Source organism: Rhodoferax sp. (assembly GCF_028688795.1).
GTDB lineage: Bacteria > Pseudomonadota > Gammaproteobacteria > Burkholderiales > Burkholderiaceae_C > Rhodoferax.
This window is the reverse complement of record NZ_JAQTXM010000009.1, coordinates 1-55,912: the sequence shown is the minus strand read 5'-3', so window position 1 is coordinate 55,912 and position 55,912 is coordinate 1. Positions and strand designations below refer to the sequence as shown.

The window sequence follows — 55,912 nt, the reverse complement described above, 5'->3', positions numbered from 1 at the left end:
TGAGACCCAGGACCAGTTCTCACCCGAGTTCATCGGCACCTTCCCCAACAACAAAATCCCGGCCATTCTTGACCCCAACGGCCCGGGCGGCCAACCGCTGGCACTGTTTGAATCGGGTGCGATCCTGCTGTATCTGGCCGAAAAAACCGGGCAGTTTTTGCCCTCTAATGGCGGCGCGCGCTACGAGACGATTCAGTGGCTGATGTTCCAGATGGGCGGCATTGGCCCGATGTTTGGGCAGCTGGGCTTCTTCACGATTTTTGCCGGCAAAGACTATGAAGACAAGCGCCCGCGTGACCGCTACGCCGCCGAGAGCCGCCGCCTGCTAGGCGTGCTAAACGACCGACTGGCCAGTCGCACCTGGGTCATGGGTGACGACTACACCATTGCCGACATGGCCATCTTCCCCTGGGTGCGCAACCTGATTGAGCGTTACCAGGCGGGCGAGTTGGTAGGCATGCAGGACTTTTCCCATGTGACGCGGGCGTTGGCAGAGTTTGTGGCGCGGCCAGCCGTGGTGCGCGGGCTGGTGGTGCCGCAGCGGGGGTGATTTGGCCCCCGGTGGTTGAGACCCACCGCAGGCGTCAGTGACTCTTGTCACATTGATTTTTATACCCCTAGAGGTATTATCAATACTTGAGTAATTTACTTGAGATTCATTGACATGACCACAACCACAGCTTCTGCCACCTCGCATGGCCGCCTTGAGCACCTGCCGGTTTCCTTGTTTTCTACCGTGATGGGGCTGGCGGGAACCACCATTGCAGTTGAAAAAGTCGAACACCTATGGGGTTGGTCGGGGTCAGCCAGTTCTGCCTTGCTGGCGTTCACTGTCTTGGTGTTTTCGTTGATCAGCTTGGCCTACCTGGCCAAGTTCGTGTTGCACCGTCAGCACGTGATCGCCGAGTTCAACCACCCGATTCGCATGAGCTTTTTTCCGACTATGTCAATTGGCATGTTGCTGGTGGCCGTTGCACTCATGGGGCACTACCCTGACGTGTCTTTGTACCTGTGGGTTATTGGAAGCACCGCGCAGTTGCTGTTCACGCTGGCTATTTTGTCGAACTGGATGCACCATGAAAAGTTTCAGGTGCAGCACAGCAACCCGGCATGGTTCATCCCGATTGTGGGCAACATTCTGGTGCCGATTGCAGGCATTCCGCTGGGCTTTCCCGAGGTGTCCTGGTTTTACTTCAGCATTGGGTTGGTGATGTGGCTGCCGATGCTGGCCGTGCTGCTGAATCGTTTTTTCTTTCACCCCATGGTGCCCGGCAAGATGTTGCCCACGCTATTCATCCTGATTGCACCACCTGCTGTGGGCTTTATCGCCTGGGTCAAGTTTCACAACGGCGCCATAGACGACGCGGCACGCATTTTTTACTACTTTGCCCTGTTCACCACGCTGCTGCTGTTTTTTCAGGCGAAATACTTTGTGAAGCTGACCTTTGCCCTGCCGTGGTGGGCCTATTCGTTCCCGTTGGCGGCCATGACCATCGCCAGCACCGTGATGCTGGAAAAAGTGGGTGGCAGCTTTTTCATCATGCTGGTGCCGGTGTTGCTGACCGTGCTGCTGGCGCTGGTCACCATGCTCATCGTGCGCACGGCCATCGCCATGCTGCGCGGTCAAATTTGTGTGCCTGAATAATCAGTGTTATTTGCTATAATTTTAGTAGCTTATAGCGCTTACAAATAAAGGGCTACAGGCTATTTATTTATAAAACAATCAGCCTGTGCCTGAAGTGCCTGTGGCAACTCAATCCCTGAAATACCAGAACCCACCATTCACCCACTCGGTGAACTGGCGGGAAAATTCAGCGTTTTCCAAGGCCGCGTGCAGCAGTGCCTCACTCAACTCGTCGTTGTCACACAGGTTGATGACGGCCTGCTGCAGGTCTGGGCCAAATTCATAACGCTCGCCATCCACGTAACACACGCCTTGCACCACGGTGGCATCGACGTAAAAGCAGCGCAGACCACCAGTGCGCACCAAGGGCTGCTGTTGCAGCATGTCGACCAAATCGGAGGTCTCAAGCGGCTCATCCAACGGCTGCAAATCGAGCGTGCATTTGGTTTTTGAAAAGTAGCTGCCGGCAAAGTCAGCCATCAGCGTGTCGTTGTCCAGCAGGGTTTGCAGGTTAGCGCGAATCAGCGTGAAGTCGCTGGCGTCAATCTGACCCTGGTGGTGCGCAATGAGCCGCTTGGGGTCGGCCAGCAGGGTTTTGCCCAGCTCTTTGTCGATCACGTAATCGGCCAGGCCGCTGAGCATGTCGCAGCCCGATTTGGCCCTAAAACCCACCGAATAACTCATGGACTCTTCCAGCGTGACACCGTCGTGCGGAAAACCTGGCGGGATGTACAAAATGTCGCCGGGCAGCAGCTCTGTGTCGATGATGGCCTCGAACGGCTCGGTGTGGAGCAGCGCGGCGTGTGCGGCAAATTGTTTGTGGTCACCCTTGTCACCGACGCGCCATTGACGCCGCCCCGAGCCCTGGCAAATGAACACGTCATACAAGTCAATGTGCGGCCCAACACCGCCGCCAGGCGTGGCGTAGCTGATCATCACGTCATCCAGGCGCCACTTGGGGATGAAATCAAAGGGTTTGACCAGCTCGGCCACCTCGGGCGAGTAATGGTTGACGGCCTGCACAATCAGCGTCCAGCCGGTTTTGCCAAAACGTTTGTACGACTCAAACGGGCCGTTTTCTGCCTGCCACTGCTCGTCTTTTTTATACACCAGCCGCGACTCCACCGCGTCTTCCATGGCCAAGCCAGCCAAGTCATTGGGGCTAATCAGGTCTTCAAAATGCGCGAATCCCTGGCGGATTACCACCGGCCTTTGTTGCCAGTAATAGGCCATGAAGTGTTCAAGGGAGAAGTCGGCCAAGTTAAGTGTGAGCATGGGGAATCCGGAAAAATTGAGCCGCTGAAGGCGATGGACTTTTGTTGTCCGCTGGCCTCACTGGAGGCTCCAAAAGCAAAAGGCCCTTGCCAACGCTTGGCAAGGGCCGTGTAGCAAGCTGTAAAGGCTTACTTGGCGACCACGCGCACCATTTCGAGGCACTTGTTGGAGTAACCCCATTCGTTGTCGTACCAAGCAATCAGCTTCACAAAGGTGCCGTCCAGCGCGATGGAAGCATCGGCATCAAACACGCTGGTGCGGGTTTCGCCGCGGAAGTCGGTGGCCACCACTTTGTCGGTGGTGTAGCCCAGCACGCCTTTCATGGCGCCTTCGCTTTGTGCCTTGATCTCGGCGCAGATTTCAGCCAGCGTGGCGCTGGTGTTGAGCTCGACGGTCAGGTCAACCACCGACACGTCGGAGGTTGGCACGCGGAACGACATACCGGTGAGCTTTTTGTTCAGGTCAGGAATGACTACGCCCACCGCCTTGGCAGCGCCAGTGCTGCTTGGGATGATGTTTTCCAGAATGCCACGGCCACCACGCCAGTCTTTGTTGCTTGGGCCGTCCACGGTCTTTTGAGTGGCGGTGGCCGCGTGCACGGTGGTCATCAGGCCGCGCTTGATGCCAAACTTGTCATGAACCACCTTGGCCAAGGGCGCCAGGCAGTTGGTGGTGCAGCTGGCATTGCTGATGATGGCTTGGCCAGCGTAGGTCTTGTCGTTCACGCCAAACACAAACATCGGGGTGTCGTCTTTGGATGGTGCCGAGAAAATCACTTTCTTGGCGCCTGCTGCCAGGTGCTTTTCGCCACCAGCCTTGTCCAGGAAAATGCCGGTGGATTCGATCACGATGTCGGCACCGACTTCGTTCCACTTCAGGTTGACCGGGTCTTTTTCTTGCGTCAGGCGAATCTTTTTGCCATTGACGATGAGCGTGTTGCCGTCTACCGAGACCTCGCCCTTGAAACGGCCATGCACTGAATCGTATTGCAGCATGTAGGCCAGGTAGCTGGGTTCCAGCAGGTCGTTGATGGCAACCACTTCAATGTCCTGAAAGTTTTGCAGGGCAGAGCGCAACACGTTGCGGCCGATGCGGCCAAAGCCATTGATACCAATCTTGATCGTCATACTTTTCTCCAGAGGTTAAAAAAACGAATACCGAAACTTGTTACTTGCGCAGCACTTGCTCCACCGTGTCAGCCACATTCTCGGGCGTAAAGCCAAAGAGCTCAAACAGCACTGGGGCCGGGGCCGATTCACCAAACGTGTCAATGCCGACCACGGCCGCACAGCCGTATTTCCACCAACCGCCGCTGACACCCATTTCAACCGCAATGCGCGGCAGGCCTTTGGGCAACACAGCTGTCTTGTAGTCAACATCTTGTTGGTCAAAAGTGGTTGTACTCGGCATGGAAACGACGCGAACAGCTATCTTTCGTGCAGCAAGAACTTCTTGCGCCTTGAGGGCCAGTTGCACTTCAGAGCCGGTGGCGATGATCACCGCCTGGGCTTTCTTCTTCAGGCCCACTTCGCTGGGCTCGGCCAGCACGTAAGCGCCCTTGCTGATGTCGCCCAGGCTGTCTTTGGGGGCGTAATGGATGTTCTGGCGACTCAAGAGCAACGCGGTTGGCTTGGTCTTGTTTTGCAGTGCCACGGCCCAGGCCACGGCGGTCTCGGCCGTGTCACCGGGGCGCCACACGTCCAGGTTCGGAATCAGGCGCAAGGATGCGGCGTGTTCGATGGACTGGTGCGTCGGGCCGTCTTCACCCAGGCCAATGCTGTCGTGGGTGAACACATGCACCACGCGCAACTTCATCAGCGCGGCCATACGAACGGCATTGCGGCTGTAGTCGCTGAAGGTCATGAACGTGCCGCCATAAGGGATGTAGCCGCCGTGCAGCGCCACGCCGTTCATGATGGCAGCCATGCCGAATTCGCGCACGCCGTAATTGATGTGACGGCCACCGTTGCCCGCACCAGTGAGCGAGTCAAAGCGCAAAGCTGGCGTGCTCTTGGTGTTGGTCAGGTTGGAGCCGGTCAGGTCGGCTGAGCCGCCCAGCATTTCGGGCAGGGCGGCAGTGAAGGCTTCAAGCGCAAGTTGCGATGCTTTGCGGCTCGCCACGGTTTCTGCTTTGGTGTGCGCGGCCACAGCCGTGTCGACCGCCACCTGGGCAAAGTTCTTTGGCAGCTCGCCTTTCATGCGGCGCACCAGCTCTTTGGCCAAGGCGGGGTGGGCTGCTTTGTACGCTGCAAACTTGTCATTCCAGGCCTTCTCGGCGGCACTGCCGGCGGCTTTGGCGTCCCAGGCAGCCTGGATGGGCTTGGGGATGACGAACGGCGCCGCCGTCCAGCCGATGGCTTCACGGGTGAGCTTGATTTCTTCTGCGCCCAATGGTTCGCCGTGGGCTTTGGATGTGCCTGCGCGGTTGGGGCTGCCGGCGCCAATGGCCGTTTTGCAGATGATCAGCGTCGGTTTGTCGGTGGTTTCTTTGGCGCGGGCAATGGTGGCAGCCACCAGCTCCGCATCTTGCCCGTTGATGGGGCCCAGCACATTCCAGCCATAGGCCACAAAACGCAGCGCGGTGTTATCGATGAACCAAGGGGCCACTTGCCCGTCGATCGAGATGCCGTTGTCGTCGTACAGGGCGATCAATTTGCCCAGTTTCCAGGCGCCAGCCAGCGCGCAAGCTTCGTGGCTGATGCCTTCCATGAGACAGCCGTCGCCCATGAACGCGTAGGTGTGGTGGTTGACCACGTCCAGACCATCGCGGTTGAATTCTTGGGCCAGCAGCTTTTCCGCCAGCGCCATGCCGACCGCGTTGGTGATACCTTGGCCAAGCGGGCCGGTGGTGGTTTCCACACCAGGGGTCACGTCAACTTCAGGGTGGCCGGGGGTTTTGCTGTGCAGCTGGCGAAACTTTTTCAGCTCGGCCATGGGCAGCTTGTAGCCAGTGAGGTGCAGCACCGCGTACAGCAACATGGAGCCGTGCCCGTTGCTCAGCACAAAGCGGTCGCGATCCAACCACTTGGGGTTAGCCGGGTTGTGCTTGAGGTGGCTGCCCCACAGGGCCACGGCCATGTCGGCCATGCCCATGGGCGCGCCGGGGTGGCCGGAATTAGCGGCTTGCACAGCGTCCATGGCGAGTGCGCGAATGGCGTTGGCCATGTCAACGCGGCTGACACCTGCCGCGGTGGATTGTTCTTGGGTTGCTTGGGTGGGTTCAGCCATGAGAATGCTCCGCAGAGGTAGGAAGACGAACGAGTTAGCGAATGGATTAGCCGCTCATTTTAGAGGCGCACGCATTCGCGACCCCAAACTGGCCTGCCTGATGCCACGAGCGCAAGCCACCTAAGGCGGGTTTGGGCTATGCTTTGCGTCCCTTGTCAGATGATGGCCAACACCTTGGGTGAGCTGCCGCCGAGACATATTTCAACGACTGAACAGATTGCCATGAGACTGCTTTTTACCCCTTTGCATTTGCCCTCAAGACGCGGCGGCATCACGCTGCCCAACCGCATGGTGGTGGCGCCCATGTGCCAATACCAGGCCATCGATGGCTGCGCCACCGACTGGCACCTGATGCACTGGGGCAACCTGCTCAACAGCGGCGCGGCCATGTTCACCATTGAGGCCACGGCTGTGCTGCCTGAGGGCCGCATCACCCCGAACTGCCTGGGCCTGTGGGACGACTGCACCGAAGCTGCGCTGGCTGATCACCTGCAGCGTGCCCGCAAACTGGCGCCACACACTGCGGTGTGCATGCAACTGGCGCACGCCGGGCGCAAAGCCGCAAGCGCCGTGCCGTGGCGTGGTGGGCAACTGCTGTCAGCTGCAGAAGGCGGCTGGCAGCCCGTGGGCCCGTCAGCCCTGCCGCATTTGCCCCATGAGGCACCGCCACACGCGCTTGATGCCCAGGGCTTGCGTGACATCGTGGCCGCGTTTGTGGCGGCGGCGCGGCGTGCCGATGGCATGGGCGTGGACGCGATTGAGCTGCATTGCGCGCACGGCTACCTGCTGCACCAATTTTTGTCGCCTCTGGCAAACCAACGCGACGATGCTTATGGCGGCAGTTTTGAGAACCGTATTCGTTTCCCGCTGGAAGTTTTTACCGCCGTACGCGCGGCGTTTGATGGCGTACTGGGGGTGCGGCTGTCCGCCACCGACTGGGTTGACGGGGGCTGGGATTTGCCGCAAAGCGAGGCGTTTGCCAAGAAGTTGAAAGAGGCGGGCTGCGACTTCATGCATGTGTCGTCTGCCGGGGTGTCACCACAGCAAAAAATTACACTGGGCGCTGGCTACCAGGTGCCGTTTGCGCGTGCCATTCGGGCAAGCACCGGCATGATCACCACCGCCGTGGGCCTGATCACCGAACCAGAACAGGCTGAGGCGATATTGCAAGCGGGTGACGCTGATCTGGTCGCCCTGGCCCGCGCCTTTTTATATGAGCCACGCTGGGGCTGGCACGCCGCCGCCAAGCTGGGTGGCACAGTGGATGCCAACCCGGTCTACTGGCGCTGCCTGCCACGCGAGGCGCAAGCCGCGTTTGGCAAGGTGTCCGTTGCGCAGCGATGAGCGCAATGACCATCGCAACACCCTGAACAATGAACAATACACCGCCATTGCAAGACGCCAAGCGGCGTGACACGCCATGCAAGGCCTGCACCTGACCGCAGACCTGCACGGCTGCGCCTGCGCTGAGGCCTGGCTGTGTGATGCGCAGTTGCTGGGCCAGCGCTGTGTGCAAGCCGTGAACGCCTCAGGCTTGCAAGCGGTGGCACAGTTGTTTCACACTTTTCCCGCCACGCCACACGGCCCGGGCGGTGTCACGGCCACCGTGCTGCTGGCTGAATCCCACCTGTGCGCGCACACTTGGCCCGAGCACCGCGCCGTGACGCTGGATGTCTATGTGTGCAATTTTGGTGGCGACCACACGACAAAGGCTCACGCTTTGATGGCAACCTTGTGTGCGTTGTTTGAGCCGCAGCAGGTCACCCACCACAGCCTGCAACGCGGCGAACTGGCCAACCCGCACGTGGTGACCTGAAGCACCGGCCCTGCTCGGCATGTCATGTGGCCATTTTTCTGGAAACAGGCCACATGCGCAGCAACGTGTTGTCGCGCTGGATGTAGTGATGAAACAAGGCTGCCGCCGCGTGGCCGCCAATCAGGAAGTAGCCCGCCGTCCCTACAACCTCATGGATTTCCTTGAGTTGACCGGCCAACGCCTTATCTTGCCCGATCAGGGCGGGAAGCTCCAAACCAAAAAATGGAATCGGTTTACCTGCGGCACTCAGGACCAGCCAGCCTAGCAGCGGCATACCGATCATGATGGCGTACAGCGCCAGGTGGGCCAGTTTGGCTGCCATCGCCTGCCACTGCGGCAGAGCAGATTGCGTGCGTGGCGCAGGGTAGACCGCACGCATGGCCAGGCGCAGCCAAACCAGGCCAAACATAACGAGGCCCAGCATGAAGTGCACGCTTTTCAAGGCTTCGCGAGGCACCGTGCCTTTGTCAAAAAGCTCGCGCAAATTAATGCTGGCATACACGCCAACAAACAAGGCAAGCATCAACCAATGCAGTGCAATGGACGTCAGATGATATTGATCCGCTTTTTTTCTTAAATTCACAAACTAACTCCTTAAGTTGAAGAACCGTGGATGCTAAAAATGCTGTCTTAAGGTGTTCTTAAACTTCAGCCATTTCAAGGCATTTGCTTACGTCTTGTCACAGTTGTTGCATCTTTCGGGCTTTGTGCAACTGGTATGGCATGGCCGTGAAGGGTGCGGTCGATACGGGTGGTAGGGGTGGCCAGATCAGGGAACGCCAGCGCCCGGTAGTAGCTGTGCTACCGTGACCCCAAGCAGGCCAAGTACCATTGCGCGTAAGTCAAGGAGGCGCATTGGCTGGCACCCCTCAGCCGTCCTTGAGGCCACTGGGCAAATAGCGATGCTGAAACCACCAACGGTGCTACTTTCCCACTACAGCAATTTGCTGTTGACCATCTATCGGCTCGCACAGGAGTTGCCGGTCTCGCAGTTTCAGGATGCCATTCTTTTTGCGCTCAAGAAAAGCCTGCCCTTTGACTCGGCCGTGTGGGGAACAGGCACCATGACGTCAGCCGGAATTGACCAGCACAGCACGCATTTGCACCAGGCCTCAGAGGCCATGTTGTTGGCCTATAACAAGGTCAAGCATCAGGACACTGCCGCCGCGCAAGTGACCCAACAGCAGACCATGACCATTGCATTCAATGCCGACCTTGACCTGGGCGGGCCTGATCAAACCGACATTCGCGCGTATTGTCATGAATTCGGTCACCGAAATTACCTGATCACCTGCGACATCCATCCCATCACAAAATTCACGCATTGGATCTCGCTCTATCGCGAAGACCCACGCGGACTTTGCACCGAAGACGAGACGCAGATTTTGGCCAGCCTGGCGCCGCACCTGATGCAGGCACTGGCCATCAATCGCATCATCCATTTAGACAAGTTGTCGGGTGACATTGCGCGGGAGCGCTGGTGTGTTGCCATCGCGGACACACGAGGCATGATTTACCACGCCACCGCGACGTTCTGGAAGCTTCTGGGGTGTGACTGGCGCGTGGACAACACCGAGACATTGCCCGCAGCCCTGTTGGCGCATCTGTTGGCAGACAACCAGGTGCTGGGTCGAAAAGTCATCGTGCGGCGCAGTCTTGAAAATGACCTGCTGTACATCAAGGCGCGCCCGCGCCAACCCGTTGACAGCTTGAGCACACGGGAATACCTGGTGGCCAAGCTGCTGGTGGATGGCCTGTCGCAGAAAGAGGTGGCCAACAAACTTGGGCGCTCGCCAGAGACCATTCGCAGCCAGGTTCGAGAAGTGTTCCGAAAGCTGGAGATCAAGAATGTCATCTTGCTGGCACAGCACTTGGCATTGCGGGACTAATTCACGCCGCCCAGTGCCCGAGCGTGAACGCTTCTTCAAACACCGAGTAGCCGGCCCAGTCGCTGTGGGCGAAGTTGATGCGCTCGTGGCTGATTTGGTGCTGCTTTGAATTGTGTAGCTGCTTGCGCTTACCCAATAAGGGCTGCATGCCAATTTGGCCATTATTTTTTGGCACAGGCACTGCCATGGCGTGGCCGTAGCGTGTGAGGTCGATGCGGGTGATCTTGCTGGCCAGATCGGGGTGCGCCTGCGAGAGTTCCGCCAGAATTGCGTCGCGCCAGCTGGCCCACGGCTGCGCCAGCAACCAATGGCGGCCCGCATTGCCGCCTGCCACTCCCGCCACCACATCACCAAGCGCCCGGTAATAGGTGAGCACTGTGGCGCCCGGTACGGGCTTCAAGCTTTGGTGCGTGGCATCGACATACCCCAGGCCGGGGGCGCTGAGGCCATCACCATACAGCACGTTGTCCCAACTGGGTGGTGCGCCGGGGCGGTCTTGCAGGGCGGCGTTGATGTGAATGTTGGCCACCAGCCAAGGTGCATACACCGTGCTTGCGGCAGCCTGCAGGAGCCATTGGGGTGGGTTTTGCACCACCCGCGCCGCCACAAAGATTGGTAAGGCGACGATGGCGCGGCGTGCCTGCCAACGCTCAGTGGTTTGGGTGGCGGTGTTGAACACGTCCACCTCCACTCCATGTTTCACATTGGCGATGCGCAGCACCACCTGGCCCGTGTGCAGACGCTGCCCCAGCGGTGCAGCCAGGCGGCGCGTCAGCCAGGCATTGCCTTCGGGCCAAGTCAACAGGCCTTCACGCTCAGCGGTCTCCATGCCCGGTGCCGTAAAGCCATGGCGGCTGGCAAAATAATGCAAGCCGGCCCAAGCCGACACGGTGCCAATGCCGGCACCGTAATCGTCGCGGCAGCAGTAGTTCAGGTACCAGCGCAGGTGTGGGTCGGTGAGCTGGTGCTGCGCCAGCCATGACTCAAAACTAATAGCTGCTAGCGCTTGTTTAATAGAGCCTAGAGGCTCTTTTGATGCAGGAATACGCCAACTGGCCTGGGCTCTGACCTGCGCCACAAGTTGCGAGAACTGCCGGTATTGCGCCAGCGTGTCGGCCGCCACACCTTGCAGCGGCAGCAAGCCGTCTTGCCACTCACCGTTGAAAAACAAGCGCTCTTGCGGGCTGTGGCACAGGTGGCGCTCGTCAACCACCCAGCGGCCTGACACACGCGTGCGCAGCCCCAGCTCTTCCAGCAGGTCTTGCACCTCCCAAGCGTCGTCACCGGGCAGCGGCAGGTAGTGCGCGCCCAGCGGGCAGGCCAAGCCAGCTACCGCGCCACCGCGGGCGTTGCCGCCAGCCTCGTCTTCCAGCTCCAGCAGGGCAAAGTCTTCTACACCCTTGAGCCGCAAGGCCCGTGCTGCAGCCAGGCCCGCCACGCCAGCGCCAGCAATCAGCACATCGGTGGTGCGGGTGACAGACGGTACAGGCCAGGTTTTGGCCGCCTGCAGCAGGTGGCCGCGATCAAAGCGAATGCCGGTGAAGACACCCGTGATGTGCGCGTTGGCGTCAGGCGGCCGGCAGCCTGCACCGACTAGGCCGGCACCGATGCCAGACAGCAAAAAGCTGCGTCGGTTGAAGGCGTTGGCCACCGCCATCGGGCTCAGGCCGTCCCGAGGTAGCTCACCTGCAGCACCTCAATGTCATCGACCCGGCCCGGCATCACCAGCTTGAGCACGTCGCCCTCATGCGCCTTGAGCAGGGTGCGGGCGATGGGCGACACCCAGCTGACCTCGCCCCCAGCGCTGTTGGCTTCGTCAACACCAACGATCTTCACGGTGCGCTCGGTGCCCTCACTGTCGGCATAGGTCACGGTGGCGCCAAAGAAGATTTGCGTGTCGCCCGCGTGCAAGAGCGGGTCGGCGACCACGGCAACTTCCAGCCGCCGGATCAGAAAGCGCACCCGGCGGTCAATTTCACGCAGGCGTTTTTTGCCGTAGATGTAGTCGCCGTTTTCCGAGCGGTCACCATTGCTGGCGGCCCAGTAAACGGCTTCTACCACCTTGGGGCGGTCCACCTCCACCAGCGCTTTGAGCTCGGCGCGCAGCGTGGCAAAGCCTTGTGGCGTGATGTAGTTTTTGCCGCCCGGGGGCAGCGCTGGCAACACCAGGTCGTCGTCATCGTCGCTGTCAGATTCTTTGGTGAAGGCTTTGCTCATGGTTGTCCTCTACGCGGCGGCTCGTGATCATCGTTCACAATCACCGCCTGTTGGTTTTCCTGATTTTCTACGCTAACGCCGCGCCTCGCCCAAAAAGACCCACCCGTGGTCGCGCAACCAGAGTCAACCTGAGCCGTGACGATGCCCACCCAGACCCAATTTACCGCTGATGTGTTCCGCCGGTGCTGCGCCATACGCGGGTGGTTGCGGCACCTGCTTGCTGCCTTGGTGCTGTTGCTGGGCGCGTGGGTGCAGGCCGCGCCGCTGGATTTGTCCAGATTGCCCGGCGGCATGTTGGGCCAACACGCCGATGTTCATGTTGAGGCGCAAGCCCCGCTGACACTGGCCCAGGCTCGGCAGCATTTTGAGGCCGGCCAGTTCAGCGCTGGTACCACGCCGGTGCTCAACTTTGGACTGGGCGCAAGGCCTGTCTGGGCACGCCTTGAACTGCTCAACACGGGCTCGGCGGCCCTGGCGTATCGATTGGACCTGAGTCCAAACTGGACCGACCAGCTTGACGTGTTTGTGGTGCAAGGCCAGAAAACCACCTTTGAGTGGCATGGCGGCGATGCGATCCCTGGCGCACGGGGCGTGTCAGCCGGTTTGTACACAGGCGTGCGCGTGCTGCTGACCCCAGGCCTGAACACCATTTTTGTGCGGGCCCAGACGCACGACCCGCTGCAGCTGACACTTGCGCTGCAGACCGATGATGACGCCGCAAAAAGCCAGACGGTGGTGCACTATGCCTACGGTGCACTTTACGGTTTCCTGCTGGCGCTGGCCTTGTGTAACCTGGCGCTGTTTGCCGGGCTGCGCCAGTTGCGGTTTCTGTTTTATTCGCTCTACGTCTTGTGTTTTGTTGCGGCCAACATCAGCTACACCGGCCATGGGTTTGCCTGGGTTTGGCCTGGGCAGCCCCACATCCAACGCTACGTCATTCTGGTTTTCATGGTGCTTTACGGCATCACGGGCTTCATGTTTGCCAGCCGCTTTTTGGGGCTGCCCAAGCGCTTACCACGGGTTCAGCTGGGGCTGAAAGCCTATTCCATCGCGGCGGCGCTGGGCATGGGGCTTTGCGTGTTGTTAGACAGCCATCTGGCCGCAGCCTGGCTGGGGTTTGGATTTGTCGTGTCTTTCAATGGGCTGATGCTGGCCCTGAGCGCCTATGCCTTGCGCAGCGGGCAAGCCGCCGGACGGTTCTTTTTTGCCGCCATGGTGTGCGGGGTGTTTGGCTCAGCGCTGACGACCCTGTCCGTTGCCGGTGTGATTGCGTTCACCCAAGTCAATTTTCACGCGGTAGAGGTTGGCCTGCTGCTGGAGGCGATGCTGCTGGCCCTGGCGCTGGCGCAACAATTTCGAAGGGAGCAGACCACCCGCCTGAATGCCCAATTTTTGGCACAACACGACGCGCTTACCGGGCTGTATAACCGCCGCGCTTTTTTTGAGTTAAGCAAATCCGCCTGGGCGCTGGCGCAGCGCAATGGCCACCCGTTGAGCGTGTTGATGCTTGACATTGACTATTTCAAGCAGGTCAACGACCGCTGGGGCCACAGCGGGGGCGATGCGGTGCTGGTGGCGGTGAGCCAGACCATGGCCGCAACCTGCCGCGCCGGCGACGTGCTGGCCCGCTGGGGCGGCGAAGAATTCATCGTGCTGCTGCCCATGACTGCGCTGGAAGATGCCAGGCTGTTGGCCGAGCGCATTCGCTGGCAAATTGCCGAGCTGACGCAGACACCAGACGCCATGGGTTGCACCGCCAGCATTGGGGTGACGCAATACGCCAAAGACGTGAGCCTGGACAAGCTGATTGACCGCGCCGACGCCCAGTTGTACCTGGCCAAACGCTACGGACGTAACCAGGTACAGGCAGGATAAGTCGGCGACACCGCCTGCGCTGTCAGCGCGCCGCCACGCGTCCCCACTCCGCCTCATAGGTGGTCACGAGTACCTGATTTGACAGGCGATTGACCTCAGCGGGCACCCGCGCCATGTCCTGTGGGAAATCAAACAAGGTAGGCAGGCTGTGCAGGCTTAAAAACCGCAGCCCCTCGGGCAAGGCGGTCGGTAGCCGATACGGCCGGCGGCTGGCCACCACAAAGCCCCATTCGCCAAAACTGGGCACATGTGCGTGGTATGGCGTGGCAGTCATTCCGGCAGACTCGATGGTGGCCACCACCGTCCAGAAACTTTGCCGCGCCACCAGTGGCGAAGTGGTCTGGATCACCGCATAGCCGCTGGCCGCCAGGTGTTTGTCCAGCAGGGCATAGAAAGAATTGGTATAGAGCTTGCCAATGTTGAAATTGGTGGGGTCGGGAAAATCCACCACGATCACGTCAAACACCTCAGGCGTGCCTTCCATCCAAGTGAAGGCGTCTGCGTTGATCACCTTGACTTTGGGCGACTTCAGCGCATTGGCGTTGAGCTGGGTGAGCATCGACTGCTCTGAAAACAGCTTTGTCATGGCCGGGTCAAGCTCGACCAGCGTGACGCTCTCTACCCCGGGGTATTTCAGAATTTCACGCACCGCCATGCCGTCGCCGCCACCCAGCACCGCCACCTTTTTGGGCGCGCCACCGGTGGCCGAATAGGCGGCCATCACCGGGTGCACCAGTGCCTCGTGGTAGCGGTATTCGTCACGCTGGGCAAACTGCAGGTTGCCGTTCAGAAACAGCCGGTAGCCCGCACGGCCCTCGCCCGGCCCGTGGGTCAACACGATGCGCTGGTAGGGCGTGGTTTGGGCCAGCACCACGCGGTCCTGGTACAGCTTGTCTTCGGCCCAGGTGGTGATGTGATCGGCGCTGACCATGCCAGCGCAAAGTGCGACCAGCGTCAGCCCACAGGCCAGCGCGTGCGCCTTGAACTGGCGCAACTCATCACGAAACAGCCACAGCGCCCACACCGCTACCGCCGCGTTCATCAGCCCAAACAACAGGCCGGTGCGGATCAGGCCCAACTGGGGCACCAGCACCAGCGGAAAAGCCAGCGACACCGCCAGCGCGCCCAGGTAATCAAAGGTGAGCACCTGCGACACCAGGTCTTTCAGGGCCACGTTTTTCTTGAGAATGCGCATGACAAGCGGAATCTCCAGCCCTACCAACGTGCCTACCATCAGCACCAGCCCGTAGAGCAGCCATCTGAAGGCACCCGGAAGCTCTGCATTTGCTACAAACAACAGAGCTGGTAGCGCTCCACCTATAAGGGCTACAAGCAGTTCTATCCGTAAAAAATGGGCGGGCAACTGGCGCTCAAAAAAACGAGACAAATACGAGCCCACACCCATGGCAAACAAATAGGTGCCAATGATGGTGGAAAACTGCAGCACCGAGTCGCCCAGCAAGTAGGAGGCCAACGCACCCGCCGCCAATTCGTACACCAGCCCACAGGCCGAGACCACGAAGACCGACGCCAACAGCGCGACTTCGAGTGGGCGCGGGGCGTTGGGTTGACGGGCTTCGGTATCTTGCGTGTCAATCATGCCGGTTGATTCGTTTTTGATCGCTGCTTATGCATACGGAATTAAGGCTGGATGGCAATTTCGTTCATAACCATGTAACAAGTGGCAAGTACCTGGCCGAAGAGCAATTGCCTATGTGGTGCACCATACAGACGGCCACGATTGTCACGACTATCCTGAATTGTGAATATGTTGTTGGGCATCCCTGATTTTTATCTGTGAAGAAAGTGCAGAGCGTGTCTACGCTGCCTAAACGAGGGAATGTCCTGACAAACCGCATCAATTAATGGAGGGTTCATCATGATCTACAAATTCAAGTCCCAGGCCGCCGGCGAGGTCATCATGCTTCAGGCCAATGGCGATCAAATGTTGACCATTGTTGGCAAGGAGCCCGCAGCACAAGGCATCATCACGGTGGCCCAGATCCCGGCCGCTATCGCAGCGCTGGAAGCAGCCATTGTGGTCCACGAGGCCGCTGAAGCCAAGCGCAGCAAGGATGCCGAGCTTGTGGTTGAGGTTGACGGCGACAGTGTCATGCTGCGTCATCGCGCAGGACCTTTCATCGATTTGCTCAAAACCAGCGCGCAGGCGGGCAAGGATGTCGTCTGGGGCGTATGAATTCAGGTACCGTGGTGGCTGTGCGCGGCAGCGTGGTGGATGTGCGGTTTGACAAAAATCTACCCGCTATCCACACCGTGCTGAACGCACTTGATGGGCTCATCGTGCTTGAAGTGCTGGCCCAGCGTGATGCGCACCATGTGCGCGCCATTGCACTGACACCCACGCAGGGTTTGGCGCGCGGCATGCCGGTGCTAGACAGTGGCGGGCCGCTCAAAGCACCCGTTGGCAAAGAAATCTTGTCACGCATGTTTGACGTGTTTGGCAACGCCATTGACCGTGAGCCGGCATCGACCGATGTGCAATGGCGCTCCGTGCACCGGGCGCCACCGCCGCTGGCAAGGCGCTCGACGCAATCTGAAATCTTCGAGACCGGCATCAAGGTTATTGATGTGCTGTTGCCACTGGAGCGCGGTGGCAAAGCCGGTCTTTTTGGCGGGGCGGGCGTGGGCAAGACCGTGCTGCTGACTGAAATGATTCACAACATGGTCGGGAGTCAGGCCGGGGTGAGTATCTTTTGCGGAATTGGTGAGCGTTGTCGCGAAGGTGAAGAGCTGCACCGGGAGATGAAAAAAGCCGGCGTGTTACCCAACATGGTCATGATCTTCGGTCAAATGAACGAGCCGCCGGGCGCCAGATTCCGTGTCGGCCATGCAGCGCTGACGATGGCCGAATACTTCCGCGACGACGAACACCGTGACGTGCTGCTGCTCATCGATAACATTTTTCGCTTCATCCAGGCCGGCATGGAAGTGTCTGGCCTGATGGGACAGATGCCTTCACGATTGGGCTACCAGCCCACGATGGGCACCGAATTGTCGGGATTGGAAGAGCGCATTGCCAACACCGACACCGGCGCCATCACCTCGATTCAGGCGGTGTATGTGCCTGCGGACGATTTCACCGATCCGGCCGCCGTGCACACCTTCTCACATCTCTCTGCGTCCATCGTGCTGTCGCGCAAACGCGCCAGTGAAGGCCTGTATCCGGCCATCGATCCGCTGCAGTCGAGTTCCAAAATGGCCACACCGGGCATCGTCGGTGACCGGCATTACGCGCTGGCGCAAGAAATCCGGCGCACCTTGGCCCAATATGCGCAGCTTAAGGACATCATTGCCATGCTTGGGCTGGAGCAGTTGTCGCCGGAAGACCGCAACGTGGTCGGGCGGGCGCGCCGTCTGGAGCGGTTTTTGACCCAGCCGTTTTTCACCACCGAGCAGTTCACCGGCATGCAGGGCAAGCTGGTCAGCCTGGAAGATGCGCTGACTGGGTGTGAACGCATCCTGCGCGATGAATTCAAAGATGTCCCGGAGAGTGCGCTCTACATGATCGGGACGATTGACGAAGCTAAGACCAAGGCCGGCTCAAAAGAGACGGCTGACAGCCATGAATCTTAAGATTCTTCTGCCCTTCAAGGTGTTTGCCGAAAAAACCGGCGTGTCACGCATCGTCTCGGAGACCCGGTCAGGCTCGTTTGGCTTGCTGCCACACCGACGGGATTGCGTGGCGGCGCTTGCGCCAGGCATCCTGATCTATGAAACAGCGGCTGAAGGCGAGGTTTTTGTGGCCGTTGATGGCGGGGTGCTGGTCAAGGCCGGGCCGGACGTGCTGGTTTCGGTGCGGCGGGCCATGGGCGGAGCGGACCTCAGCCAATTGCGTCAGGCGGTGGAGAAAGAGTTTTTGGCGCTGGACGCACATGAGCAAAACGTGCGCTCAGTGATGGCGAAGCTAGAAAGTGGCTTTCTGCGTCGCTTTGCGACCTTTCAACATGACTGAAGACGCCAAGAAAACCTTGAAAACTGAACCCAGCCTGGCCGAACAGGTTGGCGTCAAGGCCGCGCGCAAGCTCAAGGCACAGCGCAACGCCACGCCAGGGGTGTGGTCTGGCCTGGGGCTGATGGGGGTGGTTGGCTGGGCGGTCGTGGTGCCTACCCTGCTGGGGGCGGCACTGGGTCTCTGGCTGGACCGCCGCTATCCCGGGGGGCGCACCTGGACGCTGGCACTGTTAATGGCCGGGCTGACACTGGGCTGCTTGAATGCCTGGCACTGGGTCAGCAAGGAAGACCAAGCGATGCGAGAGGAACAAGAAAATGGCGATGAATAACACACTGGCCCTGCTGCTGGCATGGATGGCGGGCGGGGCGCTCGGGGCGATTTTTTTTGGCGGCCTGTGGTGGACAGTTAAAAAGAGTCTTGCATCTGCCAAGCCCGCGCTTTGGGTGTTTGGCAGCCTTTTGCTGAGAATGGGTGTGACGATGACCGGGTTCTATCTGGTCTCAGCCGGCGACTGGCAGCGCATGTTCAGTTGCCTGGTTGGTTTTCTCCTGGCGCGCCAGCTCGTGACGCGGTTGACCCGCTTGCCTGAAGAAAACCAGATTCGTCGGTCGCCGGAGGCCAGCCATGCACCTTAGTCCCGATGAGATCATCTTCTGGCAATACGGGTTTTTCAAGCTCAACGCCACTATTTTCTACACCTGGGCACTGATGTTCGTGCTGACCGTGGGCGCAAAACTCATCACGCGCAAGCTTTCCACCGACCACACCCGCTCGCGCTGGCAGAACCTGCTGGAGATCGTCGTAACCGGCATCGAAAAGCAAATTGCAGAGGTTGGATTGCGCCATCCACGCAAATACATCGGCTTTCTTGGCACCTTGTTTCTGTTTGTCGCCATGGCCAGCCTGTGCACGGTGATTCCCGGTTACGAGCCGCCAACTGGTTCGCTGTCAACCACGGCCGCGCTGGCCTTGTGCGTGATGGTGGCCGTGCCGCTGTTCGGCATTGAAGACCAAGGCCTGGCTGGCTACCTCAAGACTTACATTGAGCCGACTGTCCTCATGCTGCCGTTCAACATCATCAGTGAAATCTCACGAACGCTGGCGTTGGCGGTGCGCCTGTTTGGCAACATGATGAGCGGGGCCATGATCATTGGCATTCTGCTCAGCATCACGCCCTTCATCTTTCCGATCGTCATGACCGTACTGGGACTGCTCACGGGCATGGTGCAGGCCTATATTTTCAGCATCCTGGCGGCGGTTTACATCGCCGCCGCCACCCATGTGCGCAAGCCCAAGCCCAACGCTGAGCTGGCGCCCGAACTTTAAACCTCAACTTCTTCAAAGGACTCGCTATGGACAGCTTAACAATCATCGCAGTGGCATCCATCGTCATTGCTGGCATCACCACAGGTTTTGGCACCATGGGCCCCGCATTTGCCGAAGGCCGTGCCGTAGCCACGGCGCTCACAGCACTGGCGCAGCAGCCCGACGCCTCGGCCACCATCACACGCACCTTGTTTGTCGGTCTGGCGATGATTGAATCCACCGCTATTTACTGCTTCGTGGTTTCTATGATTCTGATTTTTGCCAACCCGTTCTGGAATCAAGCCATCGCCCTGGTTGCCGGAAAGTAAGCCATGCTGTTTGACTGGTTCACCGTTGGGGCGCAAGCGCTCAACTTTCTCGTCTTGGTGTGGCTGATGAAGCGCTTCCTTTACAAGCCTGTCCTCGACGCCGTCGACGCGCGGGAGAAGCGAATCGCCCTGGCGCTGGCCGACGCTGCCTTGAAACAAACCGCAGCGCAAAAAGAGCGCGACGAGTTTCAAAAGAAGAACGAGGACTTTGATCGCCAGCGAAATGAATTGCTTGGACAAGCCAAAGACGAAGCCAAGGCCGAGCGCCAACGCTTGCTCGACGAAGCGCGACAAGTGGCCGACACCTTGCACGCCAAGAAACAAGACGCCTTGGCCAGCGAGTTGCAAACCCTGCACCAGGACATTGCCCGTCGCAGCCGAGAAGAAGTGTTTGCCGTTGCAAAGAAGGTGCTGACTGATCTGGCGGGTGTGAGCCTTGAAGAACGCATGGGCGAGGTGTTCACGCGGCGCTTGCGAGAGCTTGACGATGCGGCCAAGGCGGGCCTTGCGAAGGCGCTGAAAGCAGTGTCCAACCCGGTGCGCGTGCAAAGCGCTTTTGAACTGTCCACAACGCAGCGGGCCGCGATACAAAGCGCGCTCAATGAAACCTTATCGGGCGACATCCAGATTCAGTTCGACACCACGCCGGATTTGATCAGCGGCATCGAACTTGATGCCAATGGCTGGAAGGTGGCCTGGAACATCGCAGACATGCTTGCGTCTTTGGAACAACACATTAGCGAACTCATCAAGGAACAGGCGGCGCCGCAAGTTGATGCGGCCGTGCCAGAGAAAGCCCCATGAGCGCGCCGACTGACAGCCTGCAAAGTGTCCTGGACCACAGTTTTGCCGGGCTGAGCCAAGGGCGCGACGCCTACCAGGCGCACCTGACACCGCAGGAGGTGGGCACGATCACCAGTGTTTCCACTGGCATCGCCATGGTGTCCGGCCTGCCGGGTGTGGGCTTTGACGAACTGGTGAAGTTTCCAGGTCAGGTGTTTGGCATCGCCTTCAATGTGGACGAGAGCGAGATCGGTGTCGTGCTGCTGGGCGATTATTCGCGCCTTCAGGCGGGCGACAAAGTCGAGCGCACCGGCCGGGTGATGGACACCCTCGTGGGCGATGGCTTGCTGGGTCGGGTGATTGACCCGCTCGGCCGCCCGCTCGACAGCTTGGGGCCGATAGCTGCCAGCGCACATCTTCCCATTGAGCGCCCCGCCGTGCCCATCATGGACCGCGCGCCCGTGACCGTGCCGCTGCAGACCGGATTAAAGGTGGTCGATGCCTTGATTCCGATCGGGCGCGGCCAACGCGAACTGATTCTGGGTGACCGGCAGACCGGCAAGACCGCGATTGCGATTGACACCATCCTCAACCAACGCGGCAAGGATGTGGTGTGTGTCTATTGTGCAATTGGTCAGCGCGCATCGGCTGTGGCAAAAGCGGTCGCCATTTTCAAGGACAAGGGTGCTTTTGAATACACCGTGGTGGTGGTCACCGAGGGCAATGATCCGCCGGGTCTGGCCTACATTGCGCCCTACTGCGCGACCAGCATTGCCGAGCATTTCATGGAAGCGGGTCGCGACGTGTTGATCGTCTACGACGACCTGACACAGCATGCCCGAGCCTATCGCGAGCTCTCCTTGCTGCTGCGCCGCCCGCCTGGGCGCGAAGCCTTTCCTGGTGACATTTTTTACATTCATTCGCGCCTGCTGGAGCGCGCGACCCACCTAAGCCAGGAGCGCGGTGGCGGTTCACTCACGGCCTTGCCGATCATTGAGACGGAAGCGCAGAACATTTCGGCCTACATTCCCACGAACCTGATCAGCATTACCGACGGGCAGATCTACCTCTCGCCATCGCTGTTCGAGCTGGGCGTGCTGCCGGCCGTTGATGTCAGCAAATCTGTCTCGCGGGTGGGCGGCAAGGCGCAACGCGCCTCCTACCGCGCGGTGGCCGGCGACCTCAAGCTAGCTTATGCGCAGTTCGAGGAACTGGAAACCTTTGCCCGTTTTGGGGCCAGGCTGGATGAAAGCACCACCAAAATCATCGAGCACGGACGCCGCATTCGGGCCTGCCTCAAGCAACCCGAATCTTCGCCGGTGTCTGTCGCAGCACAAATTGCGGTGCTCATGGCATTGACCGAAAAGCTTTTTGACAACGTGCCGCTTGAACGTATGCCAGAGGCTGAGTTGACGGTGCGCGAAGCAGCGGCCAAGCTACCCGACGAGTTGCAAGCACGTTTTAATACCACCGCCAAATTGAGCGATGCAGATCGCGATGCCATTCTCCAGATCGCCCACACAGCGCTTGACAGCTTTCAGCCCGAGACGGTGCCCAAGGCAGAAACGGACATCAGCGCCCCAACCAGGTCGGCCGACAAGGCATCGTCATGAGCGACACCAGCGCCAGCCTGAGTCGCAAGATTGGCACGGCGGGCGACCTTCAGTCCGTGGTGCGCACGATGAAAGCTGTGGCGGCCAGCAGCATCACCCAATACGAGCGCGCCGTGGGTGCGCTGGATGATTACTACCGGACGGTGCAACTGGGTCTGGCCGCGTCCTTGCGCGAGATCGAACGGCCTGCGGCCCCGGCACAAATGCAGGGCAAGGAAACCGGGCCAATAGCCGCCGTCGTGTTTGGCTCCGACCAGGGCCTGGTCGGACAGTTCAACGACTTGATGGCCGATTTTGTCGTTGAAACGCTGGCGGATTTGCCAGAGCAGAAGTCCGTCTGGACGGTCGGTGAACGCATACGGTCGCGATTGACGGAAACGAACTTGCAGGTCGGCAAAAGCTTCATTCTGCCGGGCTCTATTGGCGCCATCACGCCGCTGGTCGGGGAGGTTTTGATCGAGATTGAAGCGCTTCGTGAAAAGGGTGAGATCACTCAGGTTTACATCTTTCACAACAGCCCCCACGCCGGGGCGATTTACAGCCCCGCCTGCCAGCGACTGCTGCCACTGGATGAGGTCTGGCGGCGTGAGTTGACAGCGACGGCCTGGCCAACCAAAATTTGGCCGGAGGTCATGAGCGGCGGGACCGCGACCTTGCTGGCCTTCGTGCAGGAATACCTGTTCGTCTCGCTTTTCAGGGCCTGCGCCGAATCCCTGGCCAGCGAAAACGCGAGCCGGCTGGCTGCCATGCAACGTGCTGAAAAAAACATTGACGAACTGCTGGAAGACTTGAACCGCTCGTTTCACCGTCTGCGCCAAAGCGGCATTGACGAGGAGTTGTTCGATGTGATTTCTGGCTTCGAGGCTTTGGCCAGAGTCACGCCACGCGCATAACGAGTCGGCGCTGTCGGTAGCCTTCAATGTCGGCTGGGATCCTTTTTTTGGCAAAACTTCAGCGCTGCGTGGCCGGCGCAGCGGGCACCGTTTCAAAACTTTCAATCACCTGGGCCAGCCGATTTGAGAAGCGGCCCAGATCGTGCGGTGCCTCGATGGTGCGACCGGCCAGTTCAGCGATCCATGCCACTTGTTCGCGCAGTACCTGGCGGCGCAGTGGCCTGGCCGTTAGGCTGGTAATGGTTTGAACGGCGCCTAGCAGGCGCAACAGCAGGGCGGTATTCCCTCCCGCGCTGCCGCGGATCTGATCGAATGACTCGGACACCAGACTGGCAAACGTTTGCCCGACGGCGATCATCCTCAACTCCTCGTCCACAAAGCGGTATGGCGAAGGAATGTCACGCAGGCTCAGCCGCGAAAGAATGGCGGTCAAATAGTCCACGCACATGATGGCTGTTGTGGTGTCGTTGACGCTGGGTGAGAGCGCCCGCATGGCCATGTCCACGATCTGGCGGATACCAAAGGCGCAGTCCTGATCCAGCGTGCGGTGACGGCTGATGGTGTAGGCCGCCTGCAGGGACGCGACAAGTTCATCGTCTGGCGGGGAGTCCAGTGCCACGGAGATCAGGGGTGTTCCGTGAACCAGGAAAGTCCCAATACCGTGTTCCATCCGCACAATGGTCTTGTGCTGGCACGCCAGGCGCATGAGCGCGCGGCCGTCCACGCTCTGGATATAACCATTGCCGATACCCGGTACCGATTGCCAAACGCGCTGCGGTGCGGTGCGAGACACTTGGTCTGCCTCGTCATCGCCAGCGGCTTGGCCCAGCGCGCTGGGGAAGAGCCGATCCACGGCGTCCATCGTCTCATCGGCCACCACCGCAATGATGCTCGACGCCTGGATCGACGACGCAATGTGATGAATGAAGTAGATGAGCACACCAATGCCGGCAATGGCCAGAACAATGCTGAAGGACACAGCGAGGCTGGCAACAAATCCAAACTCTTCACCGACGCGAATGGTGCGCAGCACGATCAGACAGTAGGTGAAGATGCCGCCAAAGATACCCAACACGACCTGTGTGACGCGGTCGCGAATGAAGTTCCGCAGAATGCGCGAGCTGTATTGGCTGGAGGCCAGCGCCAGCGTGACCAGGGTCATGGAGAACGTCACCCCAACCACGGTCATCATCGATCCCGCGATGGTCGACAACATCGCACGCGCTCCTACTGCGTCGGCCCCGAGCAGGCGCGGCCAGCGGTTCAGCCATCGATCACCGACAGTGGAATCAACCGCAATCAATGCCACCGCCAGGGCAATGCTGAACGCAACGATCAAAAAGGGCACAAACCAGAAACTGGTGCGCAAATTACCCCAGAACCTTTTTAGCGTGTTCACGCTATGGTCTCCGATCGAGGCAGACCTCAGCCATGAATTGCTGCGGCCACGATGATGCAGATGCCCAGCGACATGGCTGCCACCACCATGGCCAGCGCCTTGTTTTGCTTCTCGACAATTTCCTCCCACAGGTTGTAGGGGGTGAGCTTGTCGATGATGATGAAGCACAGCCAGAAAATGACCACGCCCAGCAAGGCGTACACCACCGAGCCCAGCAGCAGGCCTGGTTTTAACGATTCAAATCCCATGTGGATCTCCTTCAAAAAATGACATGACAGCGGACGCTATTTGTGCCCGCCGCCACTTGAAAAGCCGCCAAACGAGCCGCCTGAACTGCGCGAGCTGTAGGACGAGCTGCAGTTCTCTTTGGCGGGGTCACAGGCCGAGCAGCGGCTGATGATCAACGAGAGCAACAGCAGCAGCAAAAAGATGATGATCAGGGTACGCACGCTCATCGCCGCATTGGCGCTGGTGGCGCCGACATCGCTGCGCGCCAACATCTCTTTCTTATTTTCCAACTTGAAGGCTTTGGCCACCTTGTCGCTGTCTATCTTGCTGCCCACCGACCAAGTCACCTCATCGGGCGACTGCTCCAGATTCAGCAGATTGGCCCCATTGACAAAGTCGCGGTTGCTGGTTTTTTGCCCGCGCGACACGCGCCAGTAAAACTCGCCCAGCGCATAACTGGTCTCGGCCTGGTAGCTTTCCTTGAGCGCGTAACGCGTGCCAAGGTAGGTGGTACTGCGGCCGTTATCGCTCAGCGCAGGGGCCCCGGTGCAGGGCTTCACCACGCTCCAGCCCTCGCTCGAATCCACCAGAAAAATGAAGCCGCGCTTTTGGTTGTACAGCAGGTACTCTTCCCAGCCAAAGTGCTCGTCGGGGTCGCTCGGGTCGACGCCCATGCGGTGCTGAAAACCAACCACCTGCCAGGACGCGCCCTGCAACTCGCCGGTGCTGCCCAGAGCAATCAGCGGGCGCACTGGCTCGTCCTGAAGGGCGTGCTTGAGCTCGCCGCCCATGCCACCCGACACATCAATCAGGCTGTTGCACGAACCACAAGTGATGCTCTGGCTGTTGTCCAGATGCACCGCGACAGTAGCCCCGCAGTTGGGACAGTTGAACTGCCGGCCTTTCTCATCCTTGACCGATTCGCCACGCAAACCGGTCAGCTGGAGGTCTTCCAGAAGCACCGACTGCCCCACGGCGCAGGTGGGCACCTCGGTGCTGTAGTCGATGCTGAGCACACGCTCGGAGGATGCGATTGCGGCGCCCTCAGACCTACCGCCGATGAGTTTGGAGCCAATCAAACTGCCCGAATTGGCATCGCTGCTAGAGCCCTGGCTGCGCAGCTCCACCATGGCAAACGGCTGGCCCAAGTCGGGCAAATGCGGCAACTCCCCCTGCGCAGCCAACAGCATCACCTGCTGATTAGAGGCAACGGCAAACGGCTGACCGCTGAGGGTGGTGCTGGCCCCGACCCTGAATGCAACAGCCTCGGGCAGATTGGGCGGCGTGGCCTGCGGCATGGCGAACACATACGCGCCGTTGTCTTCGCTCAGGTACGCGCTGCTGCCGTCTGTGAACACCGCGTACCACTCGGTCCAAGTGCCCTCAGCGTATTTGTATTGCAGCCGCCCGACCAAGGTAAAGGCTTGCCCCTGCCAGATACCGCTGCTCTGCAGTTGCAGCGGGCTGTGGTCGTCAAACAGCTCAGCCATTTTGCCGATGCGCTTGAGTGTTTCACCGTCTCGCACCACCGTGCTTTGGCAATAGCCGCAGATGGCGTGGGTGGACTGGGCGCTGGTGAAGTTGACCGGTGCGCCGCAACCCGGGCAAGGTGCTTGGTAGACCCGTTGCTGTGGGTCAGTTGCCATGTTGCATTGCTTTTTGCTGACCTGCTAGAAACGCAAAACTAAACCAGCTTCTTCAACAACTCAGCCTTCTTCGCGTCAAACTCCTCCTGTGTCAATATCCCTTTTCCCTTGAGCTCACCCAGCTTCTCAAGCGTAGCCATCACATCCTCAGCCTTCATGCCTGCCGCCTGAGCGGGCACTGCCACAGCTGGCGCCGCCTGCAAGCCAGATGCCAGGTTCTGTGCCAACACCTGCCCCAGCGCCACACCAGCCCCCAGCCCCATCGCATCCCCGGCAATGCCACTGCCGCCGCCACCCCCGCCTTCAGCGAATTTCGGAATGGCCTGCGCCGTCTGGTACTGCATGAATTTGGCCATATCGTTGCCGACCATGCCCATGCCAATCTTTTGGTCCATGATCTTTTGCAACTCTTCGGGCAGCGAGACGTTTTGCACCGTCATGCCCTCGAGCTTCAAGCCAATTTTTTCAAACTCAGGCGCCAGCTGTGTCGTCAAGGCCTGCGCAAACATCAGCTGATTGGCAGCCAAATCCAGAAACGCAATGCCGCTGCTGGCCACAGCGTTGCTGATGTTTTGCAGCACCAGACCACGCAGTTGGCCATCCAGATCAAGCGTTTCATAACGCTCGCGCGTACCCGAGATTTCGGTGTGAAACAACGCAGGCGAGGCCACCCGAAAGCTGTAATTACCAAAGGCGCGCAGGCGCACCGCGCCAAAGTCCTTGTCGCGAATGGTGATGGGCTGCGGTGTGCCCCACTTTTGGTCAACTTGTTGGCGCGTGCTGAAAAAGTACACGTCGCTTTTGAAGGGCGACTCAAACAGCTTGTCCCAGTTTTTCAGGTAGGTCAGCACCGGCAGGGTTTGCGTGGTGAGCTTGTGGGTGCCGGGGCCAAACACGTCGGCGGCCTTGCCCTCGTTGACAAACAGCGCCATTTGGCTTTCGCGCACCACCAGTTGCGCGCCATTCTGGATTTCCATGTCCGCCATCGGAAAACGCCACGCGAGCGTGCCATCCGAATCTTCGGTCCACTGGATGATGTCAATGAATTGTTTGCGGATGAAGTCCATCAATGCCATAGCGCGCTCCAATCAGTAGGTGGTGATGGAATGATAGCGGGTGCCACACCGGTCATGCCAAGCCCGGTGGGACTGGTGTTTTCCTCAATAGCCGAACCCCTGCAGACTCGCTAAGCTGCAGTAATGAGCAATTTTCAAGACGAAGTACCCCCGCCACTCTACGTGCCGCCGCCCTCAGAGGCACCGCCCAAGGAAGTCATCTCCCTGACTTGGTCAGCACCACCGCGTTGGTTGGGCCTGGGCTGGCGCGACCTCACTGCCAACCCGGGCGTGAGCCTGTTTTATGGGCTGGCGTTTTGGGGCATGGCCGTGTTGTTGGGTGTTGTGTTTCGCACCCAAACCGAATACACCATGATGATGGCCTCGGGCTGCCTGCTACTGGGGCCGTTTTTGGCCATGGGCTTGTATGAGGTGAGCCGCCGCCGCGAGTTAGGTTTGCCCGCCGACTTTGCCAGATCCATGACCTGCTGGCGCTCGCACCTGCGCAGCATGGGCTTGCTGGTGGGGGTGTTGATTGTGCTGGAGCTACTGTGGGGCCGGGCGTCGCTGGTGGTCATCGCGGTGTTTTTCAACGCTGGCCTGCCGTCTTCCATCGGTGCTGCGCAAGCCGTTTTCAACCCGGACAACTGGGAATTTGTGCTGGTTTACACCCTGGTGGGCGGTGCCTTTGCGGCTCTGGTGTTTGCCATCAGCGTGGTGTCGATCCCGATGATTCTGGACCACGACACCGACGCCATCACCGCCGCCATTGGCAGCATTGAGGTGGTGGTGACCCACCCCGGTGTCATGCTGCTGTGGGGGGCATTGATCACCGCTTTGGTCACTGTGGCTTTGCTACTACCCTGGGCTGTGGGGCTGCTGCTGATGGGGCCGCTGCTGGGTCACGCCACCTGGCACGCCTACCGGGGGTCAGTGCGCTGGCTTTAGAGTGCTCGGGCGCTAAGCAGCGTTGTGTTAATTTAAATTAGACAGACCCTCACTTTCAATTGGTCGGCTTTGAGTTTTAATTGGGTATGCCTTGCCCCGCTGCAAATTTCACCGCATGACCATGACCTCAAGCGCCAGACAAACCCGCCCCATCACCGCTATGCTGCTGGCCGCAGGCCGTGGCGAGCGCATGCGCCCGCTGACCGACACCTGCCCAAAGCCCCTGCTGCAAGTGCAAGGTAAGCATCTGATGCAATGGCATTTAGAGGCTTTGCTGCGCGGTGGCTGCCCGCAGGTGGTGGTCAACACCGCCTGGCTCGGCACCCAGATTGCACAGACATTTAATGATGTTTTCAGCCTCAAGCCCCTGTCTAGATTGCGTGAACAGCTATTGAATGCAGAGCATCCATCAGACCTGACCATTGTTTACTCACACGAAGGTCAAGACTTTGGCGGCGCGCTGGAAACGGCCGGCGGCATTGTGCGGGCCTTGCCGGAATTAGCCGAGGTGTTCTGGGTGCTGGCGGGTGACGTGTTCACGCCGGGCTTTGAATTTGCCCAAACATCGGTTGACCGTTTTGTCGCCAGCGGCATGCTGGCCCACCTGTGGCTGGTGCCCAACCCGGCGCACAACCCGGGCGGCGACTTTGGCCTGCAGCCCGGGGCAGATGGCCTGATGCTGGCGCTGAATCTGCCCAAAGACGATCCGCGACCTCGCTACACCTACTCCACCATTGGCCTGTACCGGCGTGCCCTGTTCGAGGCGCCTTGGTGCGACATTGGCGCAGGCAACCCGCAAGGCATCAAGGCCCCATTGGCCCCGCTGCTGCGCCGCGCCATGGACAATCAACAGGTGTCAGCCGAGTTGTACGCGGGGCCATGGACTGATGTCGGCACGCCACAAAGACTGGCTGAACTCAACGCCTGACCCCATTCACCAGCAACAAGACACGCCATGAACCCATCATCCCTCTACCAGCAGCGTCGCGCCCAACTGGCCAAAGCCATTGGCCCCAACGGCGTGGCCATCATCCCCACCGCGCCAGAGCAGCAGCGCAACCGCGACAGCGATTTTCCTTACCGGCCAGACAGCTACTTCTACTACCTGAGCGGCTTCACCGAACCCAAAGCCTGGCTGGTGGTGCAGGGTGACGGCAGCAGCACGCTGTTTTGCCAACCCAAGGACACCGAGCGCGAAATCTGGGACGGCTACCGGCTCGGGCCTGACGCGGCCCTGGATGCACTGGCGGTAGACGCCGCCTATTCGGTCACCGAGCTGGATGCCAAGTTGCCCGCCTTGCTGGACGGCCGCGACGCCGTCTGGTACCCGTTTGCCACCCACAAAGGACTAGAAACCCGTGTCGACGGCTGGCTTGGCCACTTGCGCGCCCGTGTGCGCTACGGCGCATTGACACCGCAAACGCAGCGCGACCTGTGCGGCGTGCTCGATGAGATGCGGCTGGTCAAAGACGCCTCTGAACAAGCCACCATGCGCCGCGCGGGCCAGATCAGCGCCGCAGCCCACATTCGCGCCATGCAGCGGTCAGCCCACATGCTGCGCGATGGCAAAGAGGTGCGTGAATTCCACCTGGAAGCCGAGCTGCTGCACGAATTCCGCGTGAACGGCTCGCAGTTTCCCGCCTATGGCTCGATCGTGGCCGCTGGCGCCAACGCTTGCGTGCTGCATTACCGCGCCGACCGTGGCCTGGTGCGCGACGGCGAGCTGGTGCTGATTGACGCCGCCTGTGAGCTAGACGGTTATGCCAGCGATATCACCCGCACCTTCCCCGCCAACGGCATTTTTACTGGCCCGCAGCGCACCTTGTATGAGCTGGTGCTGGCCAGCCAAGAGGCCGCCATCACCGCCACCAAAGCCGGCGCACGCTTCACCGACCCGCACGATGCGGCCGTGAAAGTGCTGGCGCAAGGCATGCTGGATGTGGGTTTGCTTGACGCCAACAAGGTCGGTAGCCTGGACGACGTGATCGAAAAACGCGCCTATTTCCCGTTTTACATGCACCGCACCGGCCACTGGATTGGCATGGACGTGCACGACTGCGGCGACTACACCGAGCCGTCAGAGCTGGGCCAGGTCAGCACGCGCAAGGATGCGCTCACGGGTGAACTCATCAAAGACCGCCCGGCACGCATCCTTCGCGCCGGCATGGCGCTCACCATCGAGCCCGGCATTTACGTGCGCCCGGGTGACGGCGTGCCAGAACACTTTCACAACATTGGCATTCGCATCGAAGACGATGCCATCGTCACTGCGACGGGCTGCGAGCTGCTTACCCGTGACGTGCCGGTGAGCGTGGACGAGATCGAAGCGCTGATGCGCGCCTGAAGCCAGCCCACCCGAGAACACTGTCCATGCCGCTCAGCAACAACACGGACGCCACCGCGCGCGACACCGAAGGCAAAAATGGCGTGCAGTCGCTCGAAATTGGCATGACGATTTTGCGTGCCATCAGCAGCGGTCACCGCTCGATGATGCTGAAGGACATCGCCGCGGCGGCCGACATGCCGGCCAGCAAAGTACACCGCTACATCGTCAGCCTGGTGCGCTCCGGCCTGGTCGAGCAAGACCCGATGACCTCGCGTTATGACCTCGGGCCATTTGCGCTGAGCTTGGGGCTGGTGGCGGTAGACCGGCTGGACCGCGTCAAGCTGGGCCTGCAAGCCATTGCCGACCTGCGCGATGAGATCAACCAGACCACAGCGCTGGCGGTGTGGAGCGACAACGGCCCGGTCATCATCCGCTCGTTGCGGCCCTACCGCCCGATCACCGTCAACGTGGTCACCGGCAGTGCATTGCAACTGCTGACCTCGGCCAGCGGCCGGGTGTTTGCCGCTTATTTGCCGCGCAATACCACCGAGGCGCTGATTGGCCGCGAGCGCGCCACCCTGTCCTTACCGGCTGAGTTGCAAACCTCTGCAGGCATCGAAGCCATGCTGGAACAGGTGCGCCGCGACGGCGTGTCCACCGTCAACGACTACCACCTGGTGCCAGGCGTGGCCGCCGCCGGAGCGCCGGTGTTCAATTTCAAACACGAGCTCACCCTGTCAGTGCTGGCCATTGGCGTCAAAAGCATGATCGACCTGACCCCCGACGGCAAAGTGGTGACCGCCCTGAAACGCTGCGCCGAAAACCTGTCTTTGCGACTGGGGCATACATTGCAAGACAAATAGGGCTCTGGCCCTTATTTATAAAGCGCAAGTAGCTATATTAAATATAGCAATTGCAATACCAAAACGGGCTTGCGAACATAGTGCGGCAATCCATGCGGCCAGGCATCTTCTGCTCTTTTGCGAATTCGCAATTTTTTATCCGCAATAAAGTTGACAGTCCAACTCTTGGATCGATCAACAACGCGCACTGGGAAGACCCAGGCGACAGGGAGCAGAACATGAACAATCAGAAGCGCCATTCCCCCATTTTTGTTGGGCTCGCCGCTTGGCTGCTGGCCTTCATCGTGACCGGATGCGGCGGCGGCGGCGGCACCGCGGCCTCCACCGCCAATTTGGCCCCTGCTGCGACGGGCACGGTGTTGCCCGGCGCCGCGCCGTCAGGGCCCAGCGGTAGCCCAACCGTCCTGACGTCAAGCCCAACCAGTGCCGCGACCAATGTGGCCATCAGCACGGTGACACCTGACAACTCGTTGGCACCCAGAAGCGTCAGCGCCACCTTCAGTGAGCCGATGAACCCGGCCACCCTCGTGTCACCTGCCACCACGTTTACCGTCAAGGAAACCGTCAGCGGCACACCCGTGTCCGGCAGCGCCAGCATGGACAGCAGCAACACGGTAGCCACCTTCACACCCACGGCGCCGCTGGCCGCCAACACGCAATTTACCGCCACCATCACCACAGCGGCAACCGACGCCACAGGCACGCACCTTGCCAGCAGTGTCGGCTGGAGCTTTACCACGGGATCACAGATCGGACAGTCCCCCATCGACCTGAAAACAGCCGCCAGCTTTGTCGTGCTGGGGGGAACATCGATCGACAACATCAGCACGGCGCTCAACCCGACACGCGTCAACGGCCATTTGGGCATGGCCCCTCCCGGCATGACCACCAATGTGAGTGGTTTTGTCGACTCTGTACCCGCTGGCACAGGCATCATTTCGACCGGTGGCATTCAAATTGGCGCCACTGTCGCGCAGGCCAAATCCGACTTGATTGATGCACTCGCCAAAGCAAATGCGCGCACCCTCAATCCGGTCATTGTGGGTAGCAGCGAGCTGTCGCTGTTCACGCCCAAGGGTGGACGCCCCGGGATTTATCCCCCTGGCCTGTACACATCAGGTGTCACGCTCAACCTCAATGACGGCAACATGACGCTCGATGCCCAAGGCGACCCGGATGCCGTCTGGGTGTTCAAGGCCGGCACACAGCTCACGGTCAATAAAACGCGTCAAGTCTTGCTGGTCAATGGGGCCAAAGCCCGCAACGTGTTCTGGAGTCTGGGCAGCTCGGCGCTGATCATGGATCAGGTCAACTTCAAGGGCAACATCCTGACGGGCAGTTCAGTCACGATTGGAACCGCGCCAGGCAACGGCACCACGTTAGAAGGGCGCGCCCTGTCAACCTCCGGCCTTCAATTGAACTACGCCACCATCAACGCGCCAGCGCCTTGACCCGGGGGAGTTCAGCGCAGAGGTACTGGCGCTGCGCGGCAAACCTAACTTGGCGACAGGTCAGACATTTAAATAAAAATAAGGCTGTAAACCTTATAAATAAATCGCTAGCAGCTATATTTAGTATAGTAAATTCGCCTCAATTGCTGAAGTAAAAGCGCCTAACCGTGCCGATTAGAGCAAGCGCATGTCCATGTCCATGTCCATGTCCATCTCCAGCGCCTCCATCTCTCCCAGCGTGATGTTCTTGAAATCCGGGTGCAGGGGGTTGATCAAAAAGTTGAATTCCGCTGGCACCACCGCACTGGGCACGGCCAGCATACAACTGCGTAACTGCACAAGCCATTCAGCACCGAAGGCCTGCAAGGCGTCACGGCCAGATTGTGCGAGCCAGTCTTGCGGCATGGCTTTGGCTTCCAGAGTTTCCAGGCTGACGTCACTGTAGAGGTGCGCCGGTATCAACACATAGTGGGCCCGCAAGGGCTCGTCTTGCACCAGCATCTCCAGCAGCGCCAAAGACCGACCCTCAGCGCTGAAGATCACAGACTGGCCAACCCGATTTCAGCGCCCGCAATACAGTCTGGCAGTTTTTTCAGAAAAGGCTTGATCAGCAAAACGGAACCAACCTTGGGTCACGACTGAGTGTCGGATATCTTTACAAAAGAGCGTCACTCCCAAAGAAAATTTAACCCAAAAAGATGCTAACCACATGATTTTTATCAACATTTAAATTAATTCTTTGTGGTGGTTTGTTTTTTGCTTATGTGTATTTCTTAAATTACGAAAACATTAACATGAAAAAATCTCTACTTGCCTTGATTTTGGTTTCTGCTTTCAGTGCGTCAAATGCCGCGACTGTTCACACGACATCCGCTTCGTTTCTGAGTGCCCTGAACCCTGGTTACTACACAGAAAACTTCAACACGACGATCGGTGGGGGTACGCCAGCGTCTGGCACGGTATTCAGCAGTGGGGCATTCAGTTACAACATGACCGCATCTGTCTCAACTCTGTACTCAGGTAGCAATTTGTTCGGCGTGTTCAACAATACCAGCTCTCTAACCATCAATTTTCTAGGTGGCAATGTGAATGCAGTTGGCGCCAATTTCTTTGAGACTAACGTATCCGATGTTTTCCTTAACAGCTCGGTTAGCATTTCCCTGAGCGACGGCACGGCATTAACCTTCACGCCAACTTCAGTCTCCGATTACCGCGGCTTCATTGCTGATTCGGGCGTTTTTCTCACCAGCCTGACGATGGCCGCTGGTGGCACAGGCCAATGGGAGTCTCTTGACAACCTTACTGTCGGCAATGTTGCCCGCAACGACGTTCCTGAGCCCGCATCCATCGCATCGCATTGCTTGGTCTCGGGCTCGTAGGACTCGTTGCTGCGCGTCGTCGCAAGACATCTTGAGCAAACATTGCTCTCATAGACCCGCCTTCGTGTTTGCCGATAACTCGATGTGCTGTTGAGCTAGCCTCGTAAAGACATTTACAAATCCCTCACTCGTTTAAAGCGAGTGAGGGATTTTTTTCATCTGCCTCGTCGTCTTGGAGATAGCACTGTCGATAAAGCCCCCGGGTCAAGTCCGCGATGCCAGCACCTTGCCACCATCCGCCGCCTTCTCCCGCCGCACCCAGCGTTTGACTTTACCCAGCCAGTGCTCAAAGTCGTCCATCACGGTGAACACCGACGGGATCACCAGCAGGCTCAGCACGGTCGATGTCATCAGCCCGCCAATCACCGCCACCGCCATCGGGCTTCTGAAGCTGCTGTCGGCCGCACCCCAGCCCACCGCCAGCGGCACCATGCCGGCGCCCATGGCCAGCGTGGTCATGACAATCGGGCGGGCGCGTTTGTGGCATGCGTCCAGTAGCGCGTCAAAACGGCTCATGCCCGCCACGGCTGGCTGACCGTCACTGCCGTCATGACCACGCCGCGCCACGATGGCGTATTCCACCAGCAGAATGGAATTTTTGGTGGCAATGCCCATCAGCATGATCAGCCCAATCAGCGACGGCATCGAAAAACTCTTGCCTGTGAGCAGCAGCATGACAAAGGCGCCACCGAGTGACAGCGGCAGCGCGGTCAGGATGGTGAATGGGTGCAAAAAGTCTTTAAACAACAGCACCAGCACGATGTAAATACACAGCACACCCGTCAGCATGGCCAGGCCAAAGCTGGCAAACAGTTCGCCCATGATTTCAGCGTCGCCCAGGGTGAGCTGCTTGACGCCAGCGGGCAGGTTTTGCAAGCTGGGCAGCTTGGCCACCGCTGCCGTCACGTCGCCCAGCGGTGCGCCGGACAGCTCGACCTCAAAGTTGATGTTGCGTGAGCGGTTCAGGCGGTCAATCACCGCCGGGCCACCGGTCATCTCCAGCGTGGCGACTTGGCTGAGCATCACCGGGCCTTTGAGCCCGGGCACAGTCAGGCGGCCCAGCAAGCTCAGGTCTTGCCGCGCCTGACTGTCAAGTTTGACCACGATCGGCACCTGGCGCTGGCTCAGGTTGAGCTTGGGCAGCGCTGTGTCGTAGTCACCCACGGTGGCAATGCGCAGGGTTTCGCCGATGGCGCTGCTGGTCACGCCCAGGTCGGCGGCGCGGGCAAAGTCGGGCCGCACCGCAATCTCGGAGCGAATCAGGCTGGCACTCGACGTGATGCTGCCCAAGCCGGGAATGGTGCGCAGGTCTTTTTCGACCGCTGCCGCCGCGGTGGCCAGCGCCTGCGGGTCTTCGCCAGTGAGCACCAGCTGGTATTTTTCGCCACTGCCGCCCAAGCCAACCTTGCTGCGCACCCCGGGCAACTCGGCCATGGCATCGCGAATGGCGTTCTCAATGCCTTGTTTGCGTGGGCGCTTGCCGCGTTCGGTCAGCAGCACGGTGAGCGTGGCCTTGCGCACTTCGGCCGTGCCGGCAGGGGCAAATGGGTCAGAGCCAGCGGCACCACCGCCAATGGTGGTGTAGATACTTTTGACATGATCCAGCTTGGCCAACAACTGACGCGCGGCCTCACTCGAGGCACGGGTCTGGCTCAGTGTGGCGCCGGGCGGCAGCTCCAGATACACCTGGGTTTGCGAGTTGTCATCGGGCGGAATGAAGCCTTTGGGCAACAGCGGAATCAACGCAATCGAGCCAATAAAGAACGCACCGGCCAGCCCCAGCGTGATCCAGCGGTGGTTCAGTGCCCAGCGACTGGCGCGCAGGTAGGCGGGCATCCAGAACGGGTCTTGGTGCGGGTGCTTGCTGGGCTTCATGATGTAAGCCGCCATCATGGGCGTGAGCAAGCGCGCCACCACCAATGAGGCAAACACCGCCAGCGCAGCAGTCCAGCCAAACTGCTTGAAGAACTTGCCTGGAATGCCGGCCATGAAGGCGGTGGGCAAAAACACCGCAATCAGCGTGAAGGTGGTGGCCACCACGGCCAGACCGATTTCATTGGTGGCTTCCATGGCGGCCTGGTACGGCGTTTTGCCCATTTGCAGATGGCGCTCGATGTTTTCCACCTCCACAATCGCGTCGTCCACCAGCACGCCAATCACCAGCGATAGCGCCAGCAAGGTGACGGTGTTGATGGAGAAACCCAGATAAGCCATGCCGATAAAAGCCGGAATGACCGACAGCGGCAAAGCCACGGCCGACACAAAGGTGGCGCGCACATTGCGCAAAAACAGCCAGACCACAATCACCGCCAGAATCGCGCCCTCAAACAGCATGACCATCGAGGCATCAAACTCTTCGGCCACCGGGGCCACAAAGTCAAAGGCCTGGGTGAGTTCGATGTCCGGGTGCTGGGCCTTGAGTTCATCCAGCGCCGCCTGCACCGCCGCACCCACCTCGACCTCGCTGGCGCCTTTGCTGCGGGTGATCTCAAAACCAACCACTGGCACACCATTGAGCAGCGCCAGGGCGCGCGGTTCGGCCACGGTGTCGCGCACCGTGGCGACCTGATCCAGCCGCACACGCTGACCGCTGCTCAGGGCGAATTCAATGCGGGCGAGTTCTTCCACGGTTTTCACCGTGGCCAGGGTGCGCATGGGCTGCTCGCTGCCGCCCAAGTCGGCGCGGCCACCGGCACTCTCGGTTTGCACCTGACGCAATTGGCGTGACACGTCTGCAGCGGTCGCGCCCAAGGCTTGCAATTTCAGTGGATCCAGCGCCACTTCGACCTGGCGGCTGACACCGCCCACACGCACCACGGAGCCCACGCCTTTGACGCCCAGCAGGCGACGCGCCACCGTGTTGTCGACAAACCAGCTCAGGGCCTCGTCGTCCATTTGTGGTGAGCGAATGGTGATCGCCAAAATCGGGGCGCCCGACAGGTTGACCTTGCTCACCACCGGGTCGCGCACGTCGCTGGGCAGCTCGCTGCGCACGCCTTGCACGGCGCTGCGCACATCGTCCACAGCTTCTTGTGTTGACTTTTCCAGGCGGAACTCGGCGGTCACGGTCACGCCGCCGTCTTGTACCTTGGTGTAGATGTTTTTCAGGCCTTGCAGCGGGGCAATGGCGTTTTCAAGCTTGCGGGCTACTTCGGTTTCAAGCTGGGCCGGGGCCGCGCCGGGCAGGCTGGCGGCCACGGTCACGGTGGGCAGTTCCAGGTCGGGGAACTGCTGCACCTTCATGGCATTGAAGGACAGCATGCCGGCAAAGCTCAGCATCACAAAGAGCATCACCGCAGGGATCGGGTTTTTGATGGACCAGGCAGACAGGTTCATGGTGTGCGCTCTTTATTTTGTAGCTGTTTGCGCTGGTTTTACTTGGTCTACAGCATCATTTTTCTTAGAAGCCTCGACCACGCGCACCAAGTCACCATCGCTCAAGAAGCTGCCGCCGCTGGCTACCAGCTGGTCCTCGGGTTTGACGCCGCTTTGAAGCTCGATGTGGTCGCCCAGCACCCGGCCGGTTTGCACCTTGAGCTGGCTGACCCGGTGGTCTGCGCCCACGCGGTAGACATAGCTGAAGCCGTCACGTACGACCACGGCAGTTTGCGGCACGGTGAGCGCGGCAGATTGCCCCAGCTCAAACTCGCCACGCGCAAACATGCCGGGTTTGAAGCTGGCACCCACGCTTGCCGTGGCGTTGCCTTGTGCAGGCAATGACCCGGGCAACAGGTCCACATACACCAGGCCATTGCGGGTGGCGGCATCCACGGTGGGGGCCAGCATGCGCACCCGGCCTTTTGCTTGTGCGCCGCCGGGGGCGGTCACCAGCACCGCTGTGCCCACGTTGATGCGGCTCAACTCGGCTGAGGTCACCTCGCCGCGCCACTCCAGGCGGCCTTGGCGAATGAGCTTGAACAGCTCGGTGCCCGCGCCCAGCACCGCGCCCACCGTGGCGTTGCGGCTGGAGATGATGCCGCTGTCCGGGGCCAGCACCTGAGTTTGTTTGAGTCGAAGTTGTTGCGCATCGAGCTGGGCCTGGGCCGAGGCCACGCGGGCTTTGCCGGTTTGTTCCTGCGTCAGATACTGGTTGATTTGCTGGGCGCTGAGGGCACCCGTGCCCTGCACGGCGCGGGCGCGGTCGGCGTTGGCGGCGGCGTCAAGGGCGTTGGCCTGGGCCTCAAGCACACCGGCACGGGCCAGGGCCACATCGGCTTGCACGCTCTCGGTGGCAAAGGTGGCCAGCACCTGGCCGCCTTTGACGCGGTCACCCACGCTAGCACGCAACTCGGCCACGCGCAGGCCGCCGGCCTCGGTCCCGATGCTGGCCTCTTGCCAGGCGGCTACGCTGCCGTTAGCGGCCAGCTTGATCGGCAACGAGCCGCTGCGAGCCTGAATGACAGCGACGGTGAGTGAGGGTTTTGCGGCGCTGGCAGGGGCTTTTGAGGCCTCTGGCGCGGCGCTTGTCGTGCTTGATGGCTGCACGGCCCAAAACCCCAAAGCCCCCAGGCCAATCAGTGCAGCGGCCAGCAGGCCCAGGGTGAGGGGTTTGAAAGTGAGGTGGTTCATGGTGTGTGTCGTGAAAACAAGGTTTCAAAAAAAGAGGTTCAAAGCGTGACCAAGTTGGCATCAAAGCCACCACCCAATGCGCGGTACAGCGCCACCCAGGCACGGTTGCGATCCAGTGCCAGCGACAGTTGCGCCGATTGCGCGGCCAGTGCCGTGCGGCGGGCGTCTTCCAGCTCGACCAGACTGGCCAAGCCCTGGCCATAGCGGGCTTGTGTGGCTTGCAGCGACTCGGCATAACCCGTGGTGGCGACATCTGCATTGAGCCTGCGAGCGTCGGTGCTTTGCAGGTTCACCAGGGCTTCTTCCACCTCACGCACGGCTTGGCGCACTTTGGCGCGGTACACCGCCACGGCCTGGGTGTAGTTGGCCTCGGCAGCGGTCACATTGGCGGCGCGCTGGCCGCCATCAAACAGCGGCACGGTTAACGCCAGCGGGCCAAACGACCAGGTGTCCAGGCTGGTGGTGCTGCCCTGGCTGGTGGACCGCAGTGCGCCAATGGCGCCGTTTAACGTCAGGCGCGGGTAACGTTGTGCCTTGGCCGCGCCCACTTGTGCGCTGGCTACCACCACGTCGCGCTCGGCGGCAAACACATCGGGCCGCTGCGTGAGCGTTTGCGCAGGCACACTTGCTATTAAAAAAGGTGCTGCTAGCGCTTTCCCCATAAGGGCTAGCGGTAGTTTTTTCGTTATAACTGGCTCAGTCATGCCAGTCAGGGCCACCAGCGCCTTGGTGTCCAGGTCGCACGCTGCCGCTTGTTGTGTGACACGGCTGCTGCTCTCAGCGGCGCTAGCACGGGCCAGGGCGGCGCTGGCCCGTGCGGCAAACCCGGCCCGGGCGCTGATGTCCGACAAGCGCGCAGTTTCCTGCCGCGAGGCCGCGTCTTGCTGTGCCACCACCAGCAACTGCTGGCAGGTGCGCAGGCTGAAATAAGTATTGGCCACCTCAGCCGCCACCGACACGCGGGCATCGTGCCACTGGGCCTGGCTGCCCAGCAGTTGGGCATCGGCGGCATGGCTGACGGCGCGGTTGGCGCCCACCAGGTCAAGTTCCCAGGCGGCTTGCAGGCCGATGCTCTGGGTGGTGGCCAGCGGCACATTGGGCTGGCTCACACCCCGGCTGACGCTGGCAGATGCATCCAGGCTGGGCAGCAGAGCAGCATTGGCTGATGCGCGAGAGGCGCGCGCCGATGCCACCCGCGCCAGGGCTTGCGCCACCGTGGGGCTCACCGCTTGCGCGGCGTCGATCAGTTCAACCAGCAGCGGGTCGCCTTGGTTCTTCCACCACTGATTCAGCGAACCCACCATGCCTTGGTGCGGCAGCGGGGCTTGCCATTGCGGCGCGACAAGGGCATCGACCTGGGTCGGTGGCATCAGGTTGGCGCAGCCGGTCAGGCCGAGCGCCAGCACCAAGGTCAGCAAGCTGAGTTGTTGAGAAAAGGGGGGCATCGTGATCATCCTGTTGTGTGGTGCGCCTGTAGCGTTGGCAAACCTCTGGCTGTGGTTTTGCGCCAGCGCCTGCTGCGGCTTGGGGAAGTGCCTGGCTGGGTGTGGCGCAGTACAAGGTGCGGATTCTAGAAAGGCTTACCCGGAGACCTTGTGACAAACGCGCTCCGGGCGCAAGGGTATCAAGATTTTTGGTGCGGCGTGATGGGCCAGCTGGTAACCGCTTTGTATTTCGGGGCCAGGCGAGCGCTTCATAATGGCTGCATGAACCAACTTGACGCTCTCAAACAATTCACCACCGTGGTGGCCGACACTGGCGATTTCAAACAAATTGAAGCCTTTCAGCCCACCGATGCCACCACCAACCCGTCGCTGATCCTAAAAGCAGTGCAAAAGCCCGAGTACCGCTCGCTGCTGGATGACGCAGTGGCGCAATACCGGGGCCGTGCCCTGGACGAGATCACCGACCGCCTGCTGGTGCGTTTTGGCTGCGAGATTTTGTCCATCGTGCCGGGCCGCGTGTCGACCGAAGTGGACGCACGTCTGAGCTTTGATACCAATGCCAGCGTGGCTCGCGCCGAGCGGCTGATTGAGCTGTACCAGGCGCAAGGCATTCACATTGACCGCGTGCTGATCAAGGTGGCGGCCACCTGGGAAGGCATTCAGGCGGCGGCCGAGCTGGAGCAAAAAGGCATCCACACCAACCTGACGCTGCTGTTCTCGCACTGCCAAGCGGTGGCTTGTGGCCAGGCCAAAGTGCAACTGATTTCGCCCTTTGTCGGGCGCATTTACGACTGGTACAAAAAGACAGCTGGTGCGGCGTGGGTCGAGGCAGAGCACAGCGGTGCCAATGACCCCGGCGTGCAATCGGTGACGCAAATCTACAACTACTACAAGAAGTTTGGTATTGCCACCGAGGTGATGGGCGCAAGCTTTCGCAACGTTGGCCAGATCACCGCGCTGGCCGGTTGTGATTTGCTCACCATCAGCCCCGAGCTTTTGGCACAGCTGGCTGCCAGCTCGGCCGCGCTGCCACGCGCGCTGGATGCCAGTGCTGCAAAGTCGCTGGATTTGCCGCACCTGAGCTATGACGAAGCCACGTTCCGCTTTGCCCTGAACCAGGATGCCATGGCCACCGAGAAACTGGCCGAGGGCATTCGCGCGTTTTGTGTCGATGCGGGCAAGCTCGACCAGATGTTGCAAGCTGCCTAAAAAGGAGATCGCATGAACCGAATCCGTTGTGACCGCACCCCCGCCTGGGGTGAATTAAAGAATACGTTTGACGCCGCAGGTTCGACTTTTGACTTGCGAACCGCTTTTGCAGCTGATGCAAAGCGTTTTGGCAACTTCAGCCAAACGGCGCCGCATGTGTTTGCCGACCTGTCCAAAAACCGGATCGATGCAGCCACCGAGCAGTTGTTGATGACGCTGGCGCGCCAAACCGGCCTGGAGGCGCACCGTGACGCCATGTTTGCGGGCGAGGCCATCAACACCACCGAAGAGCGTGCCGTGATGCACTGGTTGTTAAGAACACCCCCTTCTGACCCCGCCATGCCAGCCCAGTCGGTGCACCGGCACATGACTGAGACGCTACACGGCGTGCACACCACGCTCGATGCCATGCTGGCCTACGCCGAACAGGTGCGCGCGGACGCGGCCATCACCGATGTGGTCAACATCGGCATCGGCGGCTCTGATTTGGGGCCACAAATGGCGGTGCTGGCGCTGGACGAATTTGTGTTGCCCGGCAAACGTTTTCACTTTGTCTCCAATGTAGACGGCCATGAACTGGCTGCGGTGCTGCGCAAAGTGAAACCTGAGAGCACCTTGTTTCTGGTGGCCAGCAAGACGTTCACCACCATCGAGACCATGACCAACGCGCAGTCGGCCAAGGCCTGGTTCGAGTCCCAGGGTGGCACGGACATTGCCCGTCACTTTGCCGCGCTGACCACCAACGTGACCGCAGCCAACGCCTTTGGCATCAGCACCACCTTTGGTTTCTGGGATTGGGTCGGCGGACGTTATTCGGTGTGGTCAGCCATTGGCTTGCCGCTGGCGATGGCCATTGGGGCGCAGGGCTTCAGGGAATTTCTGGCCGGTGCGCACGACATGGACGAACACTTTCGCACCACGCCACTGGCGCAAAACCTGCCGGTGCGCCTGGGCCTGCTCGATGTGTGGTACCGCAACTTTCATGGCTTCACCAGCCGCAGCGTCGCGCCCTACCATGCGGCATTGAAGCGCTACCCGGCGTATTTGCAGCAGCTGGAGATGGAGAGCAATGGCAAACGTGTGGATGCCGATCGCCAGGCCTTGCCCTTCGCCACCTCGCCGGTGGTCTGGGGCGAACCCGGCACCAACGGCCAGCACGCCTATTTTCAGATGCTGCACCAGGGCACGGACGTGGTGCCAGTGGAGTTTGTCGCCGTCAAAACGCCCAAACACACACTCAAAGGACACCACACCTTGCTGCTGGCCAATGCCCTGGCACAAGCGCAGGCGCTGATGCTTGGTAAATCAGATGCAGGTGGCCACAAACACTTCACCGGCAACCGGCCCAGCACGTTTTTGCTGCTGGAAGAACTCAACCCAACGTCGCTCGGCGCGTTGATTGCGCTGCAGGAGCACCGCGTGTTTGTCAGCGGCAGTGTCTGGGGTACCAACAGTTTTGACCAATGGGGTGTGGAGCTTGGCAAGGTGCTGGCCAAGGATGTAGAGAAACGCCTGATCAGCGGTGACGCTGCTGGTCTGGATGCTTCTACAGCGGGCTTGCTGGCACGTCTTCGGAGCTGACTTCATGACAACCAGGCCTTGCTGACACCGTGGGACTCAGCCCGCCGTGGCACTCAACTCCGCGGCTGTCCCCCGGCCTTCGGCCTCCTCCTTGATGCCGCTGCGTTGAATGCCACGTCAATCTGAGTCTAGAAGCACTTTCAGTATGACAAGCCGATTTTTGCATCGCGTTGCAAACGTAAACTCCGCCCGTTTCGCCTTATTGGCTTGACAGGTAATGGGCGGCAAAGCTGCGCAAAGTGGCCTGGTACAGCGCCGGGTTGACCTGGTCCAGATCGCTGTGCGCCGCGCCTGCAATCGTGAGCCACTGCTTGGGCGCGTTGGCTGCCGCAAACAGCTGCTGGCCCAGGCGGATTGGAATGGTGTTGTCCAGCTCGCCATGCAGCATCAGCAGCGGCGCCTGCACCTGGCCGATTTTTTCAATCGAGGCAAACCGCTCGCGGTTGAACAGATTGACCAGGCTCGCCAGCCAGCCTGAGGCATGTGCCACATCGGTGAAGCTGGTGAAGGCAGATTCCAATACCAGACCGCCGTAATCGATCGGAAACTGCAGGCGGCTGGCCAGGCCAACGGCCACGCCGCTGCCCATGGAATGGCCATAAATCACTCGTTTGCTGGCCTTGGGCTGGTGTTTGACAAGCTCGGCCCAGGCCAGCTGCGCATCAACCATGATGCTGGCTTCCGAGGGGGTGATTGGGCTGCTTTCGCCCCAGCCGCGGTAGTCCACCGCCAGCACCGAAAACCCGGCTTGGCGTAGCGCGTCGATCTTGTGCGCATTGCCAAACAAATTGCGAAAGGTGCCGTGCAAGTACAGCAGCGTGGGCGCGTCAGGCGAGGCGTGTGGCAGCCACCAGATCGCCAGGCGTTGTGACTGGCCCTCTGGGTTGGGCACGTTCACAACATAGCGCGTGTCGCCCGCGCGCAAGCCGTTGAAATCTACCGGCACGCCAGCAGACGGGCGGTAAATGATTTGCCGCTGGTGGCCGTCCAGCCAAGCGCAGCCACTGCTGCCAAGCAGCGCCAACAGCATCAGCCAATGGACAACAACCGCCGTTACACTGTGCCCCGTTTGTCTCTTGTCGTTCAGTTTTAACCCCATGAAAAAATTTATACAACTCGCTGTTGCGCTGATTGTGGCCCAGCAAGCACCTTTGGCCTTGGCCCAAACTGAAAGCAGCTGGCTGGCCGAACCTGGCATGAAGCTGCAATGGCAAATGAGCCCCTACAGCTACCACTTTTCACCCAGCGATGACCACAAGCCGGTCTTCATGGTGGGCATTGAGCGTGAGCACACCAGCGGCAAGCTTGACGGGTTGACCTATTTCAGCAACTCGTTCGGCCAGGATTGCGTCTACATCTACCCTTGGGGCGGTGTTTACAAAAACATTTTGGGCGTTGCGCCCTTGTCGTTCAAGTGGACGGCTGGCCTGCTTTACGGCTACAAAGTGCCGTATGAAAACAAGGTGCCGCTGAATTACAAAGGCTTTTCACCGGGCGCCATCATCGCCCTGGCGTACGAATTCAAACCCGGCTGGTCTGCCCAAATCAACGCGCTGGGCACGGCTGCACTGATGGTTCAACTGAACGTACCGTTCAATTAAATTTATAAGAAATCAGCCTCTAGCCCTTATGAAATAAGTGTGAGTAGCTATAAATAAAATAGTAAAAAACCCCGCAAAGCTTTCGCTTTGCGGGGTTTTTTTGTCAGCCGGGAAGTGCTGGCAAAGCGTTGCGCAATCGCGCGAAACCTAGGCGCGTCGCCGCTGACAGTGCGAACCGCACGGCAAGGCGACGCAACAACGGTGTCGCGTGATTTCGCTACGCTTTACATGCCCATGCCACCCATGCCGCCCATGCCACCCATGTCGCCACCACCCATGCCGCCAGCCGAGTCATCCTTTGGAGACTCAGAGATCATGCATTCAGTGGTCAACATCAAGGACGCCACAGACGCTGCGTTTTGCAGTGCGGTGCGGGTCACTTTGGTTGGGTCCAGGATACCCATTTCGATCATGTCGCCGTAGGTGTCGTTGGCAGCATTGAAACCGTAGTTGCCCTTGCCGGCCAACACCGCATTCACCACCACAGAGGCTTCGCCGCCGGCGTTGTAAACGATTTCGCGCAGGGGCGCTTCGATGGCTTTCAGCACCAAGGCAATGCCGTGGTCCTGGTCAGCGTTGTCGCCCTTGATGGCACCAGCAGTTTGCTTGGCGCGCAACAGAGCCACGCCGCCACCAGCCACGATGCCTTCTTCCACAGCAGCGCGGGTAGCGTGCAGTGCGTCTTCAACGCGGGCTTTCTTTTCTTTCATTTCGACTTCGGTGGCAGCGCCAACCTTGATCACGGCAACACCGCCAGCCAACTTGGCCACGCGTTCTTGCAGTTTTTCACGGTCGTAGTCAGAAGTGGCTTCTTCGATTTGCACGCGCACTTGTTTCACGCGGGCTTCGATGTCAGCAGCTGGGCCAGCACCGTCGATGATGATGGTGTTTTCCTTGCTCACTTCGATGCGCTTGGCAGAACCCAGATCAGCCAAAGTCACTTTTTCAAGTGTCAGGCCAACTTCTTCAGCAATGACCTTACCACCGGTCAAGATGGCGATGTCTTCCAACATGGCCTTGCGACGGTCACCAAAGCCTGGAGCCTTGACAGCCACAACTTTCAGGATGCCACGGATGGTGTTGACCACCAAAGTTGCCAGGGCTTCGCCATCGACATCTTCAGCAATGATCAACAGGGGGCGGCCCGACTTGGCGACTTGCTCAAGGGTAGGCAGCAGGTCACGGATGTTGCTGATCTTCTTGTCAAACAGCAGCACAAATGGGTTGTCCAGCAAAGCCGATTGTTTTTCCGGGTTGTTGATGAAGTAAGGCGACAGGTAACCGCGGTCAAACTGCATGCCTTCAACGACTTCGAGTTCGCTGTCGAGAGACTTGCCGTCTTCTACAGTGATCACGCCTTCTTTGCCCACTTTGTCCATCGCATCAGCAATGATCTTGCCAATGGTTTCGTCAGAGTTGGCAGAAATCGAACCAACTTGGGCGATTTCTTTGGAAGTGGTGGTGGCTTTGGAAGCCTTCTTCAGCTCGCCGATCAACACAGTCACAGCCTTGTCGATGCCGCGCTTCAGATCCATCGGGTTCATGCCGGCGGCCACGTATTTCATGCCTTCGCGAACGATGGCTTGTGCCAGCACGGTGGCGGTGGTGGTGCCGTCACCAGCGATGTCAGAAGTCTTGGAGGCAACTTCCTTGACCATCTGCGCACCCATGTTTTGCAGCTTGTCCTTGAGTTCGATTTCCTTGGCCACGGACACACCGTCCTTGGTCACGGTAGGGGCGCCGAAAGAGCGCTCCAGCACCACGTTACGGCCTTTAGGGCCCAAAGTCACTTTGACCGCGTTGGCCAAAATGTTCACGCCTTCAACCATGCGTGCGCGGGCTTCGCCGCCGAAAATTACGTCTTTTGCTGCCATGTGATGACTCCAGAATATTTAAGTTAATTGACTGCTAGCCCGCTTGTATATTGCGTGACTAGCTATTGAATTGATATCTTTAATCAGTTGAGGACAGTGCAACCGGGTGCTTTGCACGTCGGCCGGTCCGTCCCGCAATGAAATTATTTTTCAACAACAGCGAACAGGTCGTCTTCTTTCATGACAAGGAGTTCGTCGCCGTCAACCTTGACGGTTTGGCCGCTGTACTTGCCGAACAACACGCGGTCGCCAACTTTCACGCTCATCGCGCCGAGTTCACCCTTGTCGTTTTTCTTGCCTGGGCCAACGGCCAAGACTTCGCCTTGATCAGGCTTTTCAGCAGCGCTGTCAGGAATAACGATGCCAGAAGCAGTTTTGGTTTCGTTTTCAACGCGTTTGACAATCACGCGGTCATGCAGGGGACGAAGTTTCATAGTGACTCCTATAGGGTTTAAATCAAGGGGTTTAACAACACAGGCCGCACAACGGTTGGTGTGTGGCCCTGTAACTTTTAGAGTGATGGCGGACAGCCTGGGCTGTTAGCACTCAACTCCAACGAGTGCTAATGATAAGGGCGTTTGGCTGGCTTTCAAGCCCCTGACTTGCGATTGACCTCACTTCAGCTACTGAATCGCCGATCCTGCGGTGCAGGGTTGGGACTAAACAGCAGCAGCAGGGCCGCGAACACCAAAATGCCGACCACCAGCTGAAACGGCCGCAGGTTGCTGCCATCGGGCAGGACCATCACCGGGATCACCAAAGACCAGGCGTTCACGGCGGTATGCAGCACCAGTACCGGCAGCACGCTGCCTTCGGTGCGGTTGAAGAGCCAGGCAAACAGCACCGACGAGGCCATGGCGCTCAGCGCATACAGACCCATCGGCAGGTGGCTCTGCACGGTCCCCGCGCTGTAGAAAAGCGGCACATGCCAAAGCGTCCACACACCACCCAGCACCAGGCTGGCGATGCGCCACCCCCATTGACGCTGCAAGACGGGCAAGGCGTAGCCGCGCCAACCCAACTCCTCACCCAGCGGGCCGCCCAGCACCACATGGGCAGCTGCTGCCAGACCCATGAAGCCGACCGGAAAGAAGAAGGCCAGTGCCAGCCAGCGCCACCCGACCCGCCACTGCAGGCAGCGGCTCAACCAGCGACGCAGGCCGCCCCGACCGCCTTGGTAGGCAACCACGGCCACTGCTGCCAGGCTCGGCCCGAACCCGCCAGCCAAGGCGAGTGCTGTCGCCGCCACTGGCGCTTCGGTCTGCAACAGCGGCGCAAGCAGCCAAAAGGACCATGACCACGCGAAGGCCAGCACAAAAAAAGCCAACACCGACGCCGGTGCCGCCACGGCTTCATTGGGCGCGGCTGACCGGACCATCATGGCGCGAACTCATGGCTCAGCAGCGTGACAGTACCCTTAAAGTAGGGCTTGCACCCTCCTGGTCGCATCCAAGCCACTTCGCCGGCGAATGGCGTCGACATGCCGTTATGGGTCTGGTAGTTCGAGAAGCGGCCTTCCCAAGGTGCCTGGACCATGACCTTGCCCACCATGCCGCCCCGAGCCTCGGCTCGGAACGATTCGATCAGGCCAGCGTCGTCAAAGCGAAAAAGCAGCGTCAGCGAGACGGGGCCGTCGACCAGCGTGGCGTTTGCCGACCGGTCGTCGACCGCTTGCCATCGCACGCCCTGGCTGGGCAACAGCGCAGTCGGGTACCAGGCTGCCTCGGCGAACCAGCGCATGAACTCGCCGCGTGCCATGTCCTCACCGCCTTGCATGTCGGCCATCGTGAACAAGCCTTGGGCGCTGGCCTTCAGCAGTCCATTGCCGACGATGTAGCTGTCGACCACGCGCATCGTCAATCCCGGCAGCAACGCCATTTGGGCATCCCACAAGAAACCCGGACGTCGAGTGATGACGCGCTGACGCGACGTGAACGGCACCCACCGATCGCCGGTGGTGGACAGGTTGAAGGTACCGGTCATCTGGATCGTGGCAGCCGTGACGATGGCCTGGCCGGGCGTGAGTACGGCGCGGAAGTAGCGCTGCACGGGCACGGGCAGGCCCTCGATCTCGCGTGCGTCGTAGTGCGCTGAAACGGGCGAAAAACGCCCCGCTTCGAGGCGAGCCCTCAACATTTGTGTCGACTCGGCCCATCGCATTGAACCGACAACCGTCAAGCCGATGGCAATGATCGCGAGCGCAGCGGTCATGAGAGCAAGCCAGGTGAACCAAGTCATGTGAGGGCCTTCCGTGTTGGGCTTGGTCAGACCAGCACAGCCTCAACCGGCCGCCGCAGTGAGCATGGCAGCGCCGGGCCGCGGCCAAAGCGCACGACGAGGTCGGGGCGCTGCTCGGTCAGACCCAGTGCGGCGGCGAAGGGCGGACGCAGTGCAGCCACTTCAACCGGCTGGTTCAAGAAGGCGTTGCGGATGCCCAGTGCAGTGGCCTGCAGCGCAAAGCGCTCGTAGCACCGCCCTACCTCCACCCAGTGCGCCCTGTCGGCGGCAAGGCCCACAAACACCGCGATCCCGGCGGAACTGCGCACCTGCTGCGCATATTTGTCGTTCTCGGCCTTCGGGGTGAAGATCCAGCGAAACGCCACGTCGCCAATCCATGACGGGATGTTGGGATTGCCCGAGGTCAGGCTGTACAACCCGTCGCGTGTGCGAACGGCCTCGGCGCCATTGAAGCGGATCCAGGCCTTCAGCTCCTTGACGAAGGCTGCGTCGGCCATTTGCGCCGTGTTGCCTTGAATCACGTAGTCCAGTGCCTGTTCCATCGCCGGGCGGTCAGTCAGCAGCAGCAGGCGCACGGTGTCCGAACTTCCAGCACGGTGCAACATGGCCAGCTCTTCGCTTGAAAGGGGCTGGCCGTCATAGTCACCGCGTGTGCATTGGCGCTCGGGAATCGCCGTGAACAGGGTCGAGGTTTTGGCGCGTGTGGGTTCAAGCACGACGCGTATGACGTCGCGTACCGCATCGAACTGCGCGCTGTCCTGCAAGCCGTGCGCCAACGCAGCTTGGACAAGGTTCTCGGTGGCGCAGCCCAGCGAGACAAAGACGTGATGATCGTCCGGGTCTACCGCAGGGCATCGACGCGACAGATCGGGCTGGATGGTGATGGAACGGCCGCTGGTGTCGAGGGCAAACTGCCAGCACTGTGTATTGTGGCTGGAAGGAGCCAGCGTGGCGAGGCGCACCAGTTCCCGACCGAGCGCAGCGCCATTGAGACCCGTCACGGCACCCAACTGCCAGGTGCGTTGGGCGACCGCTTCGTAGCCGTCCGCCGCAGGCTCCGGGAAGCAGCCTGACAAAGCCAGCGGAGCGGCCAACAGGCACGGGGTCGAAGCTGCAAACTGTCTGCGTGTGATCATGATTTCAATGTCCGAAGTTGTCAACCCGCGGTCGCCAGCAAAGCGACGCTCACCGCGCTGGCGGCAATCTGAATCTTCAACAGTTGGGACAGGCTCGTCCGTGCGATGCCGAACATTCGGCCCAGACCACCTGGAGCCGATCAAATCAGCTTGGGACGCTGATCGCGGGCACGACTGACTAAACGTAAGGCAACAGGGCCTTGGCAGCCTCAATGCGCAGGCGCAGCTCAGTGGCGGGGTCGTTCATCACCGAAAGCAAAAAGCGTTTGGGCGCGGAATCATTGGGTGATGGCAATGGTGACGAAGCTGTATCACGAACGGGCGGCGCACTGGCCGGTTGGAGCCGGTCTTGTGCGCGCTGAAAGTCGGCACTCTGGATGCTCTCAAAACCAGACAGGATATTGGCTTGGGCATCCGGGCTGGGGGCGAGGTCAAGCCACGGCTCAGTGGCGAACATGCCCGCCAACCCAGGGGCCACAAATGCAGACCAATGGCCGGAGTCGACCTGCAGCGCGGGTACCAACCTGGCGTGCCGGGCCAGCCCTGGTGCAGAAGCATCAGCGGCCGGGCTCATGCCGATGTGCCGTGGGGCAATCGCGCCCAGATAGCGCTGGCGCAGCAACTCAAGAAAATCATGCGCCTGTGCCACCGGTATCGGTTGGGCCATTGAAAACCAGACCTGGTAGCCGTCGATGCCCGACACCGCAATGGCCGGGGCCGGTAAATCAAGGTCGTCCTGAACACCTTGCCACAGCGCTGCAACGCCGTCCCAGCCGACGGGCTGGGTGACGTCCATGACCATGGCGCGAACCTGTCCGCTGGCGTTGACCAGCCCGGGGCCTGCGCCTGCCGGAGCCTGGCCTTCAGGCTGCGGGTCGGGTGAGAGGTAGAGGCGGCACAGCTCGGTTTGCAGTCGATTCATGGTGTGATGGGGTGTGGGGCATGTGGCCGCGGAGGTACGGACGGTTTTGACTCTACTCGATCACAAAAAAGTTGCAGCGCTTTGTGTATTCGCACACAGACGGCACATTCTGGGTTGTCCCATCATGCGCGGGTTGAGATAATTTTCAACTGCCACTTTCTTCAAGGAGTTCACTATGTCTGCAGTTTCAACCCGTCGCCGCTTCATCGAAATCATGCCCTTTGCGGGTGTGGCCTTGCTGGCCGCCTGTTCGCCCAAGGTCGAGCCGCCGCCTGCCGTTGTCAACACCCCAGCGCCACCACCAGTCGCCGCAACGCCGGCGCCCACACCACCGGTGGTGCAAGAGGCCGCGCCGGCTGCTTCGGCCATGCCGCTGGTTGACGAAACGGCCGCACAGGCCGTGGCCTTGGGCTATGTGGCAAACCACACCCGCGCCGATACCGTCAAATTCAAGTCCTACGTGGTGGGCAATCAGTGCAGCACTTGCGCCCTTTACTTGGGCAAGGCCGGTGATGCCGAGGGTCCTTGCCCGCTGTTTCCGGGCAAACACGTGGCCGCTGTCGGCTGGTGCAATTCCTGGGTCAAGAAGGCCTGACCTCACCGGCAGCCATTGCTGCCCCGCTTGGCATTGCCCGTGGCTCCAACGCATCCGCTGTTCCTCAGGCACACTTCATGCCCTGACTTGAACTGCGAGCTTTGACCATGATCTATGCCCTCCTGAAAACCCTGCACCTGCTGTCCATCATTGTCTGGATTGGCGGCATGGTGTTTGCCCATTTCTTTTTGCGCCCGGCTGTGGCGGAGCTGGAGCCCGGTGTGCGCGTGCGGCTGATGCACGCGGTGCTGGGGCGGTTTTTTGCAGCGGTGCTGGCGTCTGCGACGCTGGCATTGGTCACCGGAGGCTGGATGATTGGCCGCATGGCACGGCAAATGGCGCAGTCGGGCGTGCGCTTCAACATGCCGATTGAGTGGATGGTCATGGCTACATTGGGCATTGTGATGATGCTGATTTTTGGCCACATCCGGTTCTCCTTGTACAAGCGCCTGACCCGCGCAGTGCAGGCTGCCGACTGGCCAGCCGGTGCTGCCGCGTTGGCGCAGATTCGCCTTTGGGTGCTGGTCAACCTGGGGCTGGGCGTGCTGATTGTTTTGGTGACGCTGCTCGGCGCATCAAGCTAAGCAAGCCCCATGAATCCAGACGCACAACACCTGTGGCGCGCGCCGCGCTGGGCGCTGGCGGTGCTGCTGGCCACGCTGGGCATGCTCGGGCCGTTTTCCATCGACACCTACATTCCGGCCTTTGCCGGTATTGCCACCTCGCTGGACGCCACACCGCTGCAAATGCAGCAAACGCTCTCGGCGTATCTGTTTGGTTTTGCTTTCATGAGCCTGTTTCATGGCGCCTTGTCGGACAGCGTGGGGCGTCGACCGGTGGTGCTTTGGGGGCTGGCGGCCTTTACGCTGGCGTCGATGGGTTGCGCGCTGTCGCAAAGCATTGGACAGCTGGTGTTTTTCAGGGCGGTGCAGGGCTTGACCACCGGCGCCGGCATTGTGGTGTCACGCGCCGTGGTGCGAGACATGTTCCCGCCGGCTGCCGCGCAAAAGGTCATGAGCCAGATCACCATTTATTTTGGCGTGGCACCGGCCATTGCGCCCATGGTGGGCGGGGTGCTGTTTGCCCACCTGGGCTGGCACGCGGTGTTCTGGTTTTTAACCGGCGTGGGCGTGGTGCTGTGGGCGGCCAATTACAAGCTGCTGCCCGAAACCCTGCATGTGATGCAGCGCCAGCCGCTCAAGGTGAGCAACTTGTTGCAGGGCTACTGGAAGCTGGGGCGTGACCCGCGTTTCTTCTTGCTGGCGCTGGCCAGTGGCATCCCCTTCAACGGCATGTTTTTGTATGTGTTGTCGGCCCCGGTGTTTTTGGGTGAACACATGGCGCTGCTCCCGACGCAGTTTTTCTGGTTTTTTGTGCTCACCATCAGCGGCATCATGGCCGGGGCCTGGGTCAGTGGCCGCATGGCGGGACGGCTGGCACCCAAACAGCAAATCAAATACGGTTTTTCCATCATGCTCAGCATCGCGGTCATTAATCTGCTGGCCAATCTGCTGTTCAAGGCGCATGTGTCATGGGCACTTTTCCCGGTGGCCATCTTTTCTTTTGGCTGGGCCATGATGGTGCCGGTGGTGACCCTGCTGGTGCTCGATTTACACCCGGAGCGCCGTGGCATGGCGTCAAGCCTGCAAGCTTTCATTGGATCAAGCGCCAACGGTTTGGTGGCGGGCCTGATTGCACCACTGGTGATGCATTCCACCGTGGGGCTGGCTGCTGCCTCGCTGGCGATGCTGTCTGTCGGTGTGCTGGCCTGGGTGGGACTGCACAAACGCTGGCCCGAAATTGGCCGGGTGATTGAGCACCCGGTGGACTGAAGCCGTTGGCTGCAGCCTTGGTCAGTGGGCAGGCTGGGCCTGTAACACCAGATCAATCCGGCGCTGAATCTGCTGGGCTGCTGCTGTATTGCCTACGGTCTGGGCACGCTTAAGCTGCACGCCCAGCCACGCCAGCAGTGGCCTGCGCCAGCCTTGACTAGATGCTTTTTCGACCGACAGCCCAATATCTACGGGCGATAGGAGCTCTTTTTGTAATAGCACGCCAGCCGCAATCAGGCTTGAGAGCGGGTCTTGGATCTGGCTTAACTGGCTGTTGGCCGCAGCAGAAGGTGCGCCTGGGCTGGCCACCAAACCCTGGTAGGCCACGGGCAGCAGCTTGGCATCAAGCCCCGCCCAGTGGCCGCTGAGGAAGGCGGCGTAGGCCTGCTCTGGTGGTTTGGCATCGGCGGCCAGCGCCAGGTAGCCGGTGCAGGGTTCAAGCACCAAGCTGGCCACCTGTGCGGCACATCGCACCAGCTCCAGGCGCGCCATCAGGTCGGGGCGGCCGGTGCGTGACACCTCGACTTTGGCACGGGCAAATTCAAGGTCTGCCACGCGGGTGTTGCCTTCCAGATAGGCCGACGAATAGTTGCCGAGCGCCGCAAAGGCGTTGGCTTGCCAGTCGGGTGGCGGCGGCTGGCTGGCGCAGGCGCCCAGCAGCAGGGCACACAGAGTGAGTAAAGACTTCTTCATGGCAGTTTGATCTCGGTGTCGCGTGCAAACGGCCATTTGCGGTTGATCTCGTTGGTGAGCTGGCTGACCTTGCGCAGGCTGGCTTCGACCTCGGCGCGCAGCGTGCCCAGATCAGTGGTGGCAACGCGGGTGTTGGCGCCCACGGCCTGCGCCTCGACCAGCACGGCGTCCACCTTGCTCAGCGTCAGGCGGGCGTCCTGCAGCACCAGCGTGAGCTGCCGGGCGGTCTCAGCTGAGGTGTCGAGCGTGGTTTTGGCGCTGCTGATGGCACCCTGGGCACCGTCTATCACGCCGCCGCTGCCAAACACACGTTGGTCGGCCTTGGTCAGCAAGGCGTTGGTGCGCTCCAACGTGGCGATGATTTTTTGCGCGTTGTCTTCGCTGCCCAGCACGCCGGTCAACACGCCATAACGGCCGGTCATGCGTTCGGTGGTGGTTTTGATGTGTTTCAGGCTGGCGTTCAGACTGGACTCGGCGCTGGTCATGCTCTCCAGGTTTTCCAGAATGGCACGGGCGCTGGCCACCAAGCGCGGGATTTCGGCCGCGGTGTCGCCACGCAGCACCTCGCGTTCTGCACCTGCAGGCAGTGGCGGGTCAGTCAGGATGCCGCTGAAGGCGCGGATGCGGGTGTCGCCCACCATGCCGCGTTCCATGGTGAAAATGCTGCTGGTGCGCAGCCAGCGTGCGTCCTTGAGCGGCACGTCAATCACCATGCGGACTTTGCCGTCGGCGGCGAGCTCAATGCGGCGCACACGGCCAATGGGAAAGCCCGAAAACGTCAGGTCCATGCCGACAATCACGCCCTCGGAATCATCCGAGACCAACACCAGCTGCTGGGTGGTCTCGAACACGCCGCGGGCGTACATCACGTACAGCAAAAAGCCCAGAATCACTATGGCGACGGCTGTCAGCAGCAGCCCGGCCTTGCGTTCCAGGTGGGCCATTGGCTCGGTGGGGGGAGAAGGTTCAGCAGGGTTCATAAATTCAGATGTATTTGACCACCAGCGAGGCGCCTTCCAGCATCAGCAGCACCAAAAACAGCCGCACCGCACCGGGCTGCATGGTGCTGGTGGTGGATGGCGCCTGCAGGCTGGCGGCCATCGGCACCACGGCTACCGCCAGGCTGAACAAGAACACCTTGAGCATGAAACCCAGGCTCACCGACAGGTCAAACACCTGCCCCACAGTGCGGGTAAAGCCCGGCAAACCCCAGGGCGACAGGCCATACACCGTGAGGTAGGTGAGTACCAGCACGATCACGCTGTTGACCATGGCCAGGGTCAACACCGAGAACGATTCAGCCAGCACGCGCGGTGCCAGCACATTGCGCAGGTGCTGCGGGTCCAGATCATGCAGGCCACGAATGCGCGCCACCTGTGTCACAGGCAGGATGCCCGCGTTGAACGCCAAACCGCTGCGCAGGGCAACAAACATGGCTGCGGCCAAGGGGATGAGTTCCAGCACCAGCACCCGCACCACCATTTGCAGCGCGTACTGCGACAAGCCATAGCTCAAAGCCGTGACAACCACGATGCGGATCAACACCAAGCTCAGCAGCGCCGCCAAGCTGGTGAACCACGGCAACACTTGCCAGGTGGTGATGACCAGTTGGCGCGCAGTAGCGGCCCGAAACAAGGCGCTGTAGGTGCTGGGTGTCAGCGCCAACGCCAGCACCGCAGCCCCCAGTTGCAGCATGAACCACCAGCTGGCCAGCTGGCGCTGCGCCGACACGCGCCAACGGGTAAAGCGGTTGGGGTGAACAGGGTTGGCAGGCATGGGCAGATCATAAAGACTTGCGTCAAACCGGCCTACCACGGCAGTGTGGCGTGGCATGACAAGCGTCAAGCCGGCATCAATTTTTTTGGTGGGCACGCTTTTGCACCTCGGCTGGGTCTTCAAAATACTGTTTATTTATACAGTAATTTAGTGTCTAATGGTGTTTTGAAAGGATGGAACCTGCGATGGCTTTGTTGGATTTATCCGAGATTGTTCATTAGGATTTTTTAGCCGAATCTGCGAATGCCAAAGGCTCACCGGCATTGGCCCAAAGCCCCTCAAACCAAGGCCTTCGCTTGCGTGCCACAGCCAGTCGAAACGTCTGC

Annotated in this window: 52 protein-coding genes and 1 pseudogene (1 of these 53 cut by a window edge); 28 read left to right on the top strand and 25 right to left on the bottom strand. The window is 60.1% G+C overall.

The genetic code is table 11. The features are described 5' to 3' along the window. On the top strand, window positions 1-550 hold the 3' portion of the coding sequence (locus PHQ58_RS08690) for a glutathione S-transferase N-terminal domain-containing protein (protein WP_300109902.1). It extends 155 nt beyond the left edge of the window; the window shows 550 of its 705 coding nt (coding positions 156-705); its start codon lies off the left edge, out of view; its stop codon occupies window positions 548-550. 114 nt (window positions 551-664) lie between these two features. Continuing rightward, a complete protein-coding gene (locus PHQ58_RS08685; protein WP_300109900.1) occupies window positions 665-1,645 on the top strand; it encodes an SLAC1 anion channel family protein in 981 nt (326 codons plus the stop codon). A gap of 108 nt (window positions 1,646-1,753) precedes the next feature. Here PHQ58_RS08685 and PHQ58_RS08680 read toward each other — a convergent pair whose 3' ends face one another. The 3 genes from PHQ58_RS08680 to tkt form a co-directional block, all read right to left on the bottom strand. Beyond that, window positions 1,754-2,899 (bottom strand): cupin domain-containing protein, encoded by a 1,146-nt coding sequence (locus PHQ58_RS08680; protein ID WP_300109897.1) that lies wholly within the window; start codon window positions 2,897-2,899, stop codon window positions 1,754-1,756. Between the two features lie 128 nt (window positions 2,900-3,027). Next, window positions 3,028-4,026, bottom strand: coding sequence for a type I glyceraldehyde-3-phosphate dehydrogenase (gap, locus tag PHQ58_RS08675; RefSeq protein WP_300109894.1), 999 nt, complete (start codon window positions 4,024-4,026; stop codon window positions 3,028-3,030). A 40-nt stretch (window positions 4,027-4,066) separates the two neighbouring features. Next, entirely contained in the window at window positions 4,067-6,064 is a 1,998-nt protein-coding gene (tkt, locus tag PHQ58_RS08670) for a transketolase (RefSeq protein WP_300110088.1), read from the bottom strand. 285 nt (window positions 6,065-6,349) lie between these two features. Here tkt and PHQ58_RS08665 point away from each other — a divergent pair, with 285 nt between their 5' ends. Both PHQ58_RS08665 and speD read left to right on the top strand, forming a co-directional pair. Further along, window positions 6,350-7,471, top strand: coding sequence for an NADH:flavin oxidoreductase/NADH oxidase (locus tag PHQ58_RS08665; protein ID WP_300109892.1), 1,122 nt, complete (start codon window positions 6,350-6,352; stop codon window positions 7,469-7,471). A 76-nt stretch (window positions 7,472-7,547) separates the two neighbouring features. Further along, window positions 7,548-7,943 carry an adenosylmethionine decarboxylase gene (gene speD / locus PHQ58_RS08660; protein WP_300109889.1) on the top strand — a complete coding sequence of 132 codons (396 nt, stop codon included), beginning with the start codon at window positions 7,548-7,550 and terminating at the stop codon, window positions 7,941-7,943. Between the two features lie 22 nt (window positions 7,944-7,965). Here the strand turns inward: speD and PHQ58_RS08655 are convergent, their stop codons facing one another. Beyond that, entirely contained in the window at window positions 7,966-8,526 is a 561-nt protein-coding gene (locus PHQ58_RS08655; protein WP_300109886.1) for a cytochrome b, read from the bottom strand. A 319-nt stretch (window positions 8,527-8,845) separates the two neighbouring features. Between PHQ58_RS08655 and PHQ58_RS08650 the strand changes: the two genes are divergently transcribed. After that, window positions 8,846-9,832: a helix-turn-helix transcriptional regulator gene (locus PHQ58_RS08650; RefSeq protein WP_300109883.1), complete on the top strand. Its 987-nt coding sequence runs from the start codon at window positions 8,846-8,848 to the stop codon at window positions 9,830-9,832. A 1-nt stretch (window position 9,833) separates the two neighbouring features. On the opposite strand, the gene PHQ58_RS08645 is transcribed toward PHQ58_RS08650, so the two are convergent. After that, window positions 9,834-11,489: an FAD-dependent oxidoreductase gene (locus tag PHQ58_RS08645; protein WP_300109880.1), complete on the bottom strand. Its 1,656-nt coding sequence runs from the start codon at window positions 11,487-11,489 to the stop codon at window positions 9,834-9,836. Between the two features lie 5 nt (window positions 11,490-11,494). Then, window positions 11,495-12,049, bottom strand: a complete 555-nt coding sequence (greB, locus tag PHQ58_RS08640) for a transcription elongation factor GreB (protein ID WP_300109877.1) — start codon at window positions 12,047-12,049, stop codon at window positions 11,495-11,497. Between the two features lie 141 nt (window positions 12,050-12,190). Between greB and PHQ58_RS08635 the strand changes: the two genes are divergently transcribed. Next, the gene (locus tag PHQ58_RS08635; protein WP_300109874.1) at window positions 12,191-13,924 is read left to right on the top strand and encodes a diguanylate cyclase; all 1,734 of its coding nucleotides are present in this window, start codon (window positions 12,191-12,193) and stop codon (window positions 13,922-13,924) included. Window positions 13,925-13,946: 22 nt separating this feature from the next. Here PHQ58_RS08635 and PHQ58_RS08630 read toward each other — a convergent pair whose 3' ends face one another. Further along, window positions 13,947-15,524: a polyamine aminopropyltransferase gene (locus PHQ58_RS08630; protein ID WP_300109871.1), complete on the bottom strand. Its 1,578-nt coding sequence runs from the start codon at window positions 15,522-15,524 to the stop codon at window positions 13,947-13,949. A gap of 279 nt (window positions 15,525-15,803) precedes the next feature. Here PHQ58_RS08630 and PHQ58_RS08625 point away from each other — a divergent pair, with 279 nt between their 5' ends. The 10 genes from PHQ58_RS08625 to PHQ58_RS08580 are packed head-to-tail and all read left to right on the top strand — an operon-like array spanning window position 15,804 to window position 22,820. Continuing rightward, window positions 15,804-16,121 (top strand): DUF1840 domain-containing protein, encoded by a 318-nt coding sequence (locus PHQ58_RS08625; RefSeq protein WP_300109868.1) that lies wholly within the window; start codon window positions 15,804-15,806, stop codon window positions 16,119-16,121. Further along, window positions 16,118-17,518 (top strand): F0F1 ATP synthase subunit beta, encoded by a 1,401-nt coding sequence (gene atpD, locus PHQ58_RS08620; protein WP_300109865.1) that lies wholly within the window; start codon window positions 16,118-16,120, stop codon window positions 17,516-17,518. Before PHQ58_RS08625 ends, atpD begins: the two co-directional genes overlap by 4 nt. Continuing rightward, window positions 17,508-17,897: a F0F1 ATP synthase subunit epsilon gene (locus PHQ58_RS08615; RefSeq protein ID WP_300109862.1), complete on the top strand. Its 390-nt coding sequence runs from the start codon at window positions 17,508-17,510 to the stop codon at window positions 17,895-17,897. The genes atpD and PHQ58_RS08615 overlap by 11 nt, the downstream gene beginning before the upstream one ends. A gap of 16 nt (window positions 17,898-17,913) precedes the next feature. After that, window positions 17,914-18,225, top strand: a complete 312-nt coding sequence (locus PHQ58_RS08610) for an AtpZ/AtpI family protein (protein ID WP_300109860.1) — start codon at window positions 17,914-17,916, stop codon at window positions 18,223-18,225. Continuing rightward, on the top strand, window positions 18,218-18,532 hold the full coding sequence (locus tag PHQ58_RS08605; protein ID WP_300109858.1) for an ATP synthase subunit I: 315 nt from the start codon (window positions 18,218-18,220) through the stop codon (window positions 18,530-18,532). The genes PHQ58_RS08610 and PHQ58_RS08605 overlap by 8 nt, the downstream gene beginning before the upstream one ends. Further along, the gene (locus PHQ58_RS08600) at window positions 18,522-19,223 is read left to right on the top strand and encodes a F0F1 ATP synthase subunit A (RefSeq protein ID WP_300109855.1); all 702 of its coding nucleotides are present in this window, start codon (window positions 18,522-18,524) and stop codon (window positions 19,221-19,223) included. The genes PHQ58_RS08605 and PHQ58_RS08600 overlap by 11 nt, the downstream gene beginning before the upstream one ends. Before the next feature lie 26 nt (window positions 19,224-19,249). Beyond that, window positions 19,250-19,531: a F0F1 ATP synthase subunit C gene (locus PHQ58_RS08595; protein WP_300109852.1), complete on the top strand. Its 282-nt coding sequence runs from the start codon at window positions 19,250-19,252 to the stop codon at window positions 19,529-19,531. 3 nt (window positions 19,532-19,534) lie between these two features. Next, complete coding sequence (locus PHQ58_RS08590; RefSeq protein ID WP_300109849.1) at window positions 19,535-20,335, top strand: F0F1 ATP synthase subunit delta; 801 nt, start codon at window positions 19,535-19,537, stop codon at window positions 20,333-20,335. Next, window positions 20,332-21,927, top strand: coding sequence for an alternate F1F0 ATPase, F1 subunit alpha (locus PHQ58_RS08585; protein WP_300109846.1), 1,596 nt, complete (start codon window positions 20,332-20,334; stop codon window positions 21,925-21,927). Before PHQ58_RS08590 ends, PHQ58_RS08585 begins: the two co-directional genes overlap by 4 nt. Then, window positions 21,924-22,820, top strand: coding sequence for a F0F1 ATP synthase subunit gamma (locus tag PHQ58_RS08580; RefSeq protein ID WP_300109843.1), 897 nt, complete (start codon window positions 21,924-21,926; stop codon window positions 22,818-22,820). The genes PHQ58_RS08585 and PHQ58_RS08580 overlap by 4 nt, the downstream gene beginning before the upstream one ends. Window positions 22,821-22,878: 58 nt before the next feature. Here PHQ58_RS08580 and PHQ58_RS08575 read toward each other — a convergent pair whose 3' ends face one another. The 4 genes from PHQ58_RS08575 to PHQ58_RS08560 are packed head-to-tail and all read right to left on the bottom strand — an operon-like array spanning window position 22,879 to window position 27,169. Then, on the bottom strand, window positions 22,879-24,219 hold the full coding sequence (locus tag PHQ58_RS08575) for a DUF2254 domain-containing protein (RefSeq protein ID WP_300109841.1): 1,341 nt from the start codon (window positions 24,217-24,219) through the stop codon (window positions 22,879-22,881). 26 nt (window positions 24,220-24,245) lie between these two features. Next, window positions 24,246-24,467: a DUF350 domain-containing protein gene (locus tag PHQ58_RS08570; protein WP_300109839.1), complete on the bottom strand. Its 222-nt coding sequence runs from the start codon at window positions 24,465-24,467 to the stop codon at window positions 24,246-24,248. 36 nt (window positions 24,468-24,503) lie between these two features. After that, window positions 24,504-26,093, bottom strand: coding sequence for a DUF4178 domain-containing protein (locus tag PHQ58_RS08565; protein ID WP_300109836.1), 1,590 nt, complete (start codon window positions 26,091-26,093; stop codon window positions 24,504-24,506). A 38-nt stretch (window positions 26,094-26,131) separates the two neighbouring features. Continuing rightward, entirely contained in the window at window positions 26,132-27,169 is a 1,038-nt protein-coding gene (locus PHQ58_RS08560; RefSeq protein WP_300109833.1) for an SPFH domain-containing protein, read from the bottom strand. Window positions 27,170-27,292: 123 nt separating this feature from the next. On the opposite strand from PHQ58_RS08560, the gene PHQ58_RS08555 reads away from it, so the two are divergent. From PHQ58_RS08555 to PHQ58_RS08535, 5 genes are all read left to right on the top strand, one after another. Then, window positions 27,293-28,096 (top strand): DUF2189 domain-containing protein, encoded by an 804-nt coding sequence (locus PHQ58_RS08555; protein WP_300109830.1) that lies wholly within the window; start codon window positions 27,293-27,295, stop codon window positions 28,094-28,096. 115 nt (window positions 28,097-28,211) lie between these two features. After that, window positions 28,212-29,024 carry a nucleotidyltransferase family protein gene (locus PHQ58_RS08550; RefSeq protein WP_300109827.1) on the top strand — a complete coding sequence of 271 codons (813 nt, stop codon included), beginning with the start codon at window positions 28,212-28,214 and terminating at the stop codon, window positions 29,022-29,024. Between the two features lie 27 nt (window positions 29,025-29,051). After that, window positions 29,052-30,440, top strand: coding sequence for an aminopeptidase P N-terminal domain-containing protein (locus PHQ58_RS08545; RefSeq protein ID WP_300109824.1), 1,389 nt, complete (start codon window positions 29,052-29,054; stop codon window positions 30,438-30,440). A gap of 26 nt (window positions 30,441-30,466) precedes the next feature. Further along, window positions 30,467-31,285, top strand: a complete 819-nt coding sequence (locus tag PHQ58_RS08540) for an IclR family transcriptional regulator (RefSeq protein ID WP_300109821.1) — start codon at window positions 30,467-30,469, stop codon at window positions 31,283-31,285. A 218-nt stretch (window positions 31,286-31,503) separates the two neighbouring features. Continuing rightward, window positions 31,504-32,736 carry an ice-binding family protein gene (locus tag PHQ58_RS08535; protein ID WP_300109818.1) on the top strand — a complete coding sequence of 411 codons (1,233 nt, stop codon included), beginning with the start codon at window positions 31,504-31,506 and terminating at the stop codon, window positions 32,734-32,736. A 174-nt stretch (window positions 32,737-32,910) separates the two neighbouring features. On the opposite strand, the pseudogene PHQ58_RS08530 reads toward PHQ58_RS08535, so the two are convergent. Beyond that, window positions 32,911-33,285, bottom strand: a pseudogene (locus PHQ58_RS08530) (RES family NAD+ phosphorylase); the annotation flags it as partial. A gap of 245 nt (window positions 33,286-33,530) precedes the next feature. Between PHQ58_RS08530 and PHQ58_RS08525 the strand changes: the two are divergent. Further along, window positions 33,531-34,115, top strand: coding sequence for a hypothetical protein (locus tag PHQ58_RS08525; RefSeq protein ID WP_300109815.1), 585 nt, complete (start codon window positions 33,531-33,533; stop codon window positions 34,113-34,115). Window positions 34,116-34,319: 204 nt separating this feature from the next. On the opposite strand, the gene PHQ58_RS08520 is transcribed toward PHQ58_RS08525, so the two are convergent. Genes PHQ58_RS08520 through PHQ58_RS08510 form a run of 3 tightly spaced genes read right to left on the bottom strand, consistent with a single transcriptional unit; the run spans window position 34,320 to window position 40,129 of the window. Next, on the bottom strand, window positions 34,320-37,451 hold the full coding sequence (locus PHQ58_RS08520) for an efflux RND transporter permease subunit (protein WP_300109812.1): 3,132 nt from the start codon (window positions 37,449-37,451) through the stop codon (window positions 34,320-34,322). A 12-nt stretch (window positions 37,452-37,463) separates the two neighbouring features. Further along, window positions 37,464-38,684: an efflux RND transporter periplasmic adaptor subunit gene (locus PHQ58_RS08515; RefSeq protein WP_300109809.1), complete on the bottom strand. Its 1,221-nt coding sequence runs from the start codon at window positions 38,682-38,684 to the stop codon at window positions 37,464-37,466. A 38-nt stretch (window positions 38,685-38,722) separates the two neighbouring features. Then, the gene (locus PHQ58_RS08510; RefSeq protein ID WP_300109806.1) at window positions 38,723-40,129 is read right to left on the bottom strand and encodes an efflux transporter outer membrane subunit; all 1,407 of its coding nucleotides are present in this window, start codon (window positions 40,127-40,129) and stop codon (window positions 38,723-38,725) included. 261 nt (window positions 40,130-40,390) lie between these two features. On the opposite strand from PHQ58_RS08510, the gene tal reads away from it, so the two are divergent. Together tal and pgi are read left to right on the top strand one after the other, a co-directional pair. Then, window positions 40,391-41,338: a transaldolase gene (gene tal, locus PHQ58_RS08505; protein WP_300109803.1), complete on the top strand. Its 948-nt coding sequence runs from the start codon at window positions 40,391-40,393 to the stop codon at window positions 41,336-41,338. A 12-nt stretch (window positions 41,339-41,350) separates the two neighbouring features. After that, complete coding sequence (gene pgi / locus PHQ58_RS08500) at window positions 41,351-42,919, top strand: glucose-6-phosphate isomerase (RefSeq protein ID WP_300109799.1); 1,569 nt, start codon at window positions 41,351-41,353, stop codon at window positions 42,917-42,919. A 199-nt stretch (window positions 42,920-43,118) separates the two neighbouring features. Here the strand turns inward: pgi and PHQ58_RS08495 are convergent, their stop codons facing one another. Further along, the gene (locus tag PHQ58_RS08495; protein ID WP_300109796.1) at window positions 43,119-44,018 is read right to left on the bottom strand and encodes an alpha/beta fold hydrolase; all 900 of its coding nucleotides are present in this window, start codon (window positions 44,016-44,018) and stop codon (window positions 43,119-43,121) included. Here PHQ58_RS08495 and PHQ58_RS08490 point away from each other — a divergent pair. Further along, complete coding sequence (locus tag PHQ58_RS08490; RefSeq protein WP_300109793.1) at window positions 44,017-44,520, top strand: hypothetical protein; 504 nt, start codon at window positions 44,017-44,019, stop codon at window positions 44,518-44,520. The genes PHQ58_RS08495 and PHQ58_RS08490 overlap by 2 nt on opposite strands. 224 nt (window positions 44,521-44,744) lie before the next feature. On the opposite strand, the gene groL is transcribed toward PHQ58_RS08490, so the two are convergent. The 6 genes from groL to PHQ58_RS08460 all read right to left on the bottom strand — a co-directional run bounded on the left by groL (window position 44,745) and on the right by PHQ58_RS08460 (window position 50,690). Then, a complete protein-coding gene (gene groL / locus PHQ58_RS08485; protein ID WP_300109791.1) occupies window positions 44,745-46,394 on the bottom strand; it encodes a chaperonin GroEL in 1,650 nt (549 codons plus the stop codon). A 143-nt stretch (window positions 46,395-46,537) separates the two neighbouring features. Then, a complete protein-coding gene (locus tag PHQ58_RS08480; RefSeq protein WP_022775333.1) occupies window positions 46,538-46,828 on the bottom strand; it encodes a co-chaperone GroES in 291 nt (96 codons plus the stop codon). Between the two features lie 185 nt (window positions 46,829-47,013). Further along, on the bottom strand, window positions 47,014-47,775 hold the full coding sequence (locus PHQ58_RS08475) for a CPBP family intramembrane glutamic endopeptidase (RefSeq protein ID WP_300109784.1): 762 nt from the start codon (window positions 47,773-47,775) through the stop codon (window positions 47,014-47,016). Beyond that, window positions 47,772-48,632, bottom strand: coding sequence for a DUF6544 family protein (locus PHQ58_RS08470; RefSeq protein WP_300109781.1), 861 nt, complete (start codon window positions 48,630-48,632; stop codon window positions 47,772-47,774). The genes PHQ58_RS08475 and PHQ58_RS08470 overlap by 4 nt, the downstream gene beginning before the upstream one ends. 26 nt (window positions 48,633-48,658) lie before the next feature. Then, a complete protein-coding gene (locus tag PHQ58_RS08465; RefSeq protein WP_300109778.1) occupies window positions 48,659-49,768 on the bottom strand; it encodes a Tat pathway signal protein in 1,110 nt (369 codons plus the stop codon). Between the two features lie 178 nt (window positions 49,769-49,946). Then, entirely contained in the window at window positions 49,947-50,690 is a 744-nt protein-coding gene (locus PHQ58_RS08460) for a hypothetical protein (RefSeq protein ID WP_300109776.1), read from the bottom strand. 175 nt (window positions 50,691-50,865) lie between these two features. Here PHQ58_RS08460 and PHQ58_RS08455 point away from each other — a divergent pair, with 175 nt between their 5' ends. The 3 genes from PHQ58_RS08455 (at window position 50,866) to PHQ58_RS08445 (ending at window position 53,117) form a co-directional block, all read left to right on the top strand. After that, window positions 50,866-51,285: a high-potential iron-sulfur protein gene (locus PHQ58_RS08455; RefSeq protein WP_300109773.1), complete on the top strand. Its 420-nt coding sequence runs from the start codon at window positions 50,866-50,868 to the stop codon at window positions 51,283-51,285. A 107-nt stretch (window positions 51,286-51,392) separates the two neighbouring features. Next, the gene (locus PHQ58_RS08450; protein WP_300109771.1) at window positions 51,393-51,869 is read left to right on the top strand and encodes a CopD family protein; all 477 of its coding nucleotides are present in this window, start codon (window positions 51,393-51,395) and stop codon (window positions 51,867-51,869) included. 9 nt (window positions 51,870-51,878) lie between these two features. Then, complete coding sequence (locus PHQ58_RS08445) at window positions 51,879-53,117, top strand: multidrug effflux MFS transporter (protein WP_300109768.1); 1,239 nt, start codon at window positions 51,879-51,881, stop codon at window positions 53,115-53,117. A gap of 21 nt (window positions 53,118-53,138) precedes the next feature. Here the strand turns inward: PHQ58_RS08445 and PHQ58_RS08440 are convergent, their stop codons facing one another. Genes PHQ58_RS08440 through PHQ58_RS08430 form a run of 3 tightly spaced genes read right to left on the bottom strand, consistent with a single transcriptional unit; the run spans window position 53,139 to window position 55,682 of the window. Beyond that, the gene (locus PHQ58_RS08440) at window positions 53,139-53,810 is read right to left on the bottom strand and encodes a hypothetical protein (protein ID WP_300109765.1); all 672 of its coding nucleotides are present in this window, start codon (window positions 53,808-53,810) and stop codon (window positions 53,139-53,141) included. After that, window positions 53,807-54,790: a mammalian cell entry protein gene (locus tag PHQ58_RS08435; RefSeq protein ID WP_300109762.1), complete on the bottom strand. Its 984-nt coding sequence runs from the start codon at window positions 54,788-54,790 to the stop codon at window positions 53,807-53,809. Before PHQ58_RS08435 ends, PHQ58_RS08440 begins: the two co-directional genes overlap by 4 nt. Before the next feature lie 4 nt (window positions 54,791-54,794). Further along, the gene (locus PHQ58_RS08430) at window positions 54,795-55,682 is read right to left on the bottom strand and encodes an ABC transporter permease (protein ID WP_300109759.1); all 888 of its coding nucleotides are present in this window, start codon (window positions 55,680-55,682) and stop codon (window positions 54,795-54,797) included. Window positions 55,683-55,912 lie beyond the last annotated feature (230 nt).

What these genes read in the sequence shown, in the direction of transcription:
- PHQ58_RS08560 (WP_300109833.1), bottom strand. Translation starts at nt 27,169, where the DNA reads ATGGCATTGATGGACTTCATCCGCAAACAATTCATTGACATCATCCAG.
- PHQ58_RS08495 (WP_300109796.1), bottom strand. Translation starts at nt 44,018, where the DNA reads ATGGGGTTAAAACTGAACGACAAGAGACAAACGGGGCACAGTGTAACG.
- PHQ58_RS08455 (WP_300109773.1), top strand. Translation starts at nt 50,866, where the DNA reads ATGTCTGCAGTTTCAACCCGTCGCCGCTTCATCGAAATCATGCCCTTT.
- PHQ58_RS08590 (WP_300109849.1), top strand. Translation starts at nt 19,535, where the DNA reads ATGCTGTTTGACTGGTTCACCGTTGGGGCGCAAGCGCTCAACTTTCTC.
- PHQ58_RS08475 (WP_300109784.1), bottom strand. Translation starts at nt 47,775, where the DNA reads ATGATGGTCCGGTCAGCCGCGCCCAATGAAGCCGTGGCGGCACCGGCG.
- PHQ58_RS08435 (WP_300109762.1), bottom strand. Translation starts at nt 54,790, where the DNA reads ATGAACCCTGCTGAACCTTCTCCCCCCACCGAGCCAATGGCCCACCTG.
- greB (WP_300109877.1), bottom strand. Translation starts at nt 12,049, where the DNA reads ATGAGCAAAGCCTTCACCAAAGAATCTGACAGCGACGATGACGACGAC.
- tkt (WP_300110088.1), bottom strand. Translation starts at nt 6,064, where the DNA reads ATGGCCAACGCCATTCGCGCACTCGCCATGGACGCTGTGCAAGCCGCT.
- PHQ58_RS08535 (WP_300109818.1), top strand. Translation starts at nt 31,504, where the DNA reads ATGAACAATCAGAAGCGCCATTCCCCCATTTTTGTTGGGCTCGCCGCT.
- PHQ58_RS08565 (WP_300109836.1), bottom strand. Translation starts at nt 26,093, where the DNA reads ATGGCAACTGACCCACAGCAACGGGTCTACCAAGCACCTTGCCCGGGT.
- PHQ58_RS08490 (WP_300109793.1), top strand. Translation starts at nt 44,017, where the DNA reads ATGAAAAAATTTATACAACTCGCTGTTGCGCTGATTGTGGCCCAGCAA.
- PHQ58_RS08615 (WP_300109862.1), top strand. Translation starts at nt 17,508, where the DNA reads ATGAATCTTAAGATTCTTCTGCCCTTCAAGGTGTTTGCCGAAAAAACC.
- gap (WP_300109894.1), bottom strand. Translation starts at nt 4,026, where the DNA reads ATGACGATCAAGATTGGTATCAATGGCTTTGGCCGCATCGGCCGCAAC.
- PHQ58_RS08545 (WP_300109824.1), top strand. Translation starts at nt 29,052, where the DNA reads ATGAACCCATCATCCCTCTACCAGCAGCGTCGCGCCCAACTGGCCAAA.
- tal (WP_300109803.1), top strand. Translation starts at nt 40,391, where the DNA reads ATGAACCAACTTGACGCTCTCAAACAATTCACCACCGTGGTGGCCGAC.
- groL (WP_300109791.1), bottom strand. Translation starts at nt 46,394, where the DNA reads ATGGCAGCAAAAGACGTAATTTTCGGCGGCGAAGCCCGCGCACGCATG.
- PHQ58_RS08465 (WP_300109778.1), bottom strand. Translation starts at nt 49,768, where the DNA reads ATGATCACACGCAGACAGTTTGCAGCTTCGACCCCGTGCCTGTTGGCC.
- PHQ58_RS08460 (WP_300109776.1), bottom strand. Translation starts at nt 50,690, where the DNA reads ATGAATCGACTGCAAACCGAGCTGTGCCGCCTCTACCTCTCACCCGAC.
- PHQ58_RS08630 (WP_300109871.1), bottom strand. Translation starts at nt 15,524, where the DNA reads ATGATTGACACGCAAGATACCGAAGCCCGTCAACCCAACGCCCCGCGC.
- PHQ58_RS08650 (WP_300109883.1), top strand. Translation starts at nt 8,846, where the DNA reads ATGCTGAAACCACCAACGGTGCTACTTTCCCACTACAGCAATTTGCTG.
- PHQ58_RS08595 (WP_300109852.1), top strand. Translation starts at nt 19,250, where the DNA reads ATGGACAGCTTAACAATCATCGCAGTGGCATCCATCGTCATTGCTGGC.
- PHQ58_RS08510 (WP_300109806.1), bottom strand. Translation starts at nt 40,129, where the DNA reads ATGCCCCCCTTTTCTCAACAACTCAGCTTGCTGACCTTGGTGCTGGCG.
- PHQ58_RS08685 (WP_300109900.1), top strand. Translation starts at nt 665, where the DNA reads ATGACCACAACCACAGCTTCTGCCACCTCGCATGGCCGCCTTGAGCAC.
- PHQ58_RS08540 (WP_300109821.1), top strand. Translation starts at nt 30,467, where the DNA reads ATGCCGCTCAGCAACAACACGGACGCCACCGCGCGCGACACCGAAGGC.
- pgi (WP_300109799.1), top strand. Translation starts at nt 41,351, where the DNA reads ATGAACCGAATCCGTTGTGACCGCACCCCCGCCTGGGGTGAATTAAAG.
- PHQ58_RS08470 (WP_300109781.1), bottom strand. Translation starts at nt 48,632, where the DNA reads ATGACTTGGTTCACCTGGCTTGCTCTCATGACCGCTGCGCTCGCGATC.
- speD (WP_300109889.1), top strand. Translation starts at nt 7,548, where the DNA reads ATGCAAGGCCTGCACCTGACCGCAGACCTGCACGGCTGCGCCTGCGCT.
- PHQ58_RS08665 (WP_300109892.1), top strand. Translation starts at nt 6,350, where the DNA reads ATGAGACTGCTTTTTACCCCTTTGCATTTGCCCTCAAGACGCGGCGGC.
- PHQ58_RS08600 (WP_300109855.1), top strand. Translation starts at nt 18,522, where the DNA reads ATGCACCTTAGTCCCGATGAGATCATCTTCTGGCAATACGGGTTTTTC.
- PHQ58_RS08585 (WP_300109846.1), top strand. Translation starts at nt 20,332, where the DNA reads ATGAGCGCGCCGACTGACAGCCTGCAAAGTGTCCTGGACCACAGTTTT.
- PHQ58_RS08635 (WP_300109874.1), top strand. Translation starts at nt 12,191, where the DNA reads ATGCCCACCCAGACCCAATTTACCGCTGATGTGTTCCGCCGGTGCTGC.
- PHQ58_RS08550 (WP_300109827.1), top strand. Translation starts at nt 28,212, where the DNA reads ATGACCATGACCTCAAGCGCCAGACAAACCCGCCCCATCACCGCTATG.
- PHQ58_RS08555 (WP_300109830.1), top strand. Translation starts at nt 27,293, where the DNA reads ATGAGCAATTTTCAAGACGAAGTACCCCCGCCACTCTACGTGCCGCCG.
- atpD (WP_300109865.1), top strand. Translation starts at nt 16,118, where the DNA reads ATGAATTCAGGTACCGTGGTGGCTGTGCGCGGCAGCGTGGTGGATGTG.
- PHQ58_RS08440 (WP_300109765.1), bottom strand. Translation starts at nt 53,810, where the DNA reads ATGAAGAAGTCTTTACTCACTCTGTGTGCCCTGCTGCTGGGCGCCTGC.
- PHQ58_RS08570 (WP_300109839.1), bottom strand. Translation starts at nt 24,467, where the DNA reads ATGGGATTTGAATCGTTAAAACCAGGCCTGCTGCTGGGCTCGGTGGTG.
- PHQ58_RS08680 (WP_300109897.1), bottom strand. Translation starts at nt 2,899, where the DNA reads ATGCTCACACTTAACTTGGCCGACTTCTCCCTTGAACACTTCATGGCC.
- PHQ58_RS08625 (WP_300109868.1), top strand. Translation starts at nt 15,804, where the DNA reads ATGATCTACAAATTCAAGTCCCAGGCCGCCGGCGAGGTCATCATGCTT.
- PHQ58_RS08580 (WP_300109843.1), top strand. Translation starts at nt 21,924, where the DNA reads ATGAGCGACACCAGCGCCAGCCTGAGTCGCAAGATTGGCACGGCGGGC.
- PHQ58_RS08445 (WP_300109768.1), top strand. Translation starts at nt 51,879, where the DNA reads ATGAATCCAGACGCACAACACCTGTGGCGCGCGCCGCGCTGGGCGCTG.
- PHQ58_RS08480 (WP_022775333.1), bottom strand. Translation starts at nt 46,828, where the DNA reads ATGAAACTTCGTCCCCTGCATGACCGCGTGATTGTCAAACGCGTTGAA.
- PHQ58_RS08520 (WP_300109812.1), bottom strand. Translation starts at nt 37,451, where the DNA reads ATGAACCTGTCTGCCTGGTCCATCAAAAACCCGATCCCTGCGGTGATG.
- PHQ58_RS08515 (WP_300109809.1), bottom strand. Translation starts at nt 38,684, where the DNA reads ATGAACCACCTCACTTTCAAACCCCTCACCCTGGGCCTGCTGGCCGCT.
- PHQ58_RS08605 (WP_300109858.1), top strand. Translation starts at nt 18,218, where the DNA reads ATGAATAACACACTGGCCCTGCTGCTGGCATGGATGGCGGGCGGGGCG.
- PHQ58_RS08645 (WP_300109880.1), bottom strand. Translation starts at nt 11,489, where the DNA reads ATGGCGGTGGCCAACGCCTTCAACCGACGCAGCTTTTTGCTGTCTGGC.
- PHQ58_RS08525 (WP_300109815.1), top strand. Translation starts at nt 33,531, where the DNA reads ATGAAAAAATCTCTACTTGCCTTGATTTTGGTTTCTGCTTTCAGTGCG.
- PHQ58_RS08450 (WP_300109771.1), top strand. Translation starts at nt 51,393, where the DNA reads ATGATCTATGCCCTCCTGAAAACCCTGCACCTGCTGTCCATCATTGTC.